The sequence below is a fragment of the Polynucleobacter sp. 31A-FELB genome (genome assembly GCF_018882405.1).
Classification (GTDB): Bacteria; Pseudomonadota; Gammaproteobacteria; order Burkholderiales; family Burkholderiaceae; genus Polynucleobacter.
Window position 1 is genome coordinate 1 of sequence record NZ_JACVOO010000002.1, and the last position, 56,072, is coordinate 56,072.

Here is a 56,072-nt window from a genome sequence, read left to right on the forward strand (position 1 = left end):
GGGTCACAATCATTTGGTTCTCACACGCTCGAGACGAGAGTGGCTCTTTAAGCCAGGCGTAATAGCCACTGTGGTGGACTCGCAAAACCTTGCACATGGTGCGGATGGCATGCTCATGCTGGTACTTTTTGATGAAGGCGTACTTTAACCGGACTCCTTGGCAAAGTACGCGGCGGCCTTTTTTAGGATGTCGCGCTCTTCGGTAACCCGCCGCAGCTCCGCCTCCAGTCTTTTAAGCTTAGCCGTTTGATCATCCCCCACTAGACGCTGCTCAGCTGGAATGCCATATTTATTAACCCAGGCATACAGGCTATGGGGTGAGGTGCCCAGCCTAGCAGCCACATCTCGAACACCAAAACCCCGTTCAACTACCTGTTTGACTGCCTCTAACTTGAACTCTTCAGTAAACCGTCTTCTTGTACTCATGACACACCTCCTAATAGACTAAATATTAGGCTAGAAAGTGTCTATAGAAGTGGTAGCGATTCAGGTGTTGTAATCCCTCTACGAAATAAATTTACCCTAACGGTCCAGAATGCAAATGATGTATTTATTCTGACTGTAGTTGTTAAAAATACGCTGACTAATGAAGTGCTGGTAAAAAAATCTGCAGCTCTTTGGGAGTACATTAAAGTAGTAAATTAAAACCTACCCTGAAATATGTGATGAGCCGTCGTTTAAAACGACATTGCGAGTAACTATGGTTGGTGGCTTGGGCAGGAGTCGATCTAATTTTGACCGATGCATATATGTTTAGAGCTTGCGCACAGTTTTTACACGCTATCCTAACTTTCTGATTGCGCTCGAAATTTTGACCGAGGCATTTTGTAAATTTTGCGCACAAAACGTCTGGGGTGACGTAAACTATTGAAGCCAAAGCGAAAGCGGTCTATCGGAGGATATTTGAAAATCCTTGTGTCGGTGGTTCGATTCCGCCCCGGGCCACCAAGAATCTCAATAGCCCACTTGTTGGGCTATTTTTATTGTTTTCGAACCCTCCTAAATTACGCCTTGCGCAAGCATAGCATCCGCTACTTTTACAAAGCCGGCAATATTAGCGCCGTCGACATAATTAATCGAACCATCCGGTCTGGTTCCATAAGTCAGACATGATTTATGAATGCCTTGCATAATTTCCTTGAGGCGCAGATCAACCTCTTCTCTTGGCCATGAAAGGCGCATTGCATTCTGACTCATCTCTAGACCTGAGGTTGCAACTCCCCCGGCATTGCTTGCTTTACCAGGAGCGTAAAGAACGCGATTATTTTCAAATGCTTTTACAGCACCAGCAGTTGATGGCATATTAGCGCCTTCAGATACACAAACTAAACCGTTATTAATTAATGTTTGGGCATCAATTTCGTTCAGTTCATTTTGCGTTGCACACGGCATGGCTACGTCAGTAGGAATGTGCCAAGGATTCGAATTAGGGATAAATTGAGCCCCAATTAATTTTGCAAATTCACTCACACGACCATAGTTAATATTTTTAATCTTCATTAGAAGTTCAAGCGATTCAGGGGTAAACCCTTTTTCAATAAATACCGTTCCCCCTGAATCCGAAGCTGACAATACTTTTGCACCATAAGCCATTGATTTTTCAATAGCGTATTGAGCTACGTTGCCAGATCCTGAAACAGTTACTCGAAGACCTTTTAGAGATTTACCAGTGTGATTGAGCATCTCTTCAGCAAAATAGACAGCCCCATATCCAGTTGCTTCAGGGCGAATAAGTGATCCACCAAAAGAAAGGCCTTTACCCGTAAAGACGCAGTCAGATTTGTTAGAGAGCTTTTTCATCATACCCGCCATATACCCAACTTCTCTACCGCCCACCCCAATATCACCTGCAGGAATGTCAGTATTTGAACCAATGTGTCTGTAGAGTTCAGAAATAAATGATTGGCAAAAACGCATCACTTCATTTGCACTGCATCCTTTTGGATCAAAATCGGATCCACCCTTAGCTCCGCCCATTGGAAGCGTTGTTAAGGCATTCTTAAAGGTTTGCTCAAAACCCAAGAATTTTAGGATTGACAAGTTGACTGAGGGATGAAAACGAATGCCTCCCTTATAGGGGCCAATGGCTGAATTATGTTGAATGCGATATCCGCGATTAACTCGAACCGTTCCCTGATCATCAACCCAAGATACTCGGAACATGATGGTGCGGTCAGGCTCAACTAAACGTTCTAGAAGTCCTTGTTCGGAGTATTTAGGATTTGATTGTAAGAAAGGCCATAGACTTTCCATTACTTCATCTACTGCTTGTAAAAATTCAGGCTGCTCAGGGTTGCGCTCCTGTACGTAAGACATAAATTCTGTTAAGTGCTTGTATTCCATGATTTGCAGCCCAAGTTAATAATTTATTAGTATCGTTTTTTTTGTGTTTCTTTGAAAGGGGTAGCGTCGTTTAAAACGATAATTTAGAGCTTGAGTTTGGCAGCCTGTAGCCTTGGTTGATTCCGCCAAGGGCCACCAAGAAACACCAAAACCACCTTCGGGTGGTTTTTTTCATTTTTACTCTCCACATTCACAGTATTCGACGCTTTTGGACTTTGCCTGCGCTGTCGTTTTAAACGACAAGCCCACTTTCAGTTACATTTGTAAATACATGGAAACCCATCAAAAATCTTCTGTAACTAAAACCATATTCATCGTGCCTGCTATGGATTGTCCATCGGAAGAGCAGATGATTCGTATGGCATTGGGTTCTTTGGCGATACACGCCATGGATTTTGATATTCCCAATCGCAAATTAATCATTTGTCATAGCGAAGAGCCTAATGTAGTTCTCGATAAATTAGTTCCCTTGGGTTTTGGGGCAAAGATTGAAAGCAGCCAAGCGTTAGAAGACTTTGAAATTAAGCTAGCTCAATTAGATGCCGCCAAAGATGCTCAAGAGCGAAAAGTCCTAATTTGGCTCTTAGCATTAAACGGATTAATGTTCTTCGTTGAGATCATTGTGGGCTGGATTGCTCAATCAGCAGGACTTATCGCTGATGCTTTAGATATGTTTGCTGATGCCGCAGTCTATATGGTAGCTTTATATGCCGTTGGTAAAGCCGCACAGCACAAGCTCAAAGCCGCTAAGTTGGCTGGTGTTGTTGAATTACTTTTGGCCACTCTTGCTTTTTGGCGTACAGGTTATCAAATTTACATTGGGGCAATGCCTCAGGCAAATGCCATGATTTGGATTTCGTTACTTGCTTTGGCGGTTAATGTCACCTGTCTATATCTAATATCTAAACGCAAAAATGATGGCGTTCATATGCGAGCCAGTTATATCTTCTCTGCCAATGATGTTTTGGCTAACATAGGCGTGATTATTGCTGGCGTATTAGTTGATTGGCTTAACAGTCCGATTCCCGATTGGATTATCGGTTTAGCTATTGGATTCTTGGTATTGAGTGGCGCTATTCGGATATTAAGGTTGAAATAGAGTCAGGTATCCTCAGCCCTGGTCGATTCCGCCCCGGGCCACCAAGATTCTCAATAGCCCACTTGTTGGGCTATTTTCTTTTAAGGCTTGGCGGGGTTGGGCGCCTTTAGTCTCGGATAGCCATATCTAGAACCGTCCTTTAAAAGGACGCGTCAATTATTCATCCTTGTGTCAGTCGATGTCGTTTAAAACGACGTCTTATGCTTCATATCAATCATTACGAGGTTTGCTTTAGCTCCTTTAAAACTTCCATATAGAAACGGTTCGCCAATTCATCCTCAGGAGTAAAAGATTGGCCCCAGCCCTCTTTGTTGTAAATCTCAATTTCTTCGCTATCTCTTGCGCGAATAAAGATGGCTATTTTTGGATTCAGTGTTCTTGCTGTTTCTATCATTTTGCTGACATCAATAGAGTCTTGAGAGGCAATAACTAAGACGGCAGCATTGGCAATATGCGCTTGAATCAACACAAATGGATCTGATGCATCTCCCGACACTGCTGGGGTTCCAATTTTTCTTAAATCTTCAACAATCGAGCGATCCTTTTCCGCCACTACACAAGAGACGCCCTGAGCTCTTAATTTTTCTAGAACTCTTTTGCCAACTCGACCATGACCCACAATCACGACTTGCCCAGTCAGTAATGATTGCTGAGTAGATGAAGGCAGCAATGCGAGAGGATCCATGCGTTGATCTAATTCTCTTGCAAGAGATGAGCGCTTTCTGGCCCAGTTGATCAATGGCGAAATACTGTCAAACAGAAACGAGTTGAGAGCGATTGAAATGATGGCGCCTGCAAGTATTAAGCTATAAGCCTCATTTGGAATGAGGTTCATGGCTAAACCCATCCCTGCCAAAATGAAAGAGAACTCTCCAATTTGAGCCAAGCTGATACCAACAGTTGCGGCTGTGTTTAGTGGGTATCTGAAAAGTAAAACAAGGGCCATGGCTGCCAATGTTTTTCCAACCAGAATAATAAAAATTACAACAAGTAGCTTCATGGGCTCTTGCCATAATATTTGGGGGTCAAATAGCATGCCTACCGATACGAAGAAAAGCACAGCAAATGCATCTCTAAGGGGCAAGGATTCGTCCGCGGCTCTTTTGCTTAATTTAGATTCACCGAGCATCATGCCTGCAAAAAATGCTCCCAAAGCAAAAGAAACATCAAATATCTTTGCAGCCAAGAAAGCGATGCCAATAGCAGAAGCGATCACTGCTAAAGTAAATAATTCTCTAGAGCCATTTTTTGCTACTAGCCATAAGATTTTGGGAAGCAATCTTTTACCAATAACAAGCATGAGCACTATAAATACGCTCACTTTGGCCAGTGTGATACCTATTGGCTTAAGTAATTCAGTGAAATTACCACTGGTGGCGTTGGCTCCATCATGCTGAAATAATTCAGCTAATACAGGGAGAAGAACTAGGGCCAAAACCATGACCAAATCTTCGACAACAAGCCAACCAACTGCAATTTTGCCGTTGGAGGTATCCAAAAGACCTTTATCTTCTAATGCACGTAAGAGGACAACCGTACTTGCAACCGACAGACTCAAGCCAAATATAAGTGAGCCCAATAAAGACCATCCCCAATTGGTTGCAACGAAAAAGCCGAGCGCCGTCGCAACTAACATCTGAAAAAGTGCGCCTGGAATGGCAATTTTTTTCACGGCCATCAAATCGCCAATAGAAAAATGTAAGCCAACACCAAACATGAGTAGCATCACCCCAATCTCAGCCAATTGCATCGATAGACCAACGTCAGCAACAAATCCTGGCGTAGCTGGGCCAATAAGCACGCCTGCGAGTAGGTAACCTACCAATGGCGGCATTTTTAAATAAGTAACAGCAAACCCCAGAATCAGCGCCAAGCTAAATCCAGCGGCAAGAATGGCGATAAGGCTTACATCATGTGGCATGAATCTAACCCCTTAATACTGTTGGAATTCTTAACATCACAATAATAGTTCACTGCATCAAAAGGGGTATTTGTGTTGTTGAGCTAACTCAATGGTTTGGATAATGATTAAAGGATCATATGAAATGTCGTTTTAAAGGACAGTTTAGAGTTAGAGTCAGGCATCCTCGGCCCTGGTTCGATTCCGCCCCGGGCCACCAAGAAACACCAAAACCACCTTCGGGTGGTTTTTTATTGCCTTGTGTAAAACTACCATCATGAATATTGATGAATATCGTATAGCAACAGTCAAAGATGTTCCAGAGTTGGTGAGCTTGATAAACAACTCGTATCGTCCCAACGGTTCTGAGGCTGGCTGGACTCATGAGTCAGAACTCATAGAGGGCGACAGAATTAACCCACAGCAACTTACTGATCTGCTTGATAGAGATGGGTCGACAATATTGCTCGGCCTAAACAAAGGCGAGATTGTTGCCTGCGTGAATATCAATGAAGAGTCAGGGGCGATTTATTTGGCCATGCTAACTGTTAAGCCGTCATGCCAAAATTTTGGGTTGGGCAAAGAAATGCTCCAGCTCGCAGAAGAGTATGTCGAGAACCAATATGAGTCTTCAACACTTAATTTGTTTGTCATTTCAGAGCGTAAGGAGTTGTATGATTTTTATTTACGCAGAGGCTATCAATCCACGGAAATAATCTCAGACTATCCAGCAAATGCTGGGGTTGGTATTCCCAAGGTCGTTGGACTTAAGTTGGCACTATTAACAAAGCAAATTTCCTAGGCCCTGGTTCAATCCCGTCTCGAGCTATCAAGAAATACCAAAACCACCATCGGGTGGTTTTGGTATTAAGATTAATATAAGTTAATTACCGGTGATTCATATGAAAAATTTGCTAATTGCCTTCGGCTCAGCCTTACTCGTTTTGGCCTTAAGCGGCTGTCTTGCGAGCACAACATCGCCCGTGGGTGTGAATTGCGACTATAGCCAAGGCAAGCCATTATGGGAGTTGCCTCTTGATTGTCAGGGTAGATAATCCTTGTGTCGGCGGTTCGATTCCGCCCCGAGCCACCAAGAAGGACGCAAATTACTAGACTTCTATAAGATGGATGAAGCCGGGGGGAATAACGATGCCATTGGTAAGAATTGATTTAAGCAAAAAATACTCTGAGGGCTTTGCACGGCAGGCCGGGGACATTGTCTATAACGTAATGCGAGAACAAATCAACGTTCCTGAAGATGATAAGTTCCAGATTATCACTAGACACGATGTATCGGAATTTAATCTTCCAAAAAGCTATTTGGGCATTGAATATTCAGAAGGGATCATTTTTATTCAGGCGATCATAAGCTTTGGCAGATCCACAGATCTTAAAAAGAAGCTATACAGAGCCATTTGTGAATCCCTAGTTACAAATCTTCAAGTCAGAGCTCAAGATGTCTTTATCAACTTACTTGAGGTGAACAAAGAAAATTGGTCATTTGGTAATGGTGAAATGCAATATGCCGATAAGGCTTAAGTATCCCTAGATATTCTGCCTCACCAGAAAAATTGTTTTAAACGACAATACAAAGTCAGACTGATAACAGGGGGCTGCATGTATAAGCTTATCGCTTTTGATGCTTATGGAACATTATTTGATGTGTATTCCATGGGAAAGTTGGCAGAAGATTTATTTCCTGGCAATGGCCAGGCCTTTGCTCTAATGTGGCGTGATCGCCAAATTGAGTACACTCGCCTAGTCACCATGAGCGATCCTAATCCTGGTGGCAGTAAGCACTACCTTCCGTTTTGGGAATTAACAATTCGTTCATTGCGTTATGTATGTAAGCGCATGAACTTAAATCTCACTCCTGACTACGAGAAGCGGTTGATGGATCAGTATGCCAAGCTCACTGGTTTTGAAGATAGTCTGCACGTTCTTAAGTCAATAAAAAATAAAAGTATTTCCACGGCAATTTTGTCCAATGGTAGTAGAGAGATGTTGGCGACGGTAGTTGAGAGCAATGGTCTTGCAGCTTACCTGGATCAGGTCGTCACTGTTGAGGATGTGCGATTATTTAAGACCGCCCCTCAAGCCTACGAGCTTCTTTTAAAAGCGTTTCCAGTTAAAAAAGAAGAGGTTCTTTTTGTATCGAGCAATGCTTGGGATGCACTAGCAGCAAAGTGGTTTGGTTTTGATGTATTTTGGGTTAATCGGCTTGGGCACCCCTTTGAGGAGATTGGTGAGAAGCCAAACTATGAAGGCAGTTCGTTAAGCAACGTTTTAGAAGTTATTTAGAGCCTTTAAGTCTTGAGACGTAAAATGAATTCTTAATGCCAATTGAGTTCATTCAGCGTCTAACAAGCGTACAGCGATCCCCCAAAACCAACATTCAATTGGGCGCCTACATGGCGTTTGTGGCGGGCGCTGTAAATGCCGGTGGTTTCTTGGCTATTTCTCGTTATACATCTCATATGAGCGGGATTATTTCCGCAATTGGCGATGACCTTGCTCTGAATGACTTCATTGCGGTTTTAGGCGGCATCTCACTTTTGCTCTCATTTCTATTTGGCGCAGCTACAACAGCCATCATTGTTAATTGGGGCCATAGAAGAAAAATTCATAGTGAGTTTGCCTTGCCGCTATTCCTTGAGGCTGCTCTGTTGTTAGTCTTTGGTTTGGTAGGTGCTAACCTCAATTTATATCTACCTTTAACCATTCCAGCAATCGCCCTTCTGCTGTGTTTTGTGATGGGCTTACAAAATGCTATTGTCACTAAAGCTTCTAAAGCAGAAATTAGAACAACTCATATGACGGGCGTCATTACCGACATTGGAATAGAGGTAGGGAAGTTAATTTATTGGAATAAATCTACGCAAGCCAATGAAAGTGGATACGTCAGGGCGAATAGGGATAAATTAAAAACCCATTTATTTATTTTCGGAATGTTCTTGGTTGGCGGAATTATTGGAGCGCTTAGCTTCAAAACGGTCGGCTATATAGCGGTGATACCACTCTCCTTTTCTTTGGTGTTAATAGCCAGTTTGCAGATGTATCGGGACATTAGAGTGCTAATAAAGGGCTAGCTTTTTCGCATTTGGATGCGAATAGGATGCGGCCTGTACTGCAATGATAAAAAATAAGGGAGGCAAAAGCCTCCCTTATTGATAACGGATTACTATTAAATTAATTAAAACAGGTCTGCGTTCATGACCTTAGTCCAAGCGGCAACAAAGTCATTCACAAACTTTTCTTTGTTGTCATCTTGCGCATACACTTCTGCGTAGGCGCGCAATATGGAGTTAGAGCCAAACACCAGATCAACTCGAGTGGCAGTCCATTTGGTATCGCCTGTATTGCGCTCAACAATGTCATAGCTATTCCGACCGGTAGGCTTCCACTGGTAATTCATATCAGTTAGATTGACGAAGAAGTCATTGCTTAATACACCCTCTCTTTCTGTGAATACCCCATGTTTTGTGCCAGCATAGTTTGTGCCAAGTACGCGCATACCGCCCACCAGCGCCGTCATCTCTTGGGCGGTGAGCCCCATCAACTGTGTGCGGTCTAAGAGCAACTCTTCTGGAGTGACAACATAGTTTTCTTTCAACCAATTACGATAGCCGTCTGCTAGTGGTTCAAGAACTTCAAATGACTCTACATCTGTCATTTCCTGGGTAGCATCACCACGGCCTGGAGTAAATGGCGCCTTAATATCAAATCCTCCGGCTTTGGCGGCCTGCTCAATACCGATATTGCCGCCCAGTACGATGGTGTCAGCAATGCTGATGCCGGATTCTTTTGCGATTTTTTCGTACACCGACAAAACTCTTGCCAAACGTTCTGGTTCATTGCCTGCCCAGTCTTTCTGTGGCGCTAAACGAATACGCGCACCATTAGCACCGCCGCGCTTATCTGAGCCACGATAAGTGCGAGCGCTATCCCAAGCAGTATTTACGAGATCGCTGATGGATAGGCCGCTGGCTTTGATCTTCGTTTTGACTGCTTCAACGCCATAATCTTTTGGGCCTGCCGGTACTGGATCCTGCCAGATTAAATCTTCATTAGGAACATCTGGCCCAAAGTATCTTGCTTTAGGTCCCATATCTCGATGGGTTAACTTAAACCAAGCCCTAGCAAACGTTTCGGAGAAGTAGGCTTGATCCTTATGGAACTTCTCTGAGATCTTGCGATACTCAGGATCCATTTTCATTGCCATGTCTGCATCGGTCATCATTGGCATGCAACGAATGGAGGCATCTTCAACATCAACCGGCTTATCTTCTTCTTTAATATTGATGGGTTCATATTGCCAGGCACCCGCTGGACTCTTAGCCAGTTTCCATTCGTAATTCAATAACAAATGGAAGTAACCGTTATCCCACTGGGTTGGGTGTGTTGTCCAAGCGCCTTCAATTCCGCTGGTTACAGTATCTCTGCCAATGCCACGAGTCTTGTGATTCATCCAGCCAAGACCTTGTTCATCAATCGGAGCCCCCTCTGGCGCTGGCCCAAGATTGGCTGCGCTGCCATTGCCATGTGCTTTCCCAACAGTATGTCCGCCAGCAGTTAGCGCAACAGTCTCTTCGTCGTTCATTGCCATGCGAGCAAAAGTCACCCGAATATCTTGTGCGGTTTTCAGGGGATCTGGATTGCCATCTACGCCTTCTGGATTTACATAGATCAAACCCATCATGACAGCAGCAAGAGGATTGGCTAAGTCTCGTTCGCCAGAATAGCGACTTCCTTCACCACCACTTTTTTGGAGCCATTCTTTTTCAGAGCCCCAATAGATATCTTTTTCTGGATGCCAAATATCTTCTCGGCCAAATGAGAAACCAAATGTTTTGAGTCCCATGGATTCGTAGGCAATGGTGCCGGCCAAGATCATGAGATCGGCCCAGCTCACCTTATTGCCATATTTCTTTTTGATTGGCCACAAGAGTCGACGGGCTTTATCTAAGTTTGCGTTATCTGGCCAAGAGTTCAATGGAGCAAAGCGTTGATTACCTGTCCCAGCCCCACCGCGACCATCGGCAATGCGATAGCTTCCAGCGGAGTGCCAGGCCATGCGAATCATTAGGCCGCCGTAATGCCCCCAATCTGCTGGCCACCAGTCTTGGCTATTGAGGAGAAGATCTTTCATATCCTGCTTGAGCGCACTCACATCGAGCTTTTTCAATTCATCTCGATAGTTGAATGACGGACCCATTGGGTTTGTCTTTGTATCTTGCTGATGAAGAATGTCTAGGTTCAGTGACTTTGGCCACCATGCCATAGGGGTGTTGCTGGATTCAGTATTGGCCCCGTGAGCAACTGGGCACATTCCTTTTGATGTCATTTAGATCTCCTTGTAGGTAAATCATTTTTGCTTGGTTAGCCTGACCTATTCAGACTAACTGATAAAGCTATAAACAGTCTGTTTGGTTAGCAGTTTTTTATTCGCCCGCCATGAATGTGATGAGAATGTTCATATTTAGCCCTTCCGGTTGGGCTCTGGCCGCAAAATGGTCAGTAGGTCCCGTTCATATTGATGGCTGAGGAAGTACAAGCCTTCTGCAATTACAGCCAATCTGGTTTGAATCTTCATTTTTAACTCCCTTCCTTGTGTGTTGTGATGGGATCATCTTGTTCTTTGTTAAATGATTCGTCCAATGAATTAATATGAACTTATTTATCGAATAAATAGATAATAAAATTGAGCGATATGAATTTGATGGTGTCATAGGACATCCTCAGTCTCGCAGGTAAATCAGCATTGATCAAGCCAATATCAAAAGTTACCATCAGGTAATTCGGGCCTGAGCCCCTAGACAAGAACATGAGCCAGCCCCCATTGATTTCCGTAAGCTACATCAGCAAGGCAACCCAGGACATGGGTGTCTTGGCATTGATGCGCTTGACTGATCAGGCTGCGCAACTCAATCAAAAGTTGGGGCTATCCGGAGTGCTCTTTTATGAAAATCAACATTTTGGTCAGATATTAGAGGGGCCTCGTGCAGAGGTCACAAAAATATGGGAAAAAATTCAGCGAGACCCACGCCACCACCAGGTGCGCCTGTTGAATATGAAAGAGATCGAGGAAAGAAGTTTTCCCGCCTGGTCAATGCGCTTCTTCTTGGCAAAAGAAATCATTGCAAAGATGCCTAACCTTACTGGCGTATTGGACGGGCTGCCCGAGCATGATGTTGAGCTATTAAGGCTAATGCGAACAGCGGCAGAATGAGAGCGAGCACCCTTTGGTGATGAGTATGAGGCGGCCGTGTTAGCCACTAAACTACTTGCATGAAGCAACTTCTATACTTTTTTCTGATTGCAGCGTTTGGGGTTTCCTTTGCGCAAGAGGTATCTAATTCTTACGACTTAAAAGTTGCCGTCACCAGGGCAGGCGATCGCTTTCAGGTAAATGCAAGCTATGAGGTGCCGATTAACGTATGCGAAGCTTTTGCATTTATTACTGACTATGAGGGCGCTAAAATTTTGCCTGGAATAGTGGAGTCAAAAGTGCTCTCTAGATCAGGCAATAAAGTGAAGGTTGCTCGCTTGCTCGAAGAAAGAATTTTATTCATTCCATTTGAGATGCGATCTGAATTGGAGTTCGTAGAGCTGCCCAATAAAGCATTGCTCTTCGAGCAGGTAAGTGGAGACACCAAGTATTACAAGGGGAGCTGGCGGCTCTTGCCTGAAAAAGATTTCACTACGTTTAAATACGATGCACAGGTTGAGCCAAACTCTCTTGTGCCATCGGCGGTGATCGAGTTTTTTATCAAAAACATCGTGCGACGACAGTTTGAGTCAATGGCTGAGTTGGCATCTCAAAGAAAGCCCCCTCAAAAAACGGCATGTAAGTTGTAATGAGTGAGCTGATTTTTCAGAGCATATTGCTTGGCTCATTAGGGCTCATTGCTGGAGTCTTGGGTAGTGTCTTGGGGTTTGGGACAACCATCATATTGATGCCCGCCCTGGTTTACTTTTATGGGCCCATGCAAACGATTCCGGTAATTGCTATTACTGCGACTGTTGCAAATATTTCTAGAATATTTTTATGGTGGCGAGTCATTGATTGGAAGGCTTGTGCGGTTTACAGCCTAACTGCAATACCTGCCGTAGTTCTTGGGGCACATACTCTTATATCCTTAAATGAGCGTCTAATTCAATTAGTGCTCGGCATTTTTTTGATTAGCCTCATTCCAATTCGTCGATGGATGCGACGACAGCAATTCTATTTAAAGTTATGGCAGTTGAGTTTAGTCGGTGCCTTTATTGGCTATCTCACAGGAATTGTAGCGACCACCGGAGCCATTAATACACCATTCTTTTTGGCCTATGGATTAAGTAAGGGCGCCTTCTTGGGAACGGAGGCAGCCAGCACCCTCTCTATTTTATTTGCCAAAGGAATTACTTTTCATCAGCTAGGCGTCTTAAATTTGACGGCCATTATTCAGGGGCTGTTAATTGGCAGCACAGTCATGGCTGGATCAATACTATCTAAACGCATTGTGCTGTCTTTGCCTGAAAAAAGCTTTATGTTCCTAATGGAGTTAGTGATGTTGATCTCGGGAATCTTGATCATCGGAATGGCGTTCTAGCACCTTCTTTCAAATTTTGCTTTAGAGTAATGTGAACATGACTAATCTCAATCAACTCCCCACTGATTTACCGATTCCTCAGGATGATGGGGCCGCAGCTCACTTAGTAGGTATGCGCTTGCCCGCTATCTCATTGGGCACGACTAATGCTAGCCAATTTAATCTTGGTGAGAGCAAAGGCCGCTTAGTGATTTACTGTTATCCGATGACAGGCCAGCCCAATGTTCCGCTACCGGAAGGGTGGGATCAAATACCTGGAGCAAGAGGGTGTACGCCACAAAGTTGTTCCTTTAGAGATCACTATCAAGAGTTACGCGCCTTAGGTGCAGATGTTGTTGGTCTCAGCGTGCAGTCTACCGAATACCAAAAAGAGATGGCGGATCGATTGCACTTACCTTTTCCGGTATTAAGTGACGCAGGCTATCAACTTCAGCAAGCTTTGCACTTGCCAACTTTTGTTGCTGCTGGAATGACTTTATTAAAGCGCATCACTTTGATTGTGAATGATGGCGTGATTGAAGCTGTGCACTACCCAATATTTCCGAGCGATAGCGATCCGGCTTGGGTGATGGACTACCTAAAAAATAATCCTGCCTAAGCTAAGGCAAATTGTATTTAGCCCAGGTGAACAAGACGTTTCCGACATTTTGTCCACCAGGCACATAGGCAGTCTGGATGCTGAGATCTTTGTAGCTGATTGAGGCAATGGGTAGCACCCCGGGGAAGGGGACGTAGTTCATGATGTCTTGGCGAGACATCATGAAGACAGTTGCTCCAACGCCATACTTCCAGTCTGGGCTATTGCCGATGTTCCACATCGGTATCCATCCATAGCCGACCATGTACTCATAAATTCCGTGCGAGTCTTTGAAGGTCATGCCATAAATGCCCTCCCAATTACCGCTCTCATTCATCAATCCTCTGCCGAATCCAATGCCCATTGGGTACTCGGTGTACTCATTGATCTTGTCTTGAGAATACGCATAAGGCATGTGATAGGTATAGAGGGGAATGTAAAGCTCGTTACCGCCTTTATCCCAAACTGACTCAAGATGCGTAGTTGTAGTCTGGAACCACTCGGATACGGTTTCAGCGCTAGGGGCTGCAAATGGCATCAAGAGAAGCAAAAGAACAATGAATCTACGGCACATAACTAAGAATTTCTGAACTGAAAAAGGCAAAACGTCTCTTAAGTAAGGATTAATGCTGTTTTTGTAATAAACCACCTGAATTGACAAGATTATATGTTGCTTTGCAGCAATATTTGCTTGCAAAGGCCAAAATAAGCTATTAATATGGTGCAGTGCAACAAAATAACCCTTTAAAGGAAATATCATGTTCAAAAATCAATTCGCAGAAAATCAAGCCAAATCCGTAGAAAGCGCCCGTGCATTGGGTCAAACAGCTCTTGAGAATGCTCAAGAGTTGGCAGAAATCAATTACCAGGCTGCACAACAAGCTGTAGCAAATGCGCAAGCTAAGGCTGCTGAGCTATTGAAGGGCAAAGATGCCAAAGCTGCACTAGACCTTCTGCAAAGCCCAGAAGTACAAGAGGCTGTTGCTGAGGTGGCTGCTTATCAGAAAAAAGTAGCTGCAGTGCTGCGTCGCGGTAATCAAGAGTTGGTTGAGGCTGTAGAAGCCGCCATTGACCAATCACAAGATGACTTGAAGAGCTTTGTAGCCGCTGCTACTTCAAAAGCCCCGGCTGGCTCAGAGGCATATGTAAGCGCCTTTACATCCGCGTTCAATACAGCAATGCAAAACTTTGACCAAGTGCGTTCAACAACACAAGACGCCTTTGCAAACTTTGAGAAAAGTGTTGAAACAGCAATGAAGACTGCACAAGGTCAATTTGGCCAAGCCCCTAAGGCAGCAAAAAGCCGCGCCAAGTAATTAGTAGATAATAGCCACACAGAAAGCCCCGTGTAAGCGGGGTTTTTTGATGGCGTTACTTCAAAAAAATTTGAGAAAATAGCCAGATAGCTGTTAAAAATGCATGAAGAGGCGCGCTTTTAATTCTTGAGGAAATAGTATGAATCGCATTATGTTGTTAGCAAAAATTCACAGGGCAACCGTTACTGAGGCGGATTTGCATTACGAAGGCTCTTGTGGAATCGATGAGGATTTGCTCGATGCTGCTGATATGCGCGAGTTTGAAAAGATCGAGCTCTACAACATTAACAACGGTGAACGTTTCTCAACTTACATCATTAAGGCAAAGCGCGGTTCTGGGATTATTTCTCTGAATGGTGCAGCTGCACGCAAAGCGCATGTTGGCGACCATCTCATTATCTGTACCTATGGCCAAGTCAGTAATGATGAGGTTGCAAAGCATGTGCCTAAAATTGTTTTATTGGGCGAAGGCAATGCCATTAAAGAAATCAAGAAGGTCAATTAATTTTTGATTGGTAGTCGACTAGGTGTAAGCCAGCATTACACGAATAGCATCACGAGATATACTAGCGACAAGCAGGAGAGTGAGGTCTTAGACCTCCACCGAAGGCGCAAACTCCCATGAACGCTCAGGTACCCACTAGGAAGGTACTGCTTATCCTAAACAGCCGTCTGGAGAGTCACCATATTAATGGTGCACCGAAGGAGCAAGCACTAAGTTAGGTCTTAGTGTGAATCTCTCAGGTATCAAGGACAGGGGGAGCGGCAAGCGGGTGACGCATTCTTTGCGCACACGCATGTTAGGAGCCCTGCATGAATACCACCCCAAGCTAACTCAGTAAGAGCGCATGACAAATTTCCCGTCACGGGACCTTAAAAAACTTACTGAATCAGGCAAACAATATGAGCAATATCTACACCAAAGAAGCACCATACCATCCAGGCTATGAGGATGCATCGTTTAAACATGAAGTTTCAAAAGGCGTCTCTGAGTTGAGTGAACTGAGGCGAGTAAATTCACGTTATCTAAAGTTTGCAGACGCCATTGTGGATTTCTGCAAAGCGAGTCATGTTCCAGTGAAAAAAGTGACTGCAGAATAGCGAGATTTAGGAAGTAAGGATCCAAAATTAAAAGCCACCTACGGGTGGTTTTTTACATTCAAATCTTGATAAGATCGTTTATCCAATTTAATTCTGAATACATCATGAAACTAGCGCGCCTAATTTCCATATTGTTAGCAACCCTATTTGTTCTTGGGGCTTGTTCCAAGGAAGAGCAATCTAATGTAATTAAGGTTGCCGTATCCCCAACGATACCCCCCATGCTATTTGAAAAAGATGGCAAATATACAGGCATAGACTTGGAGATATTTGAGGGCTACTGCAAGTCAAGGGGCTGCACATTCAAAATGACTGCTTATGATTGGCTGGGTATGTTGGGCGCGGTGACTAGTGGCCAAGCTGATGTTGCATTCTCTGGGATTTCTATTACAGATAAGCGTAAAGAGGTGATGGATTTTTCTAATCCTTATTTCACCAGCACCTGGCAGTTGATTGGCTTAAAAAACCGCCATATCAAAATTACGGATTTATCCCAGTTAAAAAAATACACTATTGCTTATCCGACTGGCAGCGTATTTGATGACTACGTAAAAACCGTATTGCAGCCAAAAGGATATTACTCGGTAGACCAAGTAAAGCTATATCCATCGCCCGCTGAGGCGCTCATTGCGCTGCAAAATGGCAATGTAGATTTGGTATTTGTGGACAACGTCATGCTGGTTAATTATCAAAAATCTTTAAATCTTCCGGTTAGCAGTAGTTACCAAGTGGTCGGGTTTGATAATCTGGGATTTGCCTTCAAAAAAGGCTCAAAATTACGCGATGACTTTAATTTATACCTTTCTGAGCTGGGCCCAGAAAAGCTAAAGGCAATTATTAATCGCTGGACACAATAAATTGAAGTGATTTTCATATATTGGGTTAAAGTGCATCTTAAGCTGATCATTTCAATTATTCATAAGGAAAAATATGTCCCATCATGACAAGTTAATTGCTGCATTTGAAACGTATCAATCAGAGAATGAAAAGTTTCACGGAAAAGGCATTAAAGCTTCTGCTGCAAGAGCTCGTAAAGCATTGCAAGAGATTGCCGGTTCTTGCAAAGAACGCCGCAAAGAAATTACTGCTGAAAAAGAAGCGCTTGAAGGCAAGCCAAAAGGTGAGGGTATGTCACAAGATGCTGCTCGTCATGCGCACATCCGAAAGTAAGCTTTTTCTGAAAAGTCAAAAGTCACCCGCGGGTGACTTTTTTATTTAGAGGTCAACGTTTTCTAGAGCGGGGCCCTCAAGGTGTCGAGTGTCGGCCCATTGCCCCACCGCCCATCCACTATCTTGACTATGGGTAAGCCAGTTGAGTGATGCATTTGGTACTGAAGCTATTCTTTCAGCACTGAGGGCTTGCTTGCTAGCAATTCGATACATCATATCGAGCGTTCCGCCATGACTAACGATCAAAATAGTTTTACCAGTATGCCTTGCTTGAATTTTATCCAGCGCATTTTGTACGCGCAATGCAAATTTCTGAATGCTTTCTCCGCCCTCAAGATCATGCTCTAAGTCACGAGCAGTGTGTGCTTGCCAAATGTCAGGACGCTTCAATGGGGCCTCGCCAATTGAAAGTCCTTGAAGTGCGCCAAAATGCCGCTCTCGTAGCTCGCTATCCACTTGTGCATCTACACCAAATAATTCAACTACAGCATTTGCGGTGTCAGCCGCTCTCTTGAGGTCGCTGGTGTACAGAACATCAAATGTGAGTTTGATGTCTTTAAGTGCTTGCGCCATTTGGCGAGCCTGCAACATGCCTGTCGCATTAAGCGGAATATCGGTGTGCCCTTGCAAGCGCCTTTCGGCATTCCAAGAAGTTTCGCCATGGCGAATGAGGCAGAGTTTAGTTGTGGACATACTGCAATATTAAATTGAATTACTTTTCTTCAGACTCTGAAAGGTGAAGAAGATCTCCAGGGGTGAGTTGTCCAGACTCTAACGCCTCTGCCCTGAGGCCGCCCCTATTTTCAAAGGCGCTCATGAAATCTGGTCTTTTCAGTAAGTTGGCTGGTCGTTGGCATGGCTCACACAACTCGGTACCTCTAAATGCGAGACCACCCAAATAAAAAATCTTGCCAACTAAATCGTTGAGCTCATCCGCAGAAATGTCGCTGATGATGACGTTTCTACGAGTCTCGCCTTCACCAAAGGGTATTTGCTGCTTAGCTATTAATTGATGATTAGCATCCTCCACACCCTCTAGGGCGATGATGGAGATGTGACGTATCTTGATTTTAGTTTTGGAGAATGCGCCTCTGTCTAGCGCATAACGATCCCCCACAATTCCTTCGCCAGCAACGATGTTGGCTTGTGTAATCTGTGCCATTGTTTCGCCCGCTTGAGAGGCAATGTAGATGGAGTGAATCAGAGGGAGTGCTTTCATGATGAGAGCATATTACATAAGAAAAAGCCCCGGTAATTTCTGGGGCTTAGTACTTAGGCTGCGACAGGCTCAGCGATAGCTGCTGGCGCTGGAGGGCGCTTATTGAGAGCCCTCTGAATCTTTGCTTTTTCTTTTGGCTTGGTGCTAGATTCAAGTAATTTATTGAGTTGAGTGACGGTAAGTGGGCCCAATTTAGCTTTGCCGGTTTTACTAACCATGGGATCGTTTTTTCTATTTCTTTGATTTTGGCCAACAGCCATATTTTTTCCTAGAGTCTTGGAATGATGAACCTCTGAGCTTGCTCAGCAGACTCCCCTATATAGGGCGCGGAATAGTGATCACAAATCAGAATAACAGTTAAGCAGTCCAGGCGCTATGATTAGATCATGATGAATATTCCTAATCTGATTTTTGCCGCCATCATGGGTGGGCTTATGTCTTTGAGCATTACATTGGCCACGACTTTTGTACGAGTGGGTCTTGCGCCAGATTTCTTATGGGTTTGGTTGGAGGTTTGGTCAGTGGCCTATCCGGTCGCGATTATCTGTATTTTGATCTATCGACCATTTGCTAGCAAACTCACTGCAAGCTTGGTGAAGAGGCTTGAGCTATGAATAGGCTAATACGCTTATTAAATAAGGGAGCTTAAATGAAGCATCTCAAATATGTTTTGTTTTTGGGGGTTTTGTTTTTGAGTGCTTGCGCGGCTGTTTATACCGATGCATCAGATTCAAATCACGTCACCTTTTTAAATAGTGATGGTGAATCCATTGCATCACTAACACCCAAGGCCAATGCGTACTGTGCGCAATATGGAAAGACAGCGTCTTTTAGGAAGACCGATACTCAGTTAGTTGCAGTGTTCGATTGCAATTGGCCGCAATCAAGCCCACGCTAGATTTATCCAGCGAGGTCTGATTGATAGATGAGGCCCGCATGCTCTCTCAGGGCATGGAATTGAATGGATTCCCAGCGCTGTTGAGCAACATCTAGTTCTGATTTGTGGCTAGCCAAAAATACTGAAGCACCGACAACATCCTCTGCCATGCGGTGAATATTTTCTTGTATGAATTTCTTAAGTGCTACAGGATCGTCTGAGCTTACCCAGCGAGCCAGGTTATAGCGTGCAGGCAGTAAGCGAACTTCGGCGCCATACTCAGTTTGAAGGCGATGGCTCACCACTTCAAACTGTAGCTGTCCAAAGGCGCCCAGGAGCATGGTGCCGCCAGTCATAGGGCGGAATACTTGAATTGCACCTTCTTCGCCAAGCTGCATTAAGCCTGTGCGTAATTGCTTAGAGCGTAATGGATCGGCGGATTCGACCATGCGGAAAATTTCTGGGGCAAAAAATGGCAAGCCTGTGAATTGCAATTGCTCACCTTCTGTGAGTGTGTCACCCAGTCTCAGAAGGCCGTGATTTGGTAGTCCAATGATGTCGCCAGGGAAGGCCTCATCCAAAATATCGCGACGTTGCGACAAGAAAGACAGTGCATTATTGGTGCGCACTTCTTTTCCATTTCGACAAATCTTCAACTTCATGCCGCGCTGGAAATGCCCAGAACATATACGCAAGAAGGCAACGCGATCTCGATGCGCTGGGTCCATATTCGCTTGAATCTTAAACACCACTGCAGAGAATTTATTTTCAGCGGGACTGACTTCTCGTTGCAAAGCTTTGCGTGATCCCGGTGATGGAGCAAGCTCAACTAAGGTATTGAGAATTTCTCGTACACCAAAATTATTAATAGCTGAGCCAAAGAATACTGGCGATTGACGACCGGCCAAAAAGGCTTCTCGGTCAAACGCAGGCATCGCGTTTTTAATGAGATCCACTTCTGCAAGTGCATTTTCGAGATCAGTGCCTAGGCGCTCTTTCAGAGCAGGATCATTGACATCAATAATTGCATGCGAATCTTCAGTCACACGATCTTCGCCCGCCTTGAACATACGCATTTGTGAGTTGGCGATATCAATCACACCGGCAAATGATTTACCCATGCCTACAGGCCAAGTAAAAGGGACTACCTCGATGCCTAGCGCAGTTTCAATCTCATCCATGAGTTCCATGGGGGGCTTTACTTCGCGATCCATTTTATTAATGAAGGTCACGATTGGCGTGTTGCGTGCGCGGCAGACTTCAAGCAAGCGCAAGGTCTGTGATTCAACGCCATTTGCGGCATCAATCACCATGAGTGCAGAGTCAACGGCAGTCAGTACGCGGTAGGTGTCTTCAGAGAAATCTTGGTGCCCCGGGGTATCGAGAAGATTAATAATGCAATCACGGTATTCCATTTGCATGACCGAGCTCGCAACCGAAATACCACGTTGCTTCTCAATCTCCATCCAGTCAGAGGTCGCGTGACGACTCGCTTTGCGGGCCTTGACGCTTCCAGCAATCTGAATAGCTCCCGCGTATAACAAAAGTTTTTCGGTAAGCGTGGTCTTTCCAGCATCCGGGTGAGAGATGATGGCAAAGCTGCGACGTCTTAAAACTTCTGCGCCGGGAGTGCTGGAGGTGATGGTATCGATGGTAATTCTGCGCTTAATCTAATTGACAGAATTATAAGCGTGCCGAGCTTCTTAGAATTGCTCTTCAGGTCTTACAAAACGCCACTTTCCAGGAGGTAGGGCGCCCAGAGAAATTCTGCCCATACGAACACGTTTTAGACCTAGAACTCTCAGGCCAACCATTTCGCACATGCGACGAATTTGACGCTTGCGACCCTCTTTCAGAACAAAACGCAGCTGGTCTTCGTTCTGCCAGCTGACTTGAGCTGGCTTTAAAACAACGCCATCTAGCTCCAGACCATGTTTTAGTCGATCTAGATCTTCAAAAGAGAGGGCGCCTTCAACTCGAACCAAATACTCTTTCTCGATCGGACTATTTTCGCCGATGAGGAGTTTGGCAATACGACCATCTTGGGTTAACACCAGCATGCCAGTGGAGTCGATATCGAGGCGACCTGCAGGTGCTAAGCCGCGGGTATTAAAGCGTGGGTTGCGCCCCTTATCCAACGGACTAGGAAAGTAATTGTCTGGAGTGATCAGCGAGGCAGCCGGTTGGTACTCTTGCTCATCATCGTAATGAGAGATAAAGCCAACAGGTTTATTCAGAATGACCGTAATCCGAGAGGCCTGTTGAGCTTTGGCCCCAGACTGCAATTCAATCTTTTGGCTACGAAAAGCCCGTGAGCCCAGCTCATTCACTACCTCACCATCAACGGTTACCAGGCCCTGCTCAATATAGGAGTCAGCCTCACGACGAGAGCACAGACCTAATTCAGAGAGCAGCTTGGAGACACGAATTTTTTCTTCCATAGCCATATTATCGGGCAATTGCCCAAACATAGACTAGGTTCTGACAATATGCACGCTGCAAGGGGCCTCTTCAACAATCTTTGTCATGGAGGTCCGCCATGGCGTTACTTTGTTTGGCGGCTTGTGGGATGCCCCAATCAAAATTAGGGAGGCATCATTGTCTTTAGCAAATTCCACAATGCGACTTGCTGGATCTAGTGCCTCTAGCACGTGATATGAAATCCGTTCAGGCGGCAACTTCAATGGTTTAGCCCATTCCATGAGCTGCACAAGATGACCTCGCACAATACCGCTAGCAGTTTCACTTTCTTGATTGCCTTCAAAAGTTGGTGTGCTCGCAATGGTGCTGAGACATACAAGGCGACTTTCGGGATAAGCCTGCAATAAACTCTTCGCGGTTGTTTGCATGCGCTCACGCAAGTCTTCATCTGATTGGCGTGTATCAATCGCTGCAATCATTAATGGCGCGTCATAATTTCCGACGCTAGGGCGCGGGCTTGGGGAGGGTTCGTAACCTGCTGCGCGGAACATGCGTTTGAGATTTTCCCAAAAGCTCAGGGGATCAACTCGGTCAGCGCGCTCTGTAAGGGTGACGCTTTCATGGTCACGCAAGACTTGACGGAGACGTGTGGCACTTTGATATCGATCTGCTGCGCGCGGCTCTAGGCAGCGCAAAACAATTTCCTGTAACCAGCGTGGGATTTCTTTACGAATGGCTCTGGGAGGAAATGCCTGCGCCCACATTCGTTTTCGTAGGCCACTCATCGACTGTGGGTTGCCAAAAGGTAGTTCACCCGTTAGCAGCTCGTACATAATCACGCCGATAGAAAAAATATCACTGCGATAGTCAGAGCGAATTCCAGTAACTTGCTCTGGCGAAATGTATGGCGCAGAGCCAATTCCCTTGCGCATTTCTTCTGCAAGTAAGTCGGGAAAGCGCGCATGATGCGATAAGCCAAAGTCAATTAAGGTTAGCTTGCCCTTATCGTCAATCAGAATATTTTCTGGCTTGATGTCTAAATGAATAGCATCTTGCGAATGAAGGGATTGCACCGCTTGTGCTAGGTCAGCGCCAATCTTTACCACCTCATCAATCGTAAAAACTTTACCTTCTTTGATGAGGTCTTCAAGCGGTCGCCCTTCGACGCGCTCCATTGCAATATAGGGGCGCGTAGCCATGTTGCCGGAGCCAAGATATTTCGGAACATAGGGGCTCTTGAGCGAGCGCAGAATAGTAAGTTCAGTCTCAAAACCAATGAGGCTTTCAACAGGCTGATCACGACCTACTCTAGGTATTTTGAGAAGTATGGGAACATCAATCCCCTCTTTGGTTGCCGAGTACAAGCTGGCCATGCCACCACGATGAACTTCTGTCCCCAAGACAAATCCATCAACTACTTTGCCTTCTTGGAAAATCTCATCAACTGCTTCAATATCAGTATTAATCGACATAAGGTAATTATTTGCCCGTGATTAGGCGGTTGGCAAGATCTTCCGGCAATCCAGCGCGGCGCACTTTATCCGCTGCTGTAAATTGATCGTAAGGAGTGCGATGAAAAGTGAGTACTTCTAACTCTGGCTCGAAAACAGCAAAGCAAGCCTCAGGATTTCCATCTCGCGGTTGACCAAGCGAGCCAACCACTCCGACCCATTGACGATGGCGCATTACTGGAACTTCGTCACCAGGATGTGGGGCAAAACGAATTAATTTACCAACGGCACTTTGATAAAAGAGCGCTTGCTCGTGAGCATGGCCGACAAACGTATATGTCTTGCCAGAGTTTTGAACACAGCGCCAGGCGCTCATGCTGTCAGTGATGTAATTCCAGTCTCCTGGATTGTGTGCCGATGCATGAACAAAACACATCGCATCTTCTTGAATCATTAATGGCAAGTCTTTTAAGAATTGCACTTGAGTAGCGTTAAGTTGGGATTTAGTCCACTCAATTGCGGCATTCGCACTCGCATTCATTTGATGGCTATGGTCTTCAAAGACTGCTTGGTCATGATTGCCTAGAACGGCAATCGCCTTGTTATTGGCAACCATTTCTCCAATACGATCAATCAGAGCGCCAGGATCCGCGTTGTAACCAACAAGATCGCCTAAAAAAACCATGCGGGTAACACCCAAATCTTTGGCCTGCTCCATGCAAGCATCGAATGCCTCTAAATTGCTATGTAGATCGGCAAATAGCCCAATACGTTCAGTCATCCTTTAATGATAGGACAAAAGCGCTGCGAGAAGAAGGGTTAATAAGGCCCAGCTTCGTTAAATGGCCTGTTTTTAAAACGCTTATGAACCCAATAGTACTCAGCGGGCCTGAGCCTAATCTCACGTTCAAAAATTTGGTTTAAGCGTGCGGTATCTGCTTGCGGGTCCTCGGTTGGAAAATTCTCAAGCGGTTTGCTAATCGTACAAACATAACCAGCCCCATTCTTTTTTAGCGTCGTAATCATCATGCAGACTTCCGCACCAGTGATTTTGGCGAGGCGTGATACAGCTGTAATCGTATTGGTTTGAATATTAAAAAAGGGAACGAAGGTTGAGTCCTTGAGGCCTAAATCGATATCAGGCGCAATGATAATGAAGCTCCCCCTCCGAATTTCTCGGATGAGCTCAAGAGAGTTTCCTTGGCGATCAATAGAATTTCCACCAAAGCGATTGCGCCACTCAATAATTTTTCTATTAAAGAAAGGGCTTTTCATTCTTTGGAAAAATCCCGAGGTGCGTGGCCAGCCCCTGTCGTGAGCAAGTGCACTCAAAATAATGCTACCTTCAATGCCAATAAAATGCATGTTTACTAAGATGCGCGGCTTTCTATCACTCAAATCGATCTCTGATCGAACTTCGATCATGTCATCCAGCTGTTTTTTGGTGCCGAGCCAAATAATGCTTTTCTCTACGAGGCTGCGGCCGAGCAGCTGCCAATGTTGTTTTCTAAGTTGGTTAATTTCATTTGCGCTGAGTTCGGGAAAGCACAGTTCTAAATTTTTTTGAACCACACGATTGCGATCGCTGGGAATGAGTGCCGTAAGATTGCCCAAGCCATAGCCAATAGAGACGAGGGTCTTGTAGGGGAGCGATACTAAAAATCGAAGTAGCGCTACCCCAGAATTATTTGAAAAATTTTTAAACAAAACTCAATTTATTCAGCGTCGTAGCGAGATAAAGATTTGGCGTAGCGCACATTCATTTCTTCGGTAGAGCTAATCGACATGCCCAAATCATTTACTAAGCCAGTCTCAAGGCGATAAGCCCAGCCATGCACCGTTAGATCTTGTCCTCTTGCCCATGCATCTTGAACGATGGTGGTTTCGCAAACGTTCACCACTTGCTCGATAACATTGAGTTCGCACAAACGATCCTGTCGTTTTGCAGTTGGAATAACTTCGCCAAGATAGCGCTCATGCTTTTGATGCACATCCTTAACATGGCGCAACCAATTGTCAGCAAGCCCAACGCGTCTGTCAGTTAAGGCGGCATGTACACCAGAGCAGCCATAATGACCCACTACCAAAATGTGTTTGACCTTTAAGAGATCAATGGCAAATTGGATTACGGATAAGCAGTTCAGATCAGTGTGAACCACCACATTGGCAACATTACGATGCACAAAGAGTTCGCCTGGCAGCAGGTTAACAATGTCATTTGCAGGTACGCGGCTATCTGAGCAGCCAATCCAAAGATATTCTGGCGCCTGCTGAGAAACTAGGCGCTTAAAAAAATTAGCATCTTTAGCGATCATCGCCTCTGCCCATTCGCGATTATTGGCAAATAGCTGGTCTAAGGCGCTGGAGTTCTTCATAATCATGTTTTGAGTTTAAAGTACTTTAATGATGCCTATTTGGTTAAAACAAACCCCCACTGGCATTGTTCTTAATTTACATTGCCAGCCGGGCGCAAAGCTAACCAAGGTGGTTGGCCTTCATGATGGCTGCCTCAAGATATCCCTTCAGGCTCCGGCCTTGGAAAATAGGGCGAATGAGATGTTGTTGTCCTGGCTTTCCAAGCGATTAAGGGTGCCCCAAAAACAAATTCAGCTCTTATCGGGACAAAATAGCCGTGTAAAGCGGCTGGAAATCTGGGGCTCAATCACCCCAGAGCAGATTGTTGAAGCTTTAAGTCCTTAAGGATTTACCAAAAGATGGCCCAGAGGATTCCTAAAATCAAAACCCATTTTCCGATGTAATAAACACGGCGGTGTTTTGCCTTCAGCTTCTTTGCTTGCGCTCTCAAGTGATAAAAGTACTTAAAGAGAATGTTTACAAATCCTACCTTCTCCCCCTCAACATTCTGAGAAGAGGCTGCGCTCATCACGTAGCGACCAAAGCAGTGATTGAATAATTGCACCAATTTAGTGTGAACAGGCCGTTCGACATCGCAAAACAAGACAATGCGCTGATGATCCGTCTCATTGGCGGCGTAGTGAATGTAAGTTTCATCAAACATCACTGGTTCGCCATCTTTCCAGAAATAACGCTCCCCATCAACATCGATAAAGCACTTTGGATTGTTTGGGGTGACAAGGCCAATGTGATAGCGCAGTGAGCCTGCATAAGGGTCTCTATGGCGTACAAGCGTTGCCCCAGGGGGTAGGGAGGCAAACATCGCAGCCTTGATCGAGGGGATCGATTTGAGGAGGGCAACGGTTTTAGGGCACTGGAGTTGTGCGGATGGCATTTCTTTGCCATACCAATAGAGGTGAAAACGTTTCCAGCCTGTCCGGAAAAAGGAGTTAAACCCAATATCGTTATATCCCGTAGCAGCAGCAATTGCACCATCTGCATTTAAAGCAAGCGCTTCATCGCGGATGATCTGCCAATTATCTTGAAGGGGTTTCATCTCTGGAAAGTCTGCAACTGGAATAAATGCCCCAGCCTTAGTTTTTGAGAATAAATAAAGGAGAGTATTAACTGGCGCCAAAAGAACTTGATAGTCCGTTAGTGAGCGCACTAAGCCAAATCGAACCTTACCCCTGAAGTAGACATAAACAGCCGAGACAACAAAGATCAAAAAGACGATGTGACGTAATTCCATAAGATTTACCAGTTAGCGTTAACGCTAGTATTTTAATTTGTATGGAGTGCCATTTCATCCCTATTTTTGTAATGAATATGCTCAAATGTTGATTGGGGTCAAATGGACCGCTATGAATGCACCTATTTAGGGCTGCAGAGATGATTTGTTAAGGAAAACCACATGAATGGATTCGTAAAATGGCTTTTAAGCCTTGTATTGATTGGCTTAGCCGGTTTAGCGGCTTATACCTGGATTATGCTCAATTGGAGCTATGGCAGCGGTGAGCGTGCCGGCTACGTCCAGAAATTCTCTAACCGTGGTTATGTATGTAAAACCTGGGAAGGCGAATTAGCCATGGTTTCCATGCCAGGAACCATGTCAGAAAAATTCCTCTTTACGGTTCGTGAAGATGCTGTGGCGCAAAAAATTAATGCGAATTTGGGTAAAAAAGTTGCCCTTAAATATGATCAGCACATTGGATTGCCTACAAGCTGTTTTGGCGATACCGAGTATTTTGTGTCCGATGTGACAGTTATAGAAGAGTAAAAAAGCAGCAATAAAAAAATTTGCTGTGACGCAGCTTTATTTTTGTAATTTTTTGTGGTTAAAATCATGTAAGCGCACTGTGCGCTGACATCAATATCTATAAGGAGCTTCACTTGAACAAAGCAGAACTAATCGCAGCGATTGCTGACGACGCTGAGATCTCAAAAGCCAAAGCTGAATTTGCATTGAATTCTGCTATTGAGCAAATCATTAAAGCTGTTACTAAAGGCGACTCAGTACAACTGATCGGTTTCGGTACTTTTGCTTCTGGTAAGCGCGCTGCACGTATGGGCCGTAACCCAAAAACTGGCGAGCCACTCAAAATTGCTGCTGCTAAAACTGTTAAGTTTTCTGCTGGTAAAGCATTTAAAGATTCAGTTAACAAGCGTAAGAAGTAATTCTTGCTTTGTTGATGAAAAAGCCCGGCATGCCGGGCTTTTTTGTTTCTAGAGATAGCGCTGGAATCTTGAGCGATCGCCTAATCTGATTTTTAACTTTGCACTAAACGTCGGTGGCGATGAATGCTCATCAAAATGCCGGCACCAAACCCCAGTGTTACTAAGGCAGTACCTCCGTAACTGATGAAGGGCAATGGCACGCCAACAACGGGCAATAGACCGCTTACCATGCCGATATTCACAAATGCGTAGGTAAAGAAAATCAGTGTGACCGATGCACCTAGTAGTCGTGTAAAAAGATTGGGCGCGCTGGCGGAGATGGCTAGGCCTCGTTTAATCAGGGCGAAGAAAAGTGCTAGCAAGACCAAGTTGCCTAGAAGACCAAATTCTTCAGAAAAAACCGCAAAGATAAAGTCGGTATGTTTTTCTGGAATAAATTCAAGATGCGCTTGCGTACCCTGAAACCAGCCTTTGCCGAAAAATCCACCCGAGCCAATTGCAATCATGGATTGAATTGTATGAAAGCCTTTGCCGAGAGGATCGCTACTTGGATCGAGCAAAGTGCAGACCCGATGTTTTTGGTAGTTATGGACCAGTGGCCAAACAACATCATGCGCACAAATCATATTGCCAAAAATAATGATCAAGATAATGCCAAAAGCGCCGAGGCCTACAAATGGCAGAATCCATTTCCACGGTAGTCCCGCTAAAATAATCACATACATGCCTGCAGCGAAAACTAAGAGTGCTGTTCCTAGATCGGGCTGGCGTGCAATGAGGAATACCGGAATAGCGAGGATGATCGCTGCCACTCCATAGTCCCACGATTTTTGGATGCCTTCACGTTTCTGAAAGTACCAGGCCAACATCAATGGCATGGCAATTTTCATGAGCTCTGATGGCTGAATTACGAACCCAATGTTCAGCCAACGTCGCGCACCCTTTTTAATTAATCCAAATGCAGCAACCGCTATTAGTAACGCAACTCCAATCCCATAAACCCATACTGCCGCCATCTCTAACCACTTTGGCGGAATACGAGAAACGATCCACATCACTGCAAATGAGAGTGCCAAGTTACGCAATTCATCTTCAAACCGTACAGGCGTATTCTGACTTGCAGACAAGAAGGTAATAAATCCAACCCCCGCTAAGCCAAGTAAAATAAGACCTAGCTGGCGATCAAGTCCGCTAAAAATACTCAGAAATATTTTCTTGGTTTTACTTATGGCGCTCTTTTCCATTCAGGAATCTCCTTTGGCCATTTACCTTCAAGATAAAAATCTAACGCTTTGCGCGCAATCGGTGCGGCATGTTGCGCACCAAATCCTGCGTTCTCAACGACCATTGCAATCACGATAGTTGGCTTTTCTGCGGGAGCAAAAGCAATGTATAAAGCGTGGTCGCGTAAAAATTCTGCAGTAGATCCGTGCTTGTACTCTTTCGAGTTCAAACTAAATACTTGCGCTGTCCCTGTCTTGCCGCCAACTTGATAGCCCGTACCTTTAAAAACTGAGGCAGAGGTTCCAGAGTTGTTCACTTCAACCATAGCCTTCTTGATCACCTCAACGTTCTCTGGAACAAGATCGATGCGATAACTTTCTTTTGGCGTTGTAAGGGTGCGGTTTCTTGTGAAAGGATCTTCAATCGCTTTCACCAAGTGTGGTTTCATTACGATGCCGTTATTTGCCATGTTTGCCATAGCATGTGCCAACTGCAAAATAGTAAATGCGTTGTAGCCCTGTCCAATGCCAAGAGAAATGGTTTCGCCCTCATACCATTTTTGCTGCTCTGGTTTCTTGAAGGTATTTTTCTTCCACTCCGTGGATGGCAGGACACCTTTGGATTCACCTTGTAAGTCGATGCCGGTAATTTGCCCAAAGCCAAATGGTTTCATGAAGTCATGCATCATGTTGACGCCCATATCGCGCGCCAACATGTAGTAGTAGGTATCGCAAGATTCAACAATGGACTTTTGCATGTCCACAATACCGTGCCCACCTTTTTTGTCATCACGGAAGGTGTGATTTCCAAAATCAAAATAACCTGGATCTGAAATGGTTTGTGACGGTGTGCGCTTTTTAGTTTCTAAAGCTGCGAGCGCCATAAATGGTTTGTATGTTGATCCCGGTGGGTAGATGCCTTTAAGTGGGCGGTTATATAGTGGCTTTTGCGGGGAGTCATTCAACTCTTTCCATGTCACTGAATCAATGCCCTCCACGAAATCATTTGGATTAAAGTTTGGCTTGGATACAAATGCCAAGATGTCACCAGTCTCTGGTTCAATCGCTACGAATGCGCCGCGGAAATTTCCGTAGAGTTGTTCAACCAAGTATTGCAGCTTGATATCCACTGACAACACCACATTTTTGCCTGGTATTGAAGGCGAGCTAGAAAGCGTGCGCACCGGCTTGCCGCCCGCTGTAATTTCTACTTGGTCATATCCTGGTACGCCGCGAAGAACCGCTTCATAACTTTGCTCTAGACCAATCTTCCCAACGTACTGAATGCCCGGCAAGAAAGAAGTCTGCAATGCATCCGGATCATCGACTTTAGAGTTCTCGATTTCCGCCTGCATCTTCTCTTTATCTCTTTGAGAAACCCGTCCGATATAGCCAATTAAATGCGACGCTAATTCGTTGTATGGATACTCTCTGAAGCTGCGGGCGCGGATCTCCACCCCCGGGAATCTGTAGCGATTAGCCATAAATCGAGCAGTTTCAGCCTCGGTGAGCATCGATCTGAGCGGAAAAGTGCCCATTTTTCGAGAATCTTCCAGCGAACGCTTGAAATTGCGGCGATCTCGCGGGGAAATCAGCACAATTTGAGACAGCTCGTCGATAAGTTCATCCACATTTCCTTTAACTTCTTCGGCATTCACATCTAAGGTCAAGGCTGAGTAGTTTCTGCCAATCACAATGCCATTGCGATCTATCAGGAGACCCCGATTAGCTGGAGCTGGCACGAGAGCAATGCGGTTATTTTCGGCCAATAAGGCATATTTGCCGTGACTCACAAGCTGTAGCCACACCAACCGTGTAATTAATAATAAAAAGCAGAATGTGACAAATAGGGTCGCAATATGAATGCGCTCTTGAAACGAGTCGAGATCTGGTTTTTTGAACGAAACCATACCGCTCTCTAAATTGGACGATTGTGATCAACGTCAATGGGGCGACGTTGAGGTGACAACAAGATGCGTGTTGCCACGGGCCACAGCAATGCCTCAATCAGGGCTTGAATGGCACCAGTTAAGGCCCACCAATGTATCTCACCACTTAATAACCAATGAGCCAGCACTGGGAATAAGGAAACTAATAAGAAGATGGGCAAAAGATGCAGGGCTTGCGTTAAAACATTTAAGGCAATGATGCGACGATGCCAAGAGATGGCAAGGTAAGCCACTAATGAGTAGCTAAATGCATGCAGCCCCAATAAGTCCGAGTTATGGACATCCATCAATAGACCGAGAATGAAGGCGATGATGACGCCGACATAGCGATGCTGATGGATATTCCAGAACACGATGCAAATAATGAGCCAGTCTGGCACCCAGCCGTAATTACCAATTGGCAGAAGGTTTAGCAGTAGGGCGCAAAACAAGCTGAAATAAATAAAGACCGGATTCACCGGGCGCAGAATGTAGCCGCTTTGAAAATCGATCATTGCATGCCTCGCGCACGAGTTTGACGGCGACCTGGAGTGTTGGTCAGTGGCGCACCAGGTTTGCTAGTAGCGGTGGATGCTTTTGCATCCCACTGTGGATCGTAAAGCAGGGCTAAGGCCTGACGGTAGCGATTGACTGCTGCAACTGGTACGCAAAATACATTTGAAGAGTTTTTGTCTGCATTACGTTCAATTCGGCTAATTACCGCCACCGCAAAGCCGGGCGGGTAGATGCCATCAATGCCTGAGGTAATGAGTGCATCCCCCACCTCTAAATCGCTGGCCACCGGAAGGTAGCGAAGTTCAAGTGGGTTGCCACGCCCCGCACCAAATACCGCTGCTCTTAAGCCATTGCGAGCGACTTGTACTGGAACTGCAAAGTCACGATCTTCAAGTAATGAGACTTCTGCAGAGTGATCGTAAATGCGTACCACTTGACCTAAGATGCCAGAGTCATTTGCGATGGGGTTGCCCAGCTTAAGGCCATCATCGCTGCCGCGATTAATCACGATGCGCTGAGAAATTGGATTGGGTGGATTGAATAAAATTTCTACTGGCAATGTTTTAAATGGAGAGTGCTTTTGCAAATCCATTAGCTGACGTAGGTTTTGATTTTCTACAAGAAGAAATTCAGATTGGTTGGCAAGCAAAGAGAGCTCTGCTTGGCGCACTTTCATTTCTTGATTTTCTTTATCTAGCGTTCCGCGACTGGTGAAGTATTCTGATGTCGCTTCATAGGCATTGCGCGGCATCATCATCACATACTCTAGCGGGCGCAATAACCAATTTACGTTATTGCGAATCGGATCCAGTGCTTTAAAGCGAAAATCGATCAACATCAATGCGATGCTGATCGATAGACAGACAATCAGTTTGACTAAAGCCGGAACGCCTTGTCTGAAAAGAGGAGGAGCGCTATGTTGCAATTCCCTAATCGACGCTTAGGTCAATTACTCTTGAGAGAACACGCCACCCAACTTATCCATGCGCTCTAAAGCAATACCGCAACCACGAGCAACGCAAGTGAGGGGGTCTTCTGCAACATGAATAGGAAGGCCAGTTTCTTCGAGCAGTAAGCGATCGAGGTCACGCAATAGCGCGCCACCACCAGTGAGCATCATGCCGCGCTCAGCGATGTCAGATGCAAGCTCAGGAGGAATTTGCTCTAAGGCCGCTTTTACTGCAGTCACGATTTGATTCAGCGGGTCAGTCAAGGCTTCGAGTACTTCATTGCTTGTCACGGTGAAGCTACGTGGAATACCTTCAGAAAGATTGCGACCTTTTACTTCCATCTCGCGAACTTCTTGTCCCGGGAATGCAGAGCCAATAGTTTTCTTAATTAACTCAGCAGTTTGTTCACCGATCAACATGCCGTAGTTACGACGGATGTAATTAGTGATTGCTTCATCAAACTTATCGCCGCCAACACGAACAGAGCCTTTGTAAACCATGCCGCCTAATGACATAACGCCAACTTCAGTTGTACCGCCGCCGATATCAACAACCATCGAACCAGCTGCTTCAGAAACTGGCAGACCTGCACCAATTGCAGCAGCCATTGGCTCTTCAATCAAAAATACTTGTGATGCGCCTGCACCTAAGGCAGATTCGCGAATTGCGCGACGCTCAACTTGAGTTGATCCGCAGGGAACGCAAATGATGATGCGTGGGCTAGGCTTTAAAAGCTTGCTCTCGTGCACCATTTTGATAAATTGCTTGAGCATCTGCTCGGTAATTGTGAAATCGGCAATAACGCCGTCTTTCATGGGGCGAATCGCCTCAATATTTCCAGGAACACGACCCAACATGGCTTTTGCTTCTTTTCCAACCGCCAAAATGGTCTTTTTGCCATTTGGGCCGCCTTCAGTACGAATTGCCACAACTGACGGTTCATCAAGCACAATACCCCGTTCACGCATGTAAATTAAGGTGTTGGCGGTACCTAGGTCGATGGCCAGGTCATTGGAAAAGTAGCTGCGGAAAAAACCAAACATGATGTAGTGGGAAAATAAGTAAGTGTTAAAAAATATATATAGGAATGATACTCTAGCGCCCCATGAAACTTGATGATGTCCAGCGCATTGCGCACCTTTCCAGCCTTGAGTTAAGTCAGGCAGAAGCCGAGGCAGTTTTGCCTCAATTACAGGCAGTTTTTGCTCTGGTTGAGGAGATGCAGGCTGTTGATACCAGCGGCCTTGCCCCTTTGGCTCACCCCATCCTCTTTTTGCGTGATTTGGCGCAACCCCTGCGTAGTGATGCAGTGACGGAAACCGACCATCGTGCTGAAAACATGCAATCTGCCCCTGCCGTGCAGGATGGCTACTTCTTAGTTCCGCGGGTGATCGAATGAGCTGGCACCAAACCCCCATCGCCTTAATGGCCAAAGCCTTGGCCGCTAAAGAGGTCTCTAGCACCGAGCTGACACAGTACTTTCTCGACCGCATTGAGGCCGGAAAGCACTGGAATGCATATCTTGATGTAAGTGTTCACTTAAGTTTAGAGCAAGCATCTAAAGCAGACAAAATTATTGCCTCAGGCAAAGCTGGAAAATTGACAGGCATCCCTGTTGCCCATAAAGACGTCTTTGTAACCCGTGGTTGGAAGTCCACTGCAGCATCCAAAATGCTCGAGGGTTACCTCAGTCCATTTGATGCAACGGTAGTTTCGAATCTCGGAATTCCGGATGAACTTAATCCCAGTGGTGCCGGCATGGTTTGCCTTGGTAAGACCAATATGGATGAGTTCGCAATGGGTTCCTCCAATGAGAATTCAGCCTATGGCCCAGTATTAAATCCTTGGAATTCAGAATATGTTGCTGGCGGTTCTTCTGGAGGTTCTGCAGCAGCAGTAGCCGCAGGATTAGCCCCGATTGCGACAGGTACAGATACTGGCGGCTCTATACGTCAGCCAGCCGCATTTTGTGGGCTGACTGGCATCAAGCCTAGTTATGGGCGCGTATCCCGCTACGGAATGATTGCTTATGCTTCTTCATTAGATCAGGCTGGCCCAATGGGCAAGACCGCAGAAGACTGTGCTTTATTGCTTACAGCAATGTCTTCCCATGATCCGCGGGACTCTACTTCCTTGGCAGATTCTGGAGAGGACTACAGTCGCTATCTCGCCCAGTCTTGGAAAGAGGGGGGCTCGAATCCAGCAAAACCTCTAGAAGGCTTGCGTGTTGGCTTGCCAAAAGAATTCTTCGCAGAAGGCCTTGCGCCAGAAGTGGCTAATGCCGTCAATGCTGCAGCAAAAGCCTTGCAAGATTTAGGCGCAGAGTTGCTTGAAGTGAGCCTCCCTAAAACTAAGTTGTCCATTCCGGTGTATTACGTTTTGGCACCAGCCGAAGCCTCAAGTAATTTGAGTCGGTTTGATGGAGTGCGTTATGGACACCGAGCAAATGAATATCGTGATTTATCCGACATGTATAAGAAGTCTCGTACCGAAGGTTTTGGTGCAGAGGTAAAGCGTCGGATCTTGGTTGGTACCTATGTGCTTTGTCATGGTTACTACGATGCTTATTACTTGCAGGCTCAAAAAATTCGTCGCATTATTGCGGCCGATTTTCAGGCAGCATTTGAGAAGTGTGATGTGATCTTGGGGCCCGTTGCACCCGATGTTGCATGGCGTTTAGGTGAAAAATCAAAAGATCCAGTGCAGATGTATTTAGAAGACATTTACACGCTCTCAACCAATTTAGCGGGACTGCCGGCGATGAGCGTACCTTGCGGATTTAATTCAAGCAAGCTGCCGATCGGCATGCAACTCATTGGTAATTATTTTTCTGAAGCACGCTTACTTCAAGTGGCGCATCAATATCAGCAAAATAGTGACTGGCATTTGCGTCAAGCAAGCGAGGTGGCATGATGCAATGGGAAATCGTTATTGGTCTAGAGACCCACGCACAGTTACAAACACAGTCAAAAATTTTCAGCGGTGCGAGTACGCGCTTTGGCGCTGGCCCGAATACACAAGCCTGTGCCGTTGACTTGGCGTTACCGGGCGTTTTGCCGGTATTGAATCGTCAGGCAGTTGAACACGCCATTCGTTTTGGTTTAGCGGTCAATGCCAAGATTACGCCTGCAAGTATTTTTGCCCGCAAGAATTATTTTTATCCCGACTTACCCAAGGGATACCAAATTAGTCAGATGGATCTCCCTGTAGTTGTTGGGGGCCATCTGGAAATCTTGGTTGGCGATCAAGTCAAAGTAGTTGAGCTCACACGCGCCCACATGGAAGAGGACGCAGGGAAGTCGGTTCATGAAGAGGGCTTCTTAGGCCCTCATGGCGAAGCATCCAGTGGCATCGACTTAAATCGTGCCGGCACACCATTGCTGGAGATTGTGACTGAGCCAGTGATGCGTAGTGCTGCAGAAGCTGTAGCTTATGCAAAAGCACTGCATACATTGGTAGTTTGGTTGGGTGTGTGTGACGGCAATATGCAAGAAGGATCCTTCCGTTGTGATGCCAACGTTTCTGTTCGACCTCTAGGTCAAAAAGAATTTGGCACCCGTTGCGAAATTAAGAACTTGAACTCCTTCCGCTTTTTGGAAGAGGCAATTCAATATGAAGTGCGTCGTCAAATTGAACTAATTGAAGATGGCGGCACAGTTGTTCAAGAAACCCGCTTATACGATCCTGATCGTCAAGAGACTCGTAGCATGCGCAGTAAAGAGGACGCTAACGACTATCGCTATTTCCCGGACCCAGATTTATTACCGGTAGTGATTGATGATGCATGGATTGCTGATGTTCGTAGCAAGATGCCATCATTACCAGCACAGTTGCGGGAGCAATGGCAAAGCGAATTTGGCTTGAGTGCTTACGATGCGCAGCTACTGACACAAGATCGAGATACTGCAAAAGTATTTGAAGCGCTTTTAGCAATCGTTGGTAAACCGCTGGCAAAAGCTGCGGCCAACCTGATTGCAGGCGAGCTTGCCTCTTCACTGAATCGTGCTGGTATTGCTATGGAAGATGCACCTTTGAAAGCAGAGCATTTAGCGCCACTTTTAACTCGTGTAGCAGATGGGACCATCTCTAATAAGATCGCAAAAGATATCTTTGCAATTCTGTGGGAAGAGGCTGTCGCTGGCAAAGTCATTAGCACTGTAGATCAAGTAATTGACGCCAAAGGCCTGAAGCAGATCAGTGATAGTGGTGAGCTTGAAGCCATGATTGATAAGGTCCTGGCGGCTAACGAGAAGTCTGTTGAAGAGTTCCGCTCTGGCAAGGAAAAAGCATTTAATGCTTTGGTTGGTCAGATCATGAAAGCTTCACAAGGCAAAGCCAACCCAGGCCAAGTAAATGAGCTGCTGCGTAAAAAGCTGAGCTAAAAAGTTAAATCAGAAAATAAGCAAGAAAGACATAGATGAGCGCAATCGATCCTAAGCAAGCCGAACAAGAAGAATTGGTAGCGGAGTGGTTACGCGCTACTCCAGGTTTTTTTGAGCGCTATGCCAATCTCTTAAATGAAATTCGTTTAAAGCATCCTCATGAAGATCGTGCAATCTCCTTGCAAGAGCGTCAAATGACTTTGTTGCGCACACAGAATCAAGAGCTCAATCGCCGTCTCAGCGAGATGCTGCACTTTGGTAGTCGCAATGACAAAACTCAACAGAGCTTAGTTGCTTGGTTGTTACGCCTGATGCGTGCAAACACAAAGGCGGATGTGGAATCTGCGGTGACTGCTGGGCTGGCGGAAGTTTTTGAAGTGGAGTCGGCACAACTACTCTCGCCTAATGCGGCTTTTGGCCCTTGGATTGATACGCCTCTATGCGGTTCTGCTAAAGAGTTGGCATCTGCCAGCGTAGATTTGCTGGCAACCCAAGTGAGCATTGATCCTGAGTGGCAAAGCATGGTGGCTATTGGCTTGCCTCTAGGTAAAAGTATTGGCGCAGTGCAATCACCAGCAGTGCTTTTGCTAGCAAGCAAAGACGAGTCTCGCTTTACTGCGGATATGGGCGCATTCTATTTACGTCAGATTGCTGAACTGACTGCTGCAGCTTTGGATCGTATCCAGGCTTATGAGCCAAGCACCAGCTGATCTTCATCCCTTAGTGCAAGAGTATTTGCACGAGCTGCATGTATTAAGGCAGCTATCACCTCATACGCTCAAAGCTTACCGCATGGATCTGGGTGAGTTGCAAGCATTGGCAACCGATGATTCCATTGAATTATTAAAAGTCACCAATGCGCATGTACGTCGCTGGGCTGGCCGCCTGCACTCCAAAGGAAAATCATCTCGCACGATAGCTAGAGCGCTGTCTGCGTGGCGAGGTTGGTATGACTGGTTGACTGAGAAAGATGCATGTCGTGATGCGCAGGCAGGAAGGGTGACTGCAAACCTAGTGGCTAATCCTGTTGATGATGTGAAGGCTCCCAAGCGTTTGAAGTCTTTGCCTAAGGCGCTCTCAGTTGAGCAGGCACTCTCTTTAGTAAACCAAGCCGTAAAAGAAGCCGAAGAAAAGAAAGATCTGGAGTCGATACGTGATGCAGCGATCATCGATTTGCTGTATTCCTCTGGCCTACGTTTATCAGAGCTTCTGGGTATTGATGTAATGCAAAGCAAAGATCGCCAACAGGAGTCTGCTGGATGGTTGGATTGGGATGCTGCAGAAGTAACGGTTTTGGGTAAAGGTGGCAAGCGCCGCTCAGTTCCGATTGGTGGACCTGCAATGCAATCCCTCAAAGTCTGGCGTACGCTCCGCGATGAACTGGAGCAAGCAGATGTATCGATAGCTTTATTTATCTCTGCTACAGGTGCGCGCCTATCCCCTCGGACTGTGCAGGCACGCCTACGGACTTTGGCAATGAGGGCTGAGCTGCCGACCCATGTGCATCCGCACATGATGCGCCATAGCTTCGCCAGTCATGTCTTGCAATCATCCCAAGATTTGCGGGCAGTACAGGAAATGCTGGGGCATGCCAGTATTGCTAGTACGCAGATTTATACCTCCTTGGATTTCCAGCACCTAGCGCAGGCATACGATAAAGCCCATCCTCGCGCAAAGGCTGGCAAAGCCTGAGGAACTCGGTAAGATAGAAGGTTTCCCATTTGGGGAATGTATTTATAGATTTTGAATGGATCAATGATGGCGTTAATTCCGGTAACAATTCTCACAGGCTTTTTAGGTAGCGGCAAAACGACTTTGCTGAAACACATCTTGACTGAAGAGCATGGCAAAAAAATTGCTGTGATTGAAAACGAGTTCGGCGAAGAGAATATTGATAACGACATCTTGGTTCAAGACAATCAAGAGAACATTGTCCAAATGAGCAATGGCTGTATTTGCTGCACGATTCGTGGTGATCTGGTTGAGGCGCTCAACTCATTGTGGGAGCAGCGCAAAGATAAAAAGATTAGCTTTGATCGCGTAGTCATCGAGACTACTGGTGTGGCTAATCCAGGGCCAGTAGCACAAACATTCTTTATGGATGATGACGTTGCGGACCATTACGTATTAGATGCGGTAGTAACACTTGTGGATGCCAAGCACGGCCCACGGCAATTGACTGAGCATGAGGAAGCACAACGTCAAGTAGGCTTTGCTGATCAAATCTTCATCACTAAGACCGATTTGGTGACGCCTGCGGAAGTTGATGCCTTACGTAATCGCTTAATGCATATGAATCCTCGCGCCCCAATTCAGGGTATTTCTAAGGGCGTGGTTCCTTTGGATGCCGTTTTGGATCTCAAGGGCTTTAATTTGAATGCGAAGCTCGATATTGACCCTCACTTCTTGGAACAAGACGATCATGACCACGCTACTTGTGGCCACGATCACAGCCATGACCACCATGATCACAGCACTTGTGGCCATGACCATAGTCACGACCATCATGGCCATGCGGGCCATACAGACCGTATCCAATCCTTCGTTTTTCGTAGTGATAAACCCTTTGATCATAAAAAATTAGAGGACTTCCTAGGAGGCATTTTGGAGGTCTTTGGAGAGAAGATGTTGCGCTACAAAGGCGTCCTCTATGTGAAGGGTAGTAACCGAAAAGTCGTGTTCCAGGGCGTCCATCAGATGATGGGGAGCGATTTAGCGGGTGTTTGGGGTGCCGAGCCGAAGCAAACGCGGATGGTTTTTATTGGCATCGATTTACCTAAAGACACCCTGCTGGCTGGGCTTGAAGGCTGTTTGGCCTAGGAAATATCAAGTACAATCCGGCGCCACGGTCAATATTGGTAAATATTGGCAAAAGGGCGGTAAAAGTTTGGCAGAATGAAGTAATAATGGTTTAGAACCATGGAAAGAATGAAATGACGGTAAAAACACCAACGAAATCTACGGCTACAGCAAAAGCGCCTAGTAAGGCTGCAAGTGCAAAGGCTGCTAAGGGTGCCCCTTTAACAGAAGTTGAATTGCTCAAGATGTCCGAAAAGGACTATATGAATGCGGCTCAACTTGATTTTTTCCGCCAAAAGCTTCTGACCTTAAAAGACGATATTTTGAAAAATGCTTCTGAGACCACAGAGCATTTGCGTGAAAACATTTTGGTTCCTGATCCTGCGGATCGCGCAACGATTGAAGAAGAGCACGCTCTTGAGTTGCGCACACGTGATCGCGAGCGCAAGTTATTGAAAAAAGTAGAGCAGGCGCTAGCCCGCATTGAGTCTGGCGATTATGGTTGGTGTGAAGAGACTGGGGAGCCGATTGGTTTGAACCGTTTAATTGCTCGTCCAACAGCCAATCTTTCTCTCGAGGCGCAAGAGCGTCGCGAGCTTCGTCAAAAGTTGTTTGGCGATTAATTGCCAGATCAAATAAAAAAGTAGCAATGACAAAGCAATCTCCATCTATTAGCGAAATCTCTCCACTACTTAAGGCGGAGATTTTGGCCGAGGCCTTGCCTTACATTCGTGCGTATCACGGTAAGACTATCGTCATTAAGTACGGCGGAAACGCTATGGTTGAAGAGCGCCTCAAAGAAAGTTTTGCGCGCGATGTCATCTTGCTCAAGCTGGTTGGTATGAACCCAGTTGTCGTTCACGGTGGTGGACCGCAAATTGATGAGGCCCTCAAAAAGATTGGCAAGACTGGCACCTTTATTCAAGGTATGCGTGTAACCGATGAAGAAACCATGGAAGTGGTCGAGTGGGTTCTCGGTGGTGAAGTACAGCAAGATATCGTGATGTTGATCAACCACTTTGGCGGTCAGGCTGTTGGCTTGACTGGTAAGGATGGTGGCTTGATTCGTGCCAAGAAAATGTTGGTTGCTGATGAGAAGAAAGCTGGCGGAACGATTGATTTAGGTTTTGTTGGTGAAATCGAAGCAATTAACCCAGCAGTTGTAAAAGCATTGCAAGACGACGCCTTTATTCCAGTGATCTCCCCAATTGGATTTAGCGAAGAAGGTCAGGCCTACAACATCAATGCTGACTTGGTAGCTGGCAAGATGGCCGAAATTTTGCATGCAGAGAAATTAGTCATGATGACAAATATTCCTGGTGTGATGGATAAAAACGGCACGCTCTTAACAGACTTAACTGCACGTGAGATTGATGGCCTATTTGCTGATGGCACGATTTCTGGCGGAATGTTGCCAAAGATTTCCTCGGCATTGGATGCCGCAAAGAGTGGCGTGAATTCAGTTCACATTATTGATGGACGAATCGAACACTCTCTATTGTTAGAGATCCTGACAGAGCAAGCGTTTGGAACAATGATTCGCTCCCGCTAAGAGTTGAATAAGAGATATAGACATGCGTGATTCTTTAGACCCTACTGCATCAGAGATCGAAGCGACAGCTGCCGAAGAGGGTAAGACACGTAAGCGTCCACGCCCTGGCGAGCGCCGCCTCCAGATATTGCAGGTGTTGGCTGAGATGTTGCAAAACCCTAAGGGTGAGCGTGTAACTACTGCAGCGTTGGCAGCAAAAATTCAAGTTTCAGAAGCGGCCCTCTATCGACATTTCGCTAGTAAGGCGCAGATGTTTGAAGGCTTGATTTCTTTTGTCGAGCAAACAGTTTTTGGTCTGATTAATCAGATTAATCAGAAAGAAGAGTCTGGACTTGCACAAGCGCGCGGTATTTTGCAGATGCTTTTATTCTTTGCTGAAAAGAATCCCGGCATGACTCGCGTCCTTTTGGGCGATGCTTTATTGCAAGAGGATGACCGTTTGCAAGAGCGGATTACCCAAGTACTTGATCGCGTAGAGGCTTCTTTAAAGCAGGCATTGCGTATTGCACAAACTCAGGGTGGCACATGGGCAAACGTGTCTCAAGATGAAGTGAGCATCCGTGCGGCGATGTTGATGAGTTATGTCTTGGGCCGCTGGCACCGTTTTGCTCGTAGCGGCTTCAAGAAGCTTCCAACCGAAGCGTCAGATATTAGTCTTCGCATTCTTCTGTCCGAATGAGCGAGCTACACCTTTCTAGAAACACTATCCACTTTGCCGAGCCCTTGCCTTTGCAAAGTGGCGCCATCTTATCGGGCTACGATTTAGTTATTGAAACTTACGGCAAGCTCAATGCCGATAAAAGTAATGCTGTACTAGTTTGTCATGCGCTAAATGCATCACACCATGTGGCCGGTCCTAACCCAGATGATGCAAGCGATATTGGCTGGTGGGACAACATGATTGGCCCGGGTAAGCCTGTTGATACCGATCACTTCTTTGTTATTGGTGTTAATAACCTAGGCTCTTGTTTCGGATCCACGGGTCCAATGAGCATCAATCCGGCTACTAGCAAGCCTTATGGCGCAGACTTCCCAGTCATTACGGTGGAAGATTGGGTTAATACTCAGGCGCGCTTAGCCGATAAGTTGGGCATTCGTCGCTTTGCTGCAGTAATGGGCGGTAGTTTGGGCGGCATGCAGGCATTGGCTTGGTCAATTCAGTTCCCAAAACGCCTTGCGCATTGCTTAGTAATTGCATCAACACCAAAGCTGAGTGCGCAGAACATTGCCTTTAATGAAGTGGCGCGTAATGCCATTTTGTCGGACCCAGATTTTCATGGTGGCAATTACTACGAGCATGGCGTGGTGCCAAAGCGTGGCTTAAAGCTGGCTCGTATGGTTGGTCATATCACCTATTTATCTGACGATGACATGGCAGAAAAGTTTGGGCGCGAGCTGCAAAGGCCTAACGGTGAATCTCAAGATTATCGTTTTAGCTTTGATGTTGAATTTGAGGTTGAAAGTTATTTGCGTCATCAAGGTGATAAGTTTTCCACTTACTTTGATGCCAACACCTATTTGTTGATTACCAGAGCATTGGATTATTTTGATCCTTCTCGTCGTTACGAGGGCAGCTTGAATCGCGCCTTAGCTGAAGTGCAGGCCAAGTTTTTAGTTGTGAGCTTCTCTACAGATTGGCGCTTCCCGCCAAATCGCAGTCGCGAGATTGTGCAATCCTTGCTCAGCAACAAGAGTGAAGTAAGTTATGCAGAGATTGATGCGCCACACGGGCACGATGCTTTCTTGTTGGATGATCCTCGTTATCACAATTTGATTCGTGCTTATTTTGAACAAATGCTAGAGGCTAAATCATGAAGCGCGCAGACTTTGCCGCAATAGCGAACTGGATTGCGCCGAATAGTGAAGTGCTTGATCTCGGTTGCGGTGATGGTAGCTTCCTAGAGTATTTGCAAAAGAAAAAGCCTGTTCATGCTTACGGAGTTGAGATTGATGATGCGCGCGTACTTTCTTGCGCTCAAAAGGGTTTGAACGTCATTCAACAAAATCTTGAAGGGGGCTTAGCGCTCTTTGAGAACAATAGCTTTGATACGGTAGTGCTCTCGCAAACACTGCAAACTATTCATGAAACTGAAAAGATCTTGCGTGAAGTAGTCCGAGTTGGCAAGGAGTCGATTGTTTCTTTCCCAAACTTTGGCCACTGGTCTCATCGCCTAGCAGTTGGCTTTGGCCGCATGCCTGTCTCTAAGAGCTTGCCATATCAGTGGTACAACACGCCTAACGTGCGCGTTCTCACGGTGGCCGATTTTGAAAAGCTGGCTTCGAGCTTGGGATTGCAAATTTCGGATCAATGCATCTTGCATGAGGGTCGTCAGGTTACTTTGATGCCCAATCTTTTTGGAAGCCTAGCGCTGTTCCGCGTTCGACGTGCTTAGTACGATTGAGTCCTGGCTGAAAGATTTTCGGGTTTATCTCGAATGGCCTTGTCTCCGAATGCTCTTCTTGGGCTTCTCTGCAGGTCTCCCCCTACTACTGATTTTAGGAACTCTGAGCTTTTGGCTAAGAGAGGCTGGTATTGATCGCAGCACCATCGGTTATCTCACTTGGGTTGGTTTGATCTACGCATTTAAGTGGATGTGGGCTCCTTTGGTTGACCGACTATCCATTCCCTTGTTATCGACTTTATTTGGTAGAAGGCGTAGCTGGCTTCTATTTGCACAGTTGCTGATTGTTCTGGGTTTGGTGGGTATGGCTAGTATTGACCCCAAAGTTCAGCTCACGCCGGTTGTGTGGTGCGCACTCCTGGTTGCCTTTGGTTCTGCAACGCAAGATATTGCTTTAGATGCTTTTCGGATCGAGTCTGCTGATAGCGATCATCAAGCGGCTTTAGCCGCCACATATCAAACAGGTTATCGACTCGCTTTAATTTGGGCTGGTGCTGGCGTTCTTTGGTTGGCTGCCCGCGCTGAGTCAGGCTCTGCTAGCTATGATCCTGCTGCATGGCAATTTGCCTATCTTTGTATGGCGCTCTCGATTGGTGTGGGTGTGATCACCACCTTGTTTAGTAAAGAGCCTGTTCGTATTGAGCTTGCAAAAGCTCGTAATGCAAAAGCATGGCTGCATCAAACTTTGATTGAGCCATTTGCCGACTTTATTAAACGCTATGGTTGGCACGCAATTTTGATTTTGTCCTTAATTGCCATCTATCGCATTAGTGATGTGGTTATGGGCATCATGGCCAATCCGTTTTATGTGGATATGGGTTACACCAAAGATGAGGTGGCGGCAGTTAGTAAGGTCTTTGGCGTGGTGATGACCTTGGTCGGAGCCTTTGTAGGCGGCGTCCTCACATTGCGCTTCGGAGTGATGCGCATTTTATTTCTAGGTGCGATTTTATCGGCCGTCAGCAATTTGTTATTTGCTTGGCTTGCCACTCAGGGTCATGACTTACATGGCTTGATCTGGGTAATTTCTGCGGATAACCTGAGTTCCGGAATTGCTTCAGCCGCCTTTATTGCGTTCTTGTCGGCGCTGACGAATATTCAATACTCTGCAACTCAGTACGCATTGTTTAGTTCGATGATGCTCCTGTTGCCAAAGTGGCTAGCTGGATTCTCAGGCGTCTTTGTAAATAACTTTGGCTACTCAAACTTTTTTATTAGCACCGCAATTATTGGTGCTCCAGCATTAATTCTGATTTGGCTCACCATTCACTTCAAGGTTGTCGAGTTTAAAAAACACAACGCTCAGGTCGCTAAATAGACCAGTCGTAATCTACTGTGAGTGGTGCGTGATCTGAGAAGCGCTCATCTTTATACACAGCAGTATTTTTGGCGCTTGCCGCAATCCCTGGGGTAGTGATGTGATAATCGATACGCCAGCCGACGTTCTTCGCATAAGCCTGACCCCGATTACTCCACCAGGTGTAGCAGGACTCAGTCGCTTCGGGCTCTAGCTTTCTATAGACATCTACGTAACCGACTTTGCCAAATAGGTTTGTCAGCCAAGCCCGCTCCTCCGGTAAAAAGCCCGAGTTCTTCAGATTGCCTTTCCAGTTCTTGAGGTCAATCTCATTGTGGGCAATATTCACATCCCCACACAGCACAATCTCGCGCCCTGACTTTTTGAGTTCAACTAGGTGTGGCAAGAAAGAGTCGAGATAACGATATTTAGCCTCCTGTCTTTCTGGTGAGCTTGAGCCTGAGGGCATATACACCGAGATTACTGACAGCTTCTTGAATCGGGCTTCTACATAGCGCCCCTCTGCATCAAACTCTTCATTGCCATAGCCATAGAGCACCTCATCAGGCTTGTGAGGGGTATAGATGCCACAACCGCTGTAACCCTTTTTCTCAGCGTGATGAAAGAAGCCATGCAGCCCGTCTGGATTGAGGATGGCATCTTCCAAGTCGTCCTGCTGAGCTTTGAGCTCCTGCATGCAGACAAAGTCAACCTTTTGTTTTACAACCCAAGGCATGAAGCCTTTTTTGACTGCAGAACGGATACCGTTGAGGTTGGCAGAAATGATGCGTAACATATAGGCCTATGAGCTCAAAAAATTCTAATCAAGATAACTTTATTCAATTTGCCCTGGAGGCAAATGTTTTGTCGTTTGGGGAGTTTAAAACTAAAGCGGGTCGCCTTTCTCCTTATTTCTTTAATGCGGGTGGATTTAACGATGGCGCACGCTTAAGCGCCTTGGGTCGTTATTACGCCAAGGCTTTGCAAGAGTCTGGCCTGCAGTACGACATGCTTTATGGACCAGCCTATAAGGGCATCACTTTGGCTGCTGCCACTGCAATTGCTTTGGCCGATGCTGGCCGTAATGTGCCTTATGCCTACAACCGTAAAGAAGCCAAAGATCATGGCGAAGGCGGTTCATTGGTCGGCGCCCCAGTTAAAGGCAAAGTAGTCATCATTGACGATGTGATTTCCGCGGGAACATCTGTCAGAGAGTCTGTGAAATTGATTCGCGATGCAGGCGCAGAGCCAGCAGCGGTATTGATTGCTTTAGATCGTATGGAAAAATCAGGGACTGCTACTGAGATTGGTGATAAGTCAGCAGTGCAGGCTGTTGAGCAAGAATTTGGATTGCCGGTAGTAGCGATTGCGAACTTGGCAGACTTGATGGCTTTCTTAACCACCTCCAGCAATGCCGAGCTAACAAACTATTTGCCAGCAGTAAAAGACTATCGCGAGAAGTACGGTATTTAATCTAAAGAGTAGCAGCCCTACATTTTCGCTCTTTAGATTTTTGTTTCGCCTTCAAATACGGTAATGGCAGGGCCTGTCATGGTGACGGGCTGAGCAACTTCATTGATCATGCCGCTCCAAGCAATTAGTAAATCGCCACCACGGGTATGCACTTTGACGGGAGAGTCGATTAAGCCACGACGAATGCCCGAGACTACTGCAGCGCACGCACCAGTGCCACAAGCGAGAGTCTCACCGGCGCCACGCTCATAGACGCGCAACTTGATTTCATTGCGATTGAGGATTTGCATATAACCAGCATTTACTCTTTTTGGAAATGCTGCATCTTTTTCGATTGATAGACCTTCTTCGAGTACGGGTGCGCTATCAACATCGCCCACTACTTGCACTGCATGGGGATTGCCCATCGACACAACGCCGATCCAGCTGTCGTGTGGAGCAGGCGTAGTAATAGGCAGGGCGTAGAGCATTTCATGAAACTCTTGCTTACTTGCTAAGCCGCTTGCGTTAAAAGGAATTTGGCTGTGCTCAAAAATCGGCGCGCCCATATCCACTTCCACCTGACCATCATCATGAGATCTCAATGTAAGAACGGTATGCGCTACTTCTACGCGCAAAGGATTTTTTGTGGAAAGACCTTGGTCGAGCACAAAGCGAACAAAGCAACGTGAACCGTTGCCGCATTGCTCAACTTCACCACCATCCGCATTAAAAATGCGATAACGAAAATCTGCATCGGGACGAGTGGCTTTTTCAACGAGCAGAATTTGATCAGCACCAATGCCAAATTGGCGATGAGCTAGTTTCTGCCACTGCTCACGTGTGATGTCGCCGAGGTCTTGATCAATTCCATTGAGCACAATGAAATCGTTGCCGGCACCATGCATTTTGGTGAAGCGTAATGTGCGTGCAGGCTTGTTTAAATTCGTGCTCAAAAGAATTCCAATTATTTGTAAAGACTTGGCTCGCCAGCTGGCCGATGTTTAAAGCGTTTGTGTACCCAATAGTACTCCGCCGGCCTTTCTCTAACAAGGTCTTCAATGTATTTGTTTAAGCGTGCAGTATCGGCTTCCACATCATCCGTTGGAAAGTTGGGAAGTGGTGCGCTAATGTTGCAGGTATAAGCCTTACGATCGGGATTCAAAGTGGTGGTCATGAGACAAACTTCTGCACCACTGAGTCTGGCTAAGCGTGAGACCGAAGTGATCGTATTGGTTTGGATTCCAAAGAAGGGAACAAAAACAGAGTCGCGTGGACCAAGATCAATATCAGGCGCAATAAAAATAAAGTTACCCGTTTGAATTTCACGAATCAGATCACGTAAGCGACTTTGTCTCTCAATCGATTTGCCTCCAAAACGATTTCTCCATTCAATCATCTTTTGATTAAAGAATGGGTTCTTCATATTTTGGTAGAGGCCGGCACCGCGTGGCCAATCATGCTGACTGGCCAAAACAGAAAGCGCCATGAAGCCGCCCTCGAGTCCTACAAAGTGAGGATTGATCAAGAGTCGTGGCTTGCGATCGCCCAGCGTAATCGCGGAGTTAATCGTAACGATGTCAGTGATCTGCTTTCCGCTGCCGAGCCAAATCCGACTTCTCTCAATTACGCTACGTCCAAACAATTTCCAATGCTCTAGTGCAAGCGTATCAATTTCATCTTCGCTCAGATTGGGAAAGCAAAGACGAAGGTTGGTTTTAACAACTTTTACACGCTCATTCGGTATATGCGCCACTAACCAGCCGAGGCCATAGCCAATGTAAATGGTGAAGGTATAGGGCAGAAACGCAAAAAGACGCAGTAAGTTCAGCGCCAGAAAATTAAAAACGTTTTGTAACCAGGTCATGTTGAATAAATTATAAATTTATTAACTAATTGCTTGGTGGTAATTCTGCTCCGCTGGGATGTTTGTAGCGGTTATAGGCCCAGATGAATTGATTGGGCGCAACTAGGATCGCATTTTCAATGGCGACATTAAGTTCGGCGGCAGCAAGTATGGAGTCTTCAGAGAGCGGTGCCAATCTCTTGGCTTGCATCAACCAGCCTTTACCAAGACCTTTGCGTTTAGCGGTAAACATCACAACTGGCGTGTTGTTGCGATTGGCTAAGCGAGCGGGAAGTGGGGTCGTATAGGCGGGGCGTCCGAAAAAGGGTACCCAAACACCTTCACCGCCGCTAGGCACTTGATCTGGAAGAATGCCAATGGCCTCTCCACGTGTCAGTGCCCGTGTCATTTGACGGACGCCATTCAGATTGGTGGGCACGAAATGCATATTGGGGTAGGCACGACCTTCTTCCACCACTTCGTTAAGCCATTCTTGGCGTGATGGGCGATAAAGGATGGTGGCTGGGAAGTGCTGGGCTAAGACTCGAGGAATGATTTCAAAGCCACCAAGGTGTGGAGTAAGCATGACTAAGCCATGACCTTCGTTAATAGCTTCCTCAACCAGATCCCAGTCCTGCACCTCGACTAGCTTGAGCGCCTTTGCTGGATTGCGCCAAATCCACAAACTGTCTGAGAAGAGCTGACCTGAGGCCGCCGCCGCACGCCAGATTTGCAGGGGTAAATGATGACTCTTAACAACGGCCTCATATTGAGGGCGGAAAAGTGATCGATATTGCTTGGAGCCGACATAGGCCAGCACCCCTAAAGCAGCCCCAATCACCTGAACCAGGAATAAGGGCAATACCGCTATTGCAGCGAGGGTTAGCTTAAGAAGGAGTTTGCGCACCCTCTAATGATATTCAATGCTGGCGCTAGGGCCAAATTTACTGAGTGGCTTGATGAATAAGGCGTTTTTCGGATAGAATTCGTCTATCGCTGAGTTAAGGCAACTTGCAGGGCGATTCATAAATTCTGCTAAAGCGTCGCCGTTGAAGTTCCTGGCACGTCGAGTTGTCCCATAGATCGTGTTAATTTTTAAAGGAATATGCAATGGCAAATGATTACTTCTTTACCTCAGAATCAGTTTCTGAAGGTCACCCCGATAAAGTAGCAGACCAAATCTCTGATGCCATCCTGGATTCAATCCTGGCTCAGGACCCAACTGCACGTGTTGCTGCGGAAACTTTGTGTAATACCGGCTTGGTAGTTTTGGCTGGTGAGATCACAACGAACGCCAATGTGGATTACATCCAAGTGGCTCGTAACACTTTGCGTGAAATTGGTTACGACAACACTGACTACGGTATTGATTACAAAGGTTGTGCGGTGTTGGTTGCTTATGACAAGCAAAGTCCTGATATCGCTCAGGGTGTTGATAAAGCACATGACGACGGCTTAGATCAAGGTGCTGGTGACCAAGGCTTGATGTTTGGTTACGCCTGTGACGAAACTGCAGAGCTCATGCCTTTGCCAATTCATTTGTCACACCGTTTAGTAGAGCGTCAATCTCAATTGCGCCGTGATGGCCGTTTGAATTGGTTGCGCCCAGATGCAAAGTCACAAGTGACCCTGCGTTACGTCGATGGCAAGCCTGACTCAATTGACACCGTGGTTCTCTCTACACAACATGATGAAGAAATTTCTCTCGAGAAATTGCGTGAAGCAGTCATCGAAGAAATCATCAAACCAGTCTTGCCAAAGCATTTGATCAAAGGCGCGATTAACTTTTTGGTAAACCCAACAGGTCGATTTGTTATCGGCGGCCCGCAAGGCGATTGCGGTCTGACAGGTCGCAAGATCATTGTGGACACCTACGGCGGTGCAGCCCCTCACGGTGGTGGCGCGTTCTCTGGTAAGGATCCATCCAAGGTTGACCGTTCCGCTGCCTATGCTGGTCGTTATGTAGCGAAGAACGTAGTTGCTGCTGGTTTGGCAAGCAAGTGCTTGATTCAGATCTCTTACGCGATTGGTGTTGCTAAACCAACTTCAGTGATGGTGAGCACCTTTGGTACTGGCAAGATCTCTGACGAGAAGATTGCGCAATTGGTATCTGAGCACTTTGACTTGCGTCCAAAAGGCATCGTTAAGATGTTGAACCTCTTGCGTCCGATTTATCGCAAGACAGCTGCTTATGGCCACTTTGGTCGTGAGGAGCCGGAATTTACTTGGGAACAGTGCGATAAGGCGCCTGCCTTACGTGCAGCAGCTGGCTTGTAATCTGCTTTCTAGGTAGTAAATTTGCAGTTTGTTTTGTATTGAGGCGAAATATGGCGAAATTGATTACAATTTCGCCATACCTTCAAGGAGCGTTGCAAGGAATGCTGAGAACCAGCGTTTCCCCAGGCTTGAAGGGAGTGGACTCCTAGGTAACCCCAGAGTTTGCTAATTGCAACTGCGCTCGCTAACCCATGATTCAATGGCTAGCGAGTTCCTACTCCAGCATTGGATCGTATTTAGCTGGAGCATTCATGAGTACCGTTTCCGATTTAAACAACTTTGTAGCAACCCGTTGCGCTATTGCCGATATTTCTTTGGCTGACTTTGGCCGTAAAGAAATCGCCATTGCTGAAACTGAAATGCCAGGCCTCATCGCAATTCGCGACGAGTTCGCTTCGCAGCAACCATTGCGTGGCGCACGCATCACTGGTTCATTGCACATGACCATTCAAACTGCAGTATTGATCGAGACGCTTGAAGCTCTCGGCGCTGAAGTGCAGTGGGCATCTTGCAATATTTTCTCTACACAAGATCACGCTGCTGCAGCTATTGCTGCTAACGGCACTCCAGTGTTTGCGATCAAGGGCGAAACTCTTGAGCAGTACTGGGATTACACCCATCGTATTTTTGAGTGGGCTGATGGTGGCTTTACCAATATGATTTTGGATGATGGTGGCGATGCTACTTTGTTATTGCACCTCGGTGCACGCGCTGAAAAAGATCAAGCTTGCTTGAATCATCCAACAAGCGAAGAAGAAACTATTTTGTTCGCGGCTATTAAAAAGAAATTGGCGCAAGACCCAACTTGGTACTCCACACGCTTAGAAAAAGTAAAAGGCGTAACTGAAGAAACCACAACTGGTGTACATCGTCTCTATCAGATGTTCGCAAAAGGTGACTTGAAGTTCCCGGCAATTAATGTGAACGATTCCGTTACTAAGAGCAAGTTCGATAACCTCTATGGTTGCCGCGAATCTTTAGTTGATGCGATCAAGCGCGCTACTGACGTCATGGTTGCCGGTAAGGTTGCAGTGGTTTGTGGTTACGGCGATGTGGGTAAAGGCTCAGCTCAAGCTCTACGTGCTTTGTCTGCTCAAGTTTGGGTTACTGAAGTAGATCCAATCTGCGCATTACAAGCAGCGATGGAAGGCTACCGCGTTGTCACAATGGATTACGCTGCAGATAAGGCAGACATCTTTGTTTCTGCAACAGGTAACTACCATGTGATTACACATGACCACATGATCAAGATGAAGAACCAAGCCATCGTTTGTAATATCGGTCACTTCGATAACGAGATTGATGTTGCTGGTATCGAGAAATACAAGTGGGAAGAAATCAAGCCACAAGTAGATCACGTGATTTTCCCAGCAGCTAATGGCAATCCTGAGAAGCGCATCATCATCCTGGCTAAAGGTCGTTTGGTTAACCTCGGTTGCGGCACAGGTCACCCATCTTATGTAATGAGTTCTTCATTTGCGAACCAAGTGATTGCGCAGATCGAATTGTGGAATGCAGTTGGCACAGATAAATACCCAGTCGGCGTTTACACCTTGCCTAAGCATTTGGATGAGAAGGTTGCTCGTTTGCAGCTCAAGACATTGAATGCACAGTTAACTGTATTGTCAGATCAGCAAGCTTCATACATTGGCGTAACGAAGGAAGGCCCATACAAGGCTGACCACTACCGTTATTAATTTGTACCCTTGCTAGATATTATTCAATAGAGAAATAGAGATACAGGCCCAAGATCATGGAATTAAGCGTTGAATTCTTCCCTCCAAAAACACCTGAAGGTGAGAGCAAGCTGCATCTCGTGCGCGAGCGTTTTAGTGAAACGCTCAAGCCCGCTTTTTATTCTGTGACTTTTGGTGCTGGTGGCTCTACTCAATCCGGCACATTAAAAGTGGTGAGTGATATTCATGCTGCAGGCGCAGCGGTTGCCCCTCACTTATCTTGTGTTGGTAGCTCACGTGAAAGCGTGCGCGAAATGTTGAAGCAGTACCAAGCTTTAGGCGTTAAACGTATCGTAGCTTTACGTGGCGACTTGCCATCTGGCATGGGTCAGTATGGTGAGTTCCATCACGCAAATGAATTAGTCGAATTTATTCGTGCTGAAACTGGTGACTGGTTCCACATTGATGTGGCCGCATATCCAGAAAGTCATCCTCAGGCTAAGTCGCCAGCGACTGATGTGGATTTCTTTGTGCAGAAGATGAAGGCTGGAGCCAATTCGGCAGTGACTCAGTATTTCTATAACAGCGATGCGTACTTCCGCTTTGTTGATGAGGCGTATGACTTGGGCGTTACTCAGCCAGTGATCGCTGGAATTATGCCGATTACTAATAGCACTCAGTTGCTGCGTTTTTCAGATGCTTGTGGCGCAGAGATCCCGCGCTGGATTCGTTTGCGTTTGCAGTCTTATGGTGATGACACCGCTTCGATTCGTGCGTTTGGTGAAGAGGTAGTTACGGATCTTTGTGATCAACTCTTAACTGCTGGCGCTCCAGGATTGCATTTCTATTCACTGAATCAAGCGGATGCCGTTTTAGCGATTGCAGACAATCTCAGTCTCAATAAGTAATTAATAAGCCTGACTCAGTCAGCATGGCATCCAAAGGTTCATCATGCGTTTGAGCCTGCCATTGAGCATCATCTAATTTTTGCCAATCAAAGCCTATGCCGATGCATAGTAGGCTTGGTTTGGCTTTACGCAACTGAGCCAGGGTGCGGTCAAAGTAGCCACCCCCATACCCAAGGCGCCAATAATGTGTTTTATCGCCCACCTTGGATTCTGACCAGCCCACGCAGGGTATCAAGATGCAGTCTGGAGTGACTTGAGGTCTGCGGGGGTTATTAGGGTCTGGCTCCGGAACGCCATGGCGACTTGGAATTAGTAGATCGCCCTCTTGCCATGCATAAAAATCTAAATGTTTATCAGGGCGCGCAAAAGGGAGGGCCAGTGTTTTGCCTGCGCCACTCTCAGCCCAAGCTAATAAAGGAGGCCGCAGATCCAACTCATCTTGTATAGGGCAATACAGGGCAATAGATTGAACTTGAGCGCCATGGGCGCCCAGAAAACTGGCTAGGCCAGCCGAAATAGCTTCTCGTGCCATCGGATAGCTTGCGCTAGCCGCAAACTGTTTCCTTTGGGCTAGTAAGTCCTGCCGTAGCGATTTTGGAGAATTGCCGTGCATATCGACCATTATCAGGCGAAAATTAAGAGATATAGTAAATCGATAAGGTAAGACGGTGAAAAAGAAGTTTCATGTTTTTAGTGGCTGGCAAAAAACGATGGGCGGAATTTTATTTCTGGCTCTGGCAGTAGCTGCGCCTAGCATTTCTGCAGAAAAAGCCAAGAAAGTCGCCCCCGCCAAAGAAAGCAGAGTTTCAGCCTTTGAAATTACCGAAGGTGATCGTACCTTTATTGAATTGCGTGAGGCTGCTAAACGAAATGATGTGGCTCGCACACAGGCCTTAGCTGCCAGCCTCTCGAATTACCCATATGACGATTACGTAGCTTATTTCCGTATCAAGCCACAGTTATTTGATGGCGCTGGTGGTGCTCGATCCGACAGCAATGTGGACTCTCAAGTGGTAGCTTTTTTAAATCAATACCAAGGCACTGCACTAGCTGATCGGATGCGCAATGATTGGTTGCTTGTTTTAGGTAAGCGTAAAGACTGGTCTCGCTTTGATGCTGAATACTCCAAGTTTGTTTTGGATGATGACACTCAAGTGAAATGCTATTCCTTGCAATCGAAGTTGGCTCAAGGTGAGAACCCAACAAAAGTGGGGCTTGATGCACGCGCAATATTATTGGACCCACGTTATTTCGGTCAGGCTTGCCAAGAATTAGTGCCTATTTTGGTTGGTGCTGGCGGTATGACGCCGAGCGAAGCAAAGGCGATTGGTCGCGCTGCTAGCGAGATGGGTTTTGACACGATGTCGCGTCGCTTGGGTGGCGAGGATCCTATTGCTGAGATTGTTAAATCTGCTAAAGCAGATCCTGCAAAAGCGTTTAAAGATTTTTCACAAAATGCATCTCGTTACAGCAAAGAGAATCAGGCGGTTGCTTGGGGTGTGATTGGTCAATTCCTCGCAAAGAAATTAGACCCCAATGCAGATGATGCGTATCGCCTTCAACAGGAGCTAGGCTACAACGAGCTTCTTTCTACTGAGGGGCAAGAGTGGAAAGTCCGTGCGGGTTTGCGCGCTAAGGATTGGACGCTGGTAAAGAATGCAATTGAAGGCATGAATCCTGCGGTGCGTAGCAAAGATCCCGCTTGGACTTATTGGTATGCGCGTGCATTGAAAGTGGAGGGCCAAAATGAAAAGGCTCGCGAGAACCTCGAGCTTGTTGCTGACCAGTACAACTTTTATGGACAGCTTGCACGAGAAGATCTAGGTAAATCGAATCATGCACCTGTGCGCACCAAAGTGAGCGATGCAGAAATTGACGCCATGTCTCAACGTAAGGGGTTTATTCGGGGTGAGCGCTTCTATGCCATGAATTTACGCTTTGAAGGCAATCGTGACTGGAATTGGGAGTTGCGCAATATGAGCGATAAGCAGTTGCTCGCAGCGGCTGAGTATGCCAAGCGTATTGGCTTGTATGACCGCGTAGTGAATACGGCGGATCGTACCAAGCAGGAGCATGACTTTAGCTTGCGCTATCCAACCCCATATCGGGATGAGCTATCCCCAATTGCTAAGCAAATTGATTTGAACTTAGCTTGGGCTTATGGACTGATTCGTCAAGAGTCACGTTTCATCATGAATGCCTCTTCATCCGTTGGCGCTTCAGGCTTAATGCAGGTAATGCCGAATACAGCAAAGTATGTGGCAAAGAAAATTGGCATGACCTCCTATACCAATGACAAACTTGCTGATACCAATACCAATCTCACTTTGGGTAGTAATTACTTAAATATGGTCTTAGGAGACCTTGATGGTTCTTGGGTTCTGGCGTCTGCTGCTTATAACGCGGGCCCATCACGCTCTAAAACTTGGCGGGAAAAACTCACCAGCCCTACAGAGGGTGCGATCTTCGCAGAAACTATTCCGTTTAATGAAACGCGCACTTATGTAAAAAATGTTTTAGCCAATGCAACGTATTATTCATCGGTGATGCATGGGCAGTCGCAGTCTTTAAAGCAGCGTTTAGGTGTGATTACTCCTAAAGCGGCAAACGCATCTGAGCTACCTTAGTATTTCAACCAAATTGGAGTTTTATGAAATATGACATTCTGCTAATTGGCGGTAACGGTTTTGTAGGTAGAGTCTTGGCGGCACAATTGCAAGCGGAGGGCTATTCCGTTTTATTGCCGACTAGACACTTAGCATCTGCGCGTGAATTGCGAATGCTGCCGAAAGTGCACTTAGAGGATGCTGATGTGCATGAGTTTGATTCATTGCAAGAACTTTGCTCACGAATTAAGCCGGGTGGTGCAGTCATTAATTTGGTGGGTGTGTTGCATGACAAGCCTGCACAGCCTTACGGAAAAGTATTTGAAGCTGCACATGTAGAGCTCCCTAAAAACATCATCACTGCCATGCAGTTACATGGTCTCAAGCGTTACTTGCACATGAGTGCATTGGGCGCGGATTCGAATGGTCCATCGATGTATCAGCGCAGTAAGGGTGATGGCGAGGCCGCAGTAAAAGCTAGCAATCTTGACTGGACTATTTTTAGGCCGTCAGTGATTTTTGGCGCTCAAGATCAATTTATTAATTTATTTGCCAAGTTAACCAAGCTATTCCCCGCAATGCCTTTAGCAAACTCCGGAGCACAGTTTCAGCCGGTGAGCGTGGATGATGTGGCTAGTGCATTTACCAAGTCTCTGAAG

The 56,072-nt window shown here is 46.1% G+C and carries 61 protein-coding genes, 1 pseudogene and 2 riboswitches (1 of these 64 running past the window's edge); of the genes and pseudogenes, 37 read left to right on the plus strand and 25 right to left on the minus strand.

Annotated elements, in window-relative coordinates; translation table 11 throughout:
* Together ICN30_RS01545 and gdhA are read right to left on the minus strand one after the other, a co-directional pair.
* Positions 1-426 (minus strand): annotated as a pseudogene (locus ICN30_RS01545) (transposase); the annotation flags it as partial.
* A 573-nt stretch (positions 427-999) separates the two neighbouring features.
* Positions 1,000-2,343: an NADP-specific glutamate dehydrogenase gene (gdhA, locus tag ICN30_RS01550; protein WP_216272811.1), complete on the minus strand. Its 1,344-nt coding sequence runs from the start codon at positions 2,341-2,343 to the stop codon at positions 1,000-1,002.
* A 271-nt stretch (positions 2,344-2,614) separates the two neighbouring features.
* Here gdhA and ICN30_RS01555 point away from each other — a divergent pair, with 271 nt between their 5' ends.
* The gene (locus tag ICN30_RS01555) at positions 2,615-3,442 is read left to right on the plus strand and encodes a cation transporter (protein WP_215347903.1); all 828 of its coding nucleotides are present in this window, start codon (positions 2,615-2,617) and stop codon (positions 3,440-3,442) included.
* A 217-nt stretch (positions 3,443-3,659) separates the two neighbouring features.
* Here ICN30_RS01555 and ICN30_RS01560 read toward each other — a convergent pair whose 3' ends face one another.
* Complete coding sequence (locus ICN30_RS01560; protein WP_216272812.1) at positions 3,660-5,363, minus strand: cation:proton antiporter; 1,704 nt, start codon at positions 5,361-5,363, stop codon at positions 3,660-3,662.
* Positions 5,364-5,619: 256 nt separating this feature from the next.
* Between ICN30_RS01560 and ICN30_RS01565 the strand changes: the two genes are divergently transcribed.
* The 4 genes from ICN30_RS01565 to ICN30_RS01580 all read left to right on the plus strand — a co-directional run bounded on the left by ICN30_RS01565 (position 5,620) and on the right by ICN30_RS01580 (position 8,431).
* Positions 5,620-6,144, plus strand: a complete 525-nt coding sequence (locus ICN30_RS01565; RefSeq protein ID WP_216272814.1) for a GNAT family N-acetyltransferase — start codon at positions 5,620-5,622, stop codon at positions 6,142-6,144.
* Positions 6,145-6,491: 347 nt separating this feature from the next.
* The gene (locus ICN30_RS01570; protein WP_216229634.1) at positions 6,492-6,881 is read left to right on the plus strand and encodes a tautomerase family protein; all 390 of its coding nucleotides are present in this window, start codon (positions 6,492-6,494) and stop codon (positions 6,879-6,881) included.
* 78 nt (positions 6,882-6,959) lie between these two features.
* On the plus strand, positions 6,960-7,643 hold the full coding sequence (locus tag ICN30_RS01575) for a haloacid dehalogenase type II (protein ID WP_216229635.1): 684 nt from the start codon (positions 6,960-6,962) through the stop codon (positions 7,641-7,643).
* 35 nt (positions 7,644-7,678) lie between these two features.
* On the plus strand, positions 7,679-8,431 hold the full coding sequence (locus tag ICN30_RS01580; protein ID WP_216229636.1) for a YoaK family protein: 753 nt from the start codon (positions 7,679-7,681) through the stop codon (positions 8,429-8,431).
* Positions 8,432-8,535: 104 nt separating this feature from the next.
* On the opposite strand, the gene katG is transcribed toward ICN30_RS01580, so the two are convergent.
* Positions 8,536-10,686 (minus strand): catalase/peroxidase HPI, encoded by a 2,151-nt coding sequence (gene katG, locus ICN30_RS01585; protein ID WP_216229637.1) that lies wholly within the window; start codon positions 10,684-10,686, stop codon positions 8,536-8,538.
* Positions 10,687-11,166: 480 nt separating this feature from the next.
* Here katG and ICN30_RS01590 point away from each other — a divergent pair, with 480 nt between their 5' ends.
* Genes ICN30_RS01590 through ICN30_RS01605 form a run of 4 tightly spaced genes read left to right on the plus strand, consistent with a single transcriptional unit; the run spans position 11,167 to position 13,532 of the window.
* Entirely contained in the window at positions 11,167-11,571 is a 405-nt protein-coding gene (locus tag ICN30_RS01590; RefSeq protein ID WP_216229638.1) for a BLUF domain-containing protein, read from the plus strand.
* A gap of 59 nt (positions 11,572-11,630) precedes the next feature.
* Positions 11,631-12,200 (plus strand): SRPBCC family protein, encoded by a 570-nt coding sequence (locus tag ICN30_RS01595; protein ID WP_216229639.1) that lies wholly within the window; start codon positions 11,631-11,633, stop codon positions 12,198-12,200.
* Positions 12,200-12,934 (plus strand): sulfite exporter TauE/SafE family protein, encoded by a 735-nt coding sequence (locus ICN30_RS01600; protein ID WP_216229640.1) that lies wholly within the window; start codon positions 12,200-12,202, stop codon positions 12,932-12,934. The genes ICN30_RS01595 and ICN30_RS01600 overlap by 1 nt, the downstream gene beginning before the upstream one ends.
* A gap of 37 nt (positions 12,935-12,971) precedes the next feature.
* On the plus strand, positions 12,972-13,532 hold the full coding sequence (locus tag ICN30_RS01605) for a peroxiredoxin (RefSeq protein ID WP_216229641.1): 561 nt from the start codon (positions 12,972-12,974) through the stop codon (positions 13,530-13,532).
* A gap of 1 nt (position 13,533) precedes the next feature.
* On the opposite strand, the gene pagP is transcribed toward ICN30_RS01605, so the two are convergent.
* On the minus strand, positions 13,534-14,271 hold the full coding sequence (gene pagP, locus ICN30_RS01610) for a lipid IV(A) palmitoyltransferase PagP (protein WP_216272816.1): 738 nt from the start codon (positions 14,269-14,271) through the stop codon (positions 13,534-13,536).
* On the opposite strand from pagP, the gene ICN30_RS01615 reads away from it, so the two are divergent.
* From ICN30_RS01615 to ICN30_RS01635, 5 genes are all read left to right on the plus strand, one after another.
* Complete coding sequence (locus tag ICN30_RS01615) at positions 14,270-14,827, plus strand: phasin family protein (protein ID WP_216229643.1); 558 nt, start codon at positions 14,270-14,272, stop codon at positions 14,825-14,827. The two genes, pagP and ICN30_RS01615, sit on opposite strands and share 2 nt — an antisense overlap.
* Positions 14,828-14,966: 139 nt before the next feature.
* Positions 14,967-15,332: an aspartate 1-decarboxylase gene (panD, locus tag ICN30_RS01620; protein WP_216229644.1), complete on the plus strand. Its 366-nt coding sequence runs from the start codon at positions 14,967-14,969 to the stop codon at positions 15,330-15,332.
* Positions 15,333-15,489: 157 nt separating this feature from the next.
* Positions 15,490-15,594, plus strand: a riboswitch (glycine riboswitch).
* A gap of 136 nt (positions 15,595-15,730) precedes the next feature.
* Entirely contained in the window at positions 15,731-15,928 is a 198-nt protein-coding gene (locus tag ICN30_RS01625) for a hypothetical protein (protein ID WP_216229645.1), read from the plus strand.
* A 104-nt stretch (positions 15,929-16,032) separates the two neighbouring features.
* Entirely contained in the window at positions 16,033-16,785 is a 753-nt protein-coding gene (locus ICN30_RS01630; RefSeq protein ID WP_216229663.1) for a transporter substrate-binding domain-containing protein, read from the plus strand.
* A 73-nt stretch (positions 16,786-16,858) separates the two neighbouring features.
* A complete protein-coding gene (locus ICN30_RS01635) occupies positions 16,859-17,098 on the plus strand; it encodes a hypothetical protein (RefSeq protein WP_015422196.1) in 240 nt (79 codons plus the stop codon).
* A 45-nt stretch (positions 17,099-17,143) separates the two neighbouring features.
* Here the strand turns inward: ICN30_RS01635 and ICN30_RS01640 are convergent, their stop codons facing one another.
* The 3 genes from ICN30_RS01640 to ICN30_RS01650 are packed head-to-tail and all read right to left on the minus strand — an operon-like array spanning position 17,144 to position 18,577.
* On the minus strand, positions 17,144-17,791 hold the full coding sequence (locus tag ICN30_RS01640) for a histidine phosphatase family protein (RefSeq protein WP_216229664.1): 648 nt from the start codon (positions 17,789-17,791) through the stop codon (positions 17,144-17,146).
* Between the two features lie 19 nt (positions 17,792-17,810).
* Complete coding sequence (locus tag ICN30_RS01645; protein WP_255533047.1) at positions 17,811-18,317, minus strand: MOSC domain-containing protein; 507 nt, start codon at positions 18,315-18,317, stop codon at positions 17,811-17,813.
* A 53-nt stretch (positions 18,318-18,370) separates the two neighbouring features.
* The gene (locus ICN30_RS01650; RefSeq protein WP_216225667.1) at positions 18,371-18,577 is read right to left on the minus strand and encodes a hypothetical protein; all 207 of its coding nucleotides are present in this window, start codon (positions 18,575-18,577) and stop codon (positions 18,371-18,373) included.
* Positions 18,578-18,703: 126 nt separating this feature from the next.
* Between ICN30_RS01650 and ICN30_RS01655 the strand changes: the two genes are divergently transcribed.
* Positions 18,704-18,931, plus strand: a complete 228-nt coding sequence (locus ICN30_RS01655) for a DUF2798 domain-containing protein (protein WP_216229666.1) — start codon at positions 18,704-18,706, stop codon at positions 18,929-18,931.
* Positions 18,932-18,966: 35 nt separating this feature from the next.
* Complete coding sequence (locus ICN30_RS01660; RefSeq protein WP_216229667.1) at positions 18,967-19,215, plus strand: hypothetical protein; 249 nt, start codon at positions 18,967-18,969, stop codon at positions 19,213-19,215.
* A 2-nt stretch (positions 19,216-19,217) separates the two neighbouring features.
* Here ICN30_RS01660 and ICN30_RS01665 read toward each other — a convergent pair whose 3' ends face one another.
* From ICN30_RS01665 to can, 6 genes are read right to left on the minus strand one after another with little or no spacing between them, the layout of a single operon-like run.
* Positions 19,218-20,837: a peptide chain release factor 3 gene (locus ICN30_RS01665; protein WP_370623614.1), complete on the minus strand. Its 1,620-nt coding sequence runs from the start codon at positions 20,835-20,837 to the stop codon at positions 19,218-19,220.
* A 60-nt stretch (positions 20,838-20,897) separates the two neighbouring features.
* Complete coding sequence (locus ICN30_RS01670) at positions 20,898-21,635, minus strand: pseudouridine synthase (protein WP_216229833.1); 738 nt, start codon at positions 21,633-21,635, stop codon at positions 20,898-20,900.
* Positions 21,636-21,668: 33 nt separating this feature from the next.
* Positions 21,669-23,087 (minus strand): protein kinase, encoded by a 1,419-nt coding sequence (locus tag ICN30_RS01675; protein WP_216272818.1) that lies wholly within the window; start codon positions 23,085-23,087, stop codon positions 21,669-21,671.
* 7 nt (positions 23,088-23,094) lie between these two features.
* Entirely contained in the window at positions 23,095-23,847 is a 753-nt protein-coding gene (locus ICN30_RS01680) for a metallophosphoesterase (RefSeq protein WP_216229669.1), read from the minus strand.
* A gap of 38 nt (positions 23,848-23,885) precedes the next feature.
* The gene (locus ICN30_RS01685) at positions 23,886-24,773 is read right to left on the minus strand and encodes a lipid A biosynthesis acyltransferase (protein WP_216272820.1); all 888 of its coding nucleotides are present in this window, start codon (positions 24,771-24,773) and stop codon (positions 23,886-23,888) included.
* An 8-nt stretch (positions 24,774-24,781) separates the two neighbouring features.
* Complete coding sequence (gene can, locus ICN30_RS01690) at positions 24,782-25,447, minus strand: carbonate dehydratase (RefSeq protein ID WP_216229671.1); 666 nt, start codon at positions 25,445-25,447, stop codon at positions 24,782-24,784.
* 22 nt (positions 25,448-25,469) lie between these two features.
* On the opposite strand from can, the gene ICN30_RS01695 reads away from it, so the two are divergent.
* Positions 25,470-25,766, plus strand: coding sequence for a DUF167 domain-containing protein (locus tag ICN30_RS01695; protein ID WP_216229672.1), 297 nt, complete (start codon positions 25,470-25,472; stop codon positions 25,764-25,766).
* 4 nt (positions 25,767-25,770) lie between these two features.
* Here the strand turns inward: ICN30_RS01695 and ICN30_RS01700 are convergent, their stop codons facing one another.
* Positions 25,771-26,673: an aspartyl/asparaginyl beta-hydroxylase domain-containing protein gene (locus ICN30_RS01700; RefSeq protein WP_216229673.1), complete on the minus strand. Its 903-nt coding sequence runs from the start codon at positions 26,671-26,673 to the stop codon at positions 25,771-25,773.
* A 162-nt stretch (positions 26,674-26,835) separates the two neighbouring features.
* Between ICN30_RS01700 and ICN30_RS01705 the strand changes: the two genes are divergently transcribed.
* Both ICN30_RS01705 and ICN30_RS01710 read left to right on the plus strand, forming a co-directional pair.
* The gene (locus ICN30_RS01705; RefSeq protein ID WP_216178684.1) at positions 26,836-27,201 is read left to right on the plus strand and encodes a hypothetical protein; all 366 of its coding nucleotides are present in this window, start codon (positions 26,836-26,838) and stop codon (positions 27,199-27,201) included.
* A 77-nt stretch (positions 27,202-27,278) separates the two neighbouring features.
* A complete protein-coding gene (locus ICN30_RS01710) occupies positions 27,279-27,599 on the plus strand; it encodes an HU family DNA-binding protein (protein WP_143742185.1) in 321 nt (106 codons plus the stop codon).
* 92 nt (positions 27,600-27,691) lie between these two features.
* Here the strand turns inward: ICN30_RS01710 and rodA are convergent, their stop codons facing one another.
* Genes rodA through ICN30_RS01735 form a run of 5 tightly spaced genes read right to left on the minus strand, consistent with a single transcriptional unit; the run spans position 27,692 to position 33,259 of the window.
* Entirely contained in the window at positions 27,692-28,843 is a 1,152-nt protein-coding gene (gene rodA, locus ICN30_RS01715) for a rod shape-determining protein RodA (protein WP_216229674.1), read from the minus strand.
* Positions 28,825-30,732: a penicillin-binding protein 2 gene (gene mrdA / locus ICN30_RS01720; RefSeq protein WP_216229675.1), complete on the minus strand. Its 1,908-nt coding sequence runs from the start codon at positions 30,730-30,732 to the stop codon at positions 28,825-28,827. The genes rodA and mrdA overlap by 19 nt, the downstream gene beginning before the upstream one ends.
* A gap of 8 nt (positions 30,733-30,740) precedes the next feature.
* Positions 30,741-31,265, minus strand: a complete 525-nt coding sequence (gene mreD / locus ICN30_RS01725) for a rod shape-determining protein MreD (RefSeq protein ID WP_216229676.1) — start codon at positions 31,263-31,265, stop codon at positions 30,741-30,743.
* Positions 31,262-32,191 (minus strand): rod shape-determining protein MreC, encoded by a 930-nt coding sequence (gene mreC, locus ICN30_RS01730; RefSeq protein WP_216229677.1) that lies wholly within the window; start codon positions 32,189-32,191, stop codon positions 31,262-31,264. Before mreC ends, mreD begins: the two co-directional genes overlap by 4 nt.
* 24 nt (positions 32,192-32,215) lie before the next feature.
* Positions 32,216-33,259 (minus strand): rod shape-determining protein, encoded by a 1,044-nt coding sequence (locus tag ICN30_RS01735; protein WP_015422176.1) that lies wholly within the window; start codon positions 33,257-33,259, stop codon positions 32,216-32,218.
* A 62-nt stretch (positions 33,260-33,321) separates the two neighbouring features.
* Between ICN30_RS01735 and gatC the strand changes: the two genes are divergently transcribed.
* The 12 genes from gatC to ICN30_RS01795 all read left to right on the plus strand — a co-directional run bounded on the left by gatC (position 33,322) and on the right by ICN30_RS01795 (position 44,669).
* Positions 33,322-33,615: an Asp-tRNA(Asn)/Glu-tRNA(Gln) amidotransferase subunit GatC gene (gene gatC / locus ICN30_RS01740; RefSeq protein ID WP_215376244.1), complete on the plus strand. Its 294-nt coding sequence runs from the start codon at positions 33,322-33,324 to the stop codon at positions 33,613-33,615.
* Complete coding sequence (gene gatA, locus ICN30_RS01745) at positions 33,612-35,129, plus strand: Asp-tRNA(Asn)/Glu-tRNA(Gln) amidotransferase subunit GatA (protein ID WP_216272822.1); 1,518 nt, start codon at positions 33,612-33,614, stop codon at positions 35,127-35,129. The genes gatC and gatA overlap by 4 nt, the downstream gene beginning before the upstream one ends.
* Positions 35,129-36,598, plus strand: a complete 1,470-nt coding sequence (gene gatB, locus ICN30_RS01750; RefSeq protein WP_216273056.1) for an Asp-tRNA(Asn)/Glu-tRNA(Gln) amidotransferase subunit GatB — start codon at positions 35,129-35,131, stop codon at positions 36,596-36,598. The genes gatA and gatB overlap by 1 nt, the downstream gene beginning before the upstream one ends.
* A 35-nt stretch (positions 36,599-36,633) precedes the next feature.
* Complete coding sequence (locus ICN30_RS01755) at positions 36,634-37,308, plus strand: DUF484 family protein (protein WP_216229680.1); 675 nt, start codon at positions 36,634-36,636, stop codon at positions 37,306-37,308.
* Entirely contained in the window at positions 37,289-38,290 is a 1,002-nt protein-coding gene (locus tag ICN30_RS01760) for a tyrosine recombinase XerC (protein ID WP_216229681.1), read from the plus strand. The genes ICN30_RS01755 and ICN30_RS01760 overlap by 20 nt, the downstream gene beginning before the upstream one ends.
* Positions 38,291-38,353: 63 nt before the next feature.
* The gene (locus tag ICN30_RS01765; RefSeq protein ID WP_216272824.1) at positions 38,354-39,418 is read left to right on the plus strand and encodes a GTP-binding protein; all 1,065 of its coding nucleotides are present in this window, start codon (positions 38,354-38,356) and stop codon (positions 39,416-39,418) included.
* 224 nt (positions 39,419-39,642) lie between these two features.
* Positions 39,643-40,020: an RNA polymerase-binding protein DksA gene (gene dksA / locus ICN30_RS01770; RefSeq protein WP_062307316.1), complete on the plus strand. Its 378-nt coding sequence runs from the start codon at positions 39,643-39,645 to the stop codon at positions 40,018-40,020.
* A gap of 26 nt (positions 40,021-40,046) precedes the next feature.
* Positions 40,047-40,949 carry an acetylglutamate kinase gene (gene argB, locus ICN30_RS01775; RefSeq protein WP_216135460.1) on the plus strand — a complete coding sequence of 301 codons (903 nt, stop codon included), beginning with the start codon at positions 40,047-40,049 and terminating at the stop codon, positions 40,947-40,949.
* Between the two features lie 22 nt (positions 40,950-40,971).
* The gene (gene slmA / locus ICN30_RS01780) at positions 40,972-41,628 is read left to right on the plus strand and encodes a nucleoid occlusion factor SlmA (protein WP_216229683.1); all 657 of its coding nucleotides are present in this window, start codon (positions 40,972-40,974) and stop codon (positions 41,626-41,628) included.
* The gene (locus ICN30_RS01785) at positions 41,625-42,764 is read left to right on the plus strand and encodes a homoserine O-acetyltransferase (protein WP_216229684.1); all 1,140 of its coding nucleotides are present in this window, start codon (positions 41,625-41,627) and stop codon (positions 42,762-42,764) included. The genes slmA and ICN30_RS01785 overlap by 4 nt, the downstream gene beginning before the upstream one ends.
* Complete coding sequence (gene metW, locus ICN30_RS01790) at positions 42,761-43,342, plus strand: methionine biosynthesis protein MetW (protein ID WP_216229685.1); 582 nt, start codon at positions 42,761-42,763, stop codon at positions 43,340-43,342. The genes ICN30_RS01785 and metW overlap by 4 nt, the downstream gene beginning before the upstream one ends.
* The gene (locus ICN30_RS01795; RefSeq protein ID WP_370623609.1) at positions 43,335-44,669 is read left to right on the plus strand and encodes an MFS transporter; all 1,335 of its coding nucleotides are present in this window, start codon (positions 43,335-43,337) and stop codon (positions 44,667-44,669) included. The genes metW and ICN30_RS01795 overlap by 8 nt, the downstream gene beginning before the upstream one ends.
* Here the strand turns inward: ICN30_RS01795 and ICN30_RS01800 are convergent.
* Entirely contained in the window at positions 44,662-45,444 is a 783-nt protein-coding gene (locus ICN30_RS01800; protein WP_216229687.1) for an exodeoxyribonuclease III, read from the minus strand. The two genes, ICN30_RS01795 and ICN30_RS01800, sit on opposite strands and share 8 nt — an antisense overlap.
* An 8-nt stretch (positions 45,445-45,452) precedes the next feature.
* Between ICN30_RS01800 and pyrE the strand changes: the two genes are divergently transcribed.
* Positions 45,453-46,121 carry an orotate phosphoribosyltransferase gene (gene pyrE, locus ICN30_RS01805; RefSeq protein ID WP_216229688.1) on the plus strand — a complete coding sequence of 223 codons (669 nt, stop codon included), beginning with the start codon at positions 45,453-45,455 and terminating at the stop codon, positions 46,119-46,121.
* A 32-nt stretch (positions 46,122-46,153) separates the two neighbouring features.
* Here pyrE and dapF read toward each other — a convergent pair whose 3' ends face one another.
* From dapF to ICN30_RS01820, 3 genes are read right to left on the minus strand one after another with little or no spacing between them, the layout of a single operon-like run.
* Positions 46,154-47,008 (minus strand): diaminopimelate epimerase, encoded by an 855-nt coding sequence (gene dapF, locus ICN30_RS01810; protein WP_216229835.1) that lies wholly within the window; start codon positions 47,006-47,008, stop codon positions 46,154-46,156.
* Between the two features lie 59 nt (positions 47,009-47,067).
* Entirely contained in the window at positions 47,068-47,967 is a 900-nt protein-coding gene (locus ICN30_RS01815) for a lipid A biosynthesis acyltransferase (protein WP_216229689.1), read from the minus strand.
* A gap of 25 nt (positions 47,968-47,992) precedes the next feature.
* The gene (locus tag ICN30_RS01820; protein ID WP_216229690.1) at positions 47,993-48,853 is read right to left on the minus strand and encodes a lysophospholipid acyltransferase family protein; all 861 of its coding nucleotides are present in this window, start codon (positions 48,851-48,853) and stop codon (positions 47,993-47,995) included.
* A gap of 203 nt (positions 48,854-49,056) precedes the next feature.
* On the opposite strand from ICN30_RS01820, the gene metK reads away from it, so the two are divergent.
* From metK to metF, 3 genes are all read left to right on the plus strand, one after another.
* Entirely contained in the window at positions 49,057-50,223 is a 1,167-nt protein-coding gene (metK, locus tag ICN30_RS01825) for a methionine adenosyltransferase (RefSeq protein ID WP_215302209.1), read from the plus strand.
* Positions 50,224-50,301: 78 nt separating this feature from the next.
* Positions 50,302-50,413, plus strand: a riboswitch (S-adenosyl-L-homocysteine riboswitch).
* 61 nt (positions 50,414-50,474) lie between these two features.
* Complete coding sequence (gene ahcY / locus ICN30_RS01830; protein WP_216272826.1) at positions 50,475-51,920, plus strand: adenosylhomocysteinase; 1,446 nt, start codon at positions 50,475-50,477, stop codon at positions 51,918-51,920.
* Between the two features lie 56 nt (positions 51,921-51,976).
* Positions 51,977-52,807: a methylenetetrahydrofolate reductase [NAD(P)H] gene (metF, locus tag ICN30_RS01835; protein WP_216178665.1), complete on the plus strand. Its 831-nt coding sequence runs from the start codon at positions 51,977-51,979 to the stop codon at positions 52,805-52,807.
* On the opposite strand, the gene ICN30_RS01840 is transcribed toward metF, so the two are convergent.
* Complete coding sequence (locus ICN30_RS01840) at positions 52,797-53,420, minus strand: 5-formyltetrahydrofolate cyclo-ligase (RefSeq protein ID WP_255533051.1); 624 nt, start codon at positions 53,418-53,420, stop codon at positions 52,797-52,799. The genes metF and ICN30_RS01840 overlap by 11 nt on opposite strands.
* Positions 53,421-53,517: 97 nt before the next feature.
* Here ICN30_RS01840 and ICN30_RS01845 point away from each other — a divergent pair, with 97 nt between their 5' ends.
* Both ICN30_RS01845 and ICN30_RS01850 read left to right on the plus strand, forming a co-directional pair.
* Complete coding sequence (locus ICN30_RS01845; protein ID WP_216229836.1) at positions 53,518-55,434, plus strand: lytic transglycosylase domain-containing protein; 1,917 nt, start codon at positions 53,518-53,520, stop codon at positions 55,432-55,434.
* A 23-nt stretch (positions 55,435-55,457) separates the two neighbouring features.
* Positions 55,458-56,072 carry the 5' portion of a complex I NDUFA9 subunit family protein gene (locus tag ICN30_RS01850; protein ID WP_216229693.1) on the plus strand. It continues 294 nt past the right edge of the window, so 615 of the gene's 909 nt are visible here — the first part of the coding sequence; it begins with the start codon at positions 55,458-55,460; its stop codon lies beyond the right edge, outside the window.

Coding starts and splice junctions, on each gene's coding strand:
- gdhA (WP_216272811.1), bottom strand. CDS start 2,343: ATGGAATACAAGCACTTAACAGAATTTATGTCTTACGTACAGGAGCGC.
- ICN30_RS01555 (WP_215347903.1), top strand. CDS start 2,615: ATGGAAACCCATCAAAAATCTTCTGTAACTAAAACCATATTCATCGTG.
- ICN30_RS01560 (WP_216272812.1), bottom strand. CDS start 5,363: ATGCCACATGATGTAAGCCTTATCGCCATTCTTGCCGCTGGATTTAGC.
- ICN30_RS01565 (WP_216272814.1), top strand. CDS start 5,620: ATGAATATTGATGAATATCGTATAGCAACAGTCAAAGATGTTCCAGAG.
- ICN30_RS01570 (WP_216229634.1), top strand. CDS start 6,492: ATGCCATTGGTAAGAATTGATTTAAGCAAAAAATACTCTGAGGGCTTT.
- ICN30_RS01575 (WP_216229635.1), top strand. CDS start 6,960: ATGTATAAGCTTATCGCTTTTGATGCTTATGGAACATTATTTGATGTG.
- ICN30_RS01580 (WP_216229636.1), top strand. CDS start 7,679: ATGCCAATTGAGTTCATTCAGCGTCTAACAAGCGTACAGCGATCCCCC.
- katG (WP_216229637.1), bottom strand. CDS start 10,686: ATGACATCAAAAGGAATGTGCCCAGTTGCTCACGGGGCCAATACTGAA.
- ICN30_RS01590 (WP_216229638.1), top strand. CDS start 11,167: ATGAGCCAGCCCCCATTGATTTCCGTAAGCTACATCAGCAAGGCAACC.
- ICN30_RS01595 (WP_216229639.1), top strand. CDS start 11,631: ATGAAGCAACTTCTATACTTTTTTCTGATTGCAGCGTTTGGGGTTTCC.
- ICN30_RS01600 (WP_216229640.1), top strand. CDS start 12,200: ATGAGTGAGCTGATTTTTCAGAGCATATTGCTTGGCTCATTAGGGCTC.
- ICN30_RS01605 (WP_216229641.1), top strand. CDS start 12,972: ATGACTAATCTCAATCAACTCCCCACTGATTTACCGATTCCTCAGGAT.
- ICN30_RS01615 (WP_216229643.1), top strand. CDS start 14,270: ATGTTCAAAAATCAATTCGCAGAAAATCAAGCCAAATCCGTAGAAAGC.
- pagP (WP_216272816.1), bottom strand. CDS start 14,271: ATGATATTTCCTTTAAAGGGTTATTTTGTTGCACTGCACCATATTAAT.
- panD (WP_216229644.1), top strand. CDS start 14,967: ATGAATCGCATTATGTTGTTAGCAAAAATTCACAGGGCAACCGTTACT.
- ICN30_RS01625 (WP_216229645.1), top strand. CDS start 15,731: ATGAGCAATATCTACACCAAAGAAGCACCATACCATCCAGGCTATGAG.
- ICN30_RS01630 (WP_216229663.1), top strand. CDS start 16,033: ATGAAACTAGCGCGCCTAATTTCCATATTGTTAGCAACCCTATTTGTT.
- ICN30_RS01635 (WP_015422196.1), top strand. CDS start 16,859: ATGTCCCATCATGACAAGTTAATTGCTGCATTTGAAACGTATCAATCA.
- ICN30_RS01640 (WP_216229664.1), bottom strand. CDS start 17,791: ATGTCCACAACTAAACTCTGCCTCATTCGCCATGGCGAAACTTCTTGG.
- ICN30_RS01645 (WP_255533047.1), bottom strand. CDS start 18,317: ATGAAAGCACTCCCTCTGATTCACTCCATCTACATTGCCTCTCAAGCG.
- ICN30_RS01650 (WP_216225667.1), bottom strand. CDS start 18,577: ATGGCTGTTGGCCAAAATCAAAGAAATAGAAAAAACGATCCCATGGTT.
- ICN30_RS01655 (WP_216229666.1), top strand. CDS start 18,704: ATGATGAATATTCCTAATCTGATTTTTGCCGCCATCATGGGTGGGCTT.
- ICN30_RS01660 (WP_216229667.1), top strand. CDS start 18,967: ATGAAGCATCTCAAATATGTTTTGTTTTTGGGGGTTTTGTTTTTGAGT.
- ICN30_RS01670 (WP_216229833.1), bottom strand. CDS start 21,635: ATGGAAGAAAAAATTCGTGTCTCCAAGCTGCTCTCTGAATTAGGTCTG.
- ICN30_RS01675 (WP_216272818.1), bottom strand. CDS start 23,087: ATGTCGATTAATACTGATATTGAAGCAGTTGATGAGATTTTCCAAGAA.
- ICN30_RS01680 (WP_216229669.1), bottom strand. CDS start 23,847: ATGACTGAACGTATTGGGCTATTTGCCGATCTACATAGCAATTTAGAG.
- can (WP_216229671.1), bottom strand. CDS start 25,447: ATGATTATGAAGAACTCCAGCGCCTTAGACCAGCTATTTGCCAATAAT.
- ICN30_RS01695 (WP_216229672.1), top strand. CDS start 25,470: ATGATGCCTATTTGGTTAAAACAAACCCCCACTGGCATTGTTCTTAAT.
- ICN30_RS01700 (WP_216229673.1), bottom strand. CDS start 26,673: ATGGAATTACGTCACATCGTCTTTTTGATCTTTGTTGTCTCGGCTGTT.
- ICN30_RS01705 (WP_216178684.1), top strand. CDS start 26,836: ATGAATGGATTCGTAAAATGGCTTTTAAGCCTTGTATTGATTGGCTTA.
- rodA (WP_216229674.1), bottom strand. CDS start 28,843: ATGGAAAAGAGCGCCATAAGTAAAACCAAGAAAATATTTCTGAGTATT.
- mrdA (WP_216229675.1), bottom strand. CDS start 30,732: ATGGTTTCGTTCAAAAAACCAGATCTCGACTCGTTTCAAGAGCGCATT.
- mreD (WP_216229676.1), bottom strand. CDS start 31,265: ATGATCGATTTTCAAAGCGGCTACATTCTGCGCCCGGTGAATCCGGTC.
- ICN30_RS01735 (WP_015422176.1), bottom strand. CDS start 33,259: ATGTTTGGTTTTTTCCGCAGCTACTTTTCCAATGACCTGGCCATCGAC.
- gatC (WP_215376244.1), top strand. CDS start 33,322: ATGAAACTTGATGATGTCCAGCGCATTGCGCACCTTTCCAGCCTTGAG.
- gatA (WP_216272822.1), top strand. CDS start 33,612: ATGAGCTGGCACCAAACCCCCATCGCCTTAATGGCCAAAGCCTTGGCC.
- gatB (WP_216273056.1), top strand. CDS start 35,129: ATGCAATGGGAAATCGTTATTGGTCTAGAGACCCACGCACAGTTACAA.
- ICN30_RS01755 (WP_216229680.1), top strand. CDS start 36,634: ATGAGCGCAATCGATCCTAAGCAAGCCGAACAAGAAGAATTGGTAGCG.
- ICN30_RS01760 (WP_216229681.1), top strand. CDS start 37,289: ATGAGCCAAGCACCAGCTGATCTTCATCCCTTAGTGCAAGAGTATTTG.
- ICN30_RS01765 (WP_216272824.1), top strand. CDS start 38,354: ATGATGGCGTTAATTCCGGTAACAATTCTCACAGGCTTTTTAGGTAGC.
- dksA (WP_062307316.1), top strand. CDS start 39,643: ATGTCCGAAAAGGACTATATGAATGCGGCTCAACTTGATTTTTTCCGC.
- argB (WP_216135460.1), top strand. CDS start 40,047: ATGACAAAGCAATCTCCATCTATTAGCGAAATCTCTCCACTACTTAAG.
- slmA (WP_216229683.1), top strand. CDS start 40,972: ATGCGTGATTCTTTAGACCCTACTGCATCAGAGATCGAAGCGACAGCT.
- ICN30_RS01785 (WP_216229684.1), top strand. CDS start 41,625: ATGAGCGAGCTACACCTTTCTAGAAACACTATCCACTTTGCCGAGCCC.
- metW (WP_216229685.1), top strand. CDS start 42,761: ATGAAGCGCGCAGACTTTGCCGCAATAGCGAACTGGATTGCGCCGAAT.
- ICN30_RS01800 (WP_216229687.1), bottom strand. CDS start 45,444: ATGTTACGCATCATTTCTGCCAACCTCAACGGTATCCGTTCTGCAGTC.
- pyrE (WP_216229688.1), top strand. CDS start 45,453: ATGAGCTCAAAAAATTCTAATCAAGATAACTTTATTCAATTTGCCCTG.
- dapF (WP_216229835.1), bottom strand. CDS start 47,008: ATGCATGGTGCCGGCAACGATTTCATTGTGCTCAATGGAATTGATCAA.
- ICN30_RS01815 (WP_216229689.1), bottom strand. CDS start 47,967: ATGACCTGGTTACAAAACGTTTTTAATTTTCTGGCGCTGAACTTACTG.
- metK (WP_215302209.1), top strand. CDS start 49,057: ATGGCAAATGATTACTTCTTTACCTCAGAATCAGTTTCTGAAGGTCAC.
- ahcY (WP_216272826.1), top strand. CDS start 50,475: ATGAGTACCGTTTCCGATTTAAACAACTTTGTAGCAACCCGTTGCGCT.
- metF (WP_216178665.1), top strand. CDS start 51,977: ATGGAATTAAGCGTTGAATTCTTCCCTCCAAAAACACCTGAAGGTGAG.
- ICN30_RS01840 (WP_255533051.1), bottom strand. CDS start 53,420: ATGCACGGCAATTCTCCAAAATCGCTACGGCAGGACTTACTAGCCCAA.
- ICN30_RS01845 (WP_216229836.1), top strand. CDS start 53,518: ATGGGCGGAATTTTATTTCTGGCTCTGGCAGTAGCTGCGCCTAGCATT.